Raw genomic sequence first — 56,516 nt, forward strand, 5'->3', positions numbered from 1 at the left:
TGCCGAGCGCAGCAACCTCACCGAAGGGGAAGGGGACACCAGCGGTGGTTAATCAGACCGGCTACAGCACCCACGACGAGGCACGGTTCCGTCCGGAGGAGCACGACTCCAGCCGCAGCGATTTCGCCCGGGACCGGGCCAGGCTGTTGCACTCCAGCGCCCTGCGCAGGCTGGCGGCGAAGACCCAGGTGCTCAGCCCCGCGGCCGGGCTGGATTTCGCCCGGAACCGACTCACCCACTCGCTCGAGGTGGCTCAGATCGGGCGGGAGCTTGCCCTGCGACTGAGCCTGGACCCCGACATCGTCGACACCGCGTGCCTGGCACACGACATCGGTCATCCACCGTTCGGCCACAACGGCGAGAAGGCACTCAACACCTGGGCCGATGACATCGGCGGCTTCGAGGGCAACGCGCAGACCCTGCGCCTGCTCAGCCGGCTCGAACCCAAGGTCTTCGGTGACAACGGCGAGAGCTTCGGGCTCAACCTCACCCGCGCGAGCCTCGACGCCAGCTGCAAGTACCCGTGGGCGGCCGACTCGTCGGTGGCCGACCCGAGCGGCCGCGCCAAGTTCGGCTTCTATGAAGACGACAGGGCGGCATTCGAGTGGCTGCGCGACGGAGCGCCGGAACGCCAACTCTGTGTCGAAGCGCAGGTGATGGACCTCTCCGATGACATCGCGTATTCGGTGCACGACTTCGAGGACGCCGTCGTCAGCGGCTACCTCGACGTGGAACTTCTCAGCAGCCGGAGCGAACACGCCGCCCTGGTCGACTCGATGTACGAGTGGACCGGCGGCCAATTCAGCCACGACGAACTGATCGCCGCCTTCGACAGGCTCGACGCCCTCGACGTGTGGCTGCACGGCTGGACCGCCGGCCGCCGGGACCAGGGCCGTCTGAAGAACCTGACCAGCCAGCTGATCGGCCGGTTCAGCGGCGCCGCGGTCTCCGCCACCCGGGCGGCCTACCCCGACCGGCACCTGATCCGGTTCGCCGCCCACGTCGTGGTGCCGCGTGAGGTGCAGGCCGAGATCGGCGTGCTGAAGGGCATCGTCGCCGCGTTCGTGATGTCCACCCATGTGCGGCAACCGATCTACGTGGAGCAACGCGAAACCCTCACCTACCTCGCCGACACCCTGCTGGGCACCGGTGACGAACACCTCGACCCTGGTTTCCGTGAAGACTGGCTGGCCGCCGCGAACGATGGCGCGCGCAAACGCGTGATCGTCGACCAGGTTGCGAGCCTCACCGACCAGAGCGCGATCGCGCTGCAGCGCCGCCTGCACCTCACCAGGGAGTCCGCCGGGAGCGTGTTCGCTCCCGCCGCGGCCAGGTCGGCGGCAGAGTGAGTGCCCGCAGCCTGACGATTGTTGGATGGACGAGGGTTGACGCATGGCGGGCTTGATTCGGCAGGGCGATATCGAAGAGGTCAAGGCCCGCACGAATATCGCCGACATCGTCGGCGACTACGTCTCCCTCAAATCGGCCGGGGTGGGATCGATGAAAGGGCTGTGTCCCTTCCACGATGAGCGCAGCCCCAGCTTCCATGTGCGCCCGCAAGTCGGCTTCTATCACTGCTTCGGGTGTGGGGAGAGTGGCGACGTGTACTCCTTCCTGCAGAAGATGGACCACGTCAGCTTCAGCGAGGCCGTCGAACGATTGGCCGGCCGCGCCGGAATCGAGTTGCACTATGAGGGCGGGGGAGCAGAGGCACCCGACCACACCAACCGGGCCAGGCTGTACGCGGCCAACCAGGCGGCGGCGGAGTTCTTCATCGACAAGCTCGGCAGCCCCGGAGCCCAGGTCGGCCGCACCTTCCTCGGCGACCGTGGTTTCGACGCCCAGGCCGCCGACATGTTCGGCGTCGGCTTCGCGCCGAAGAGCTGGGACGAACTGACCAAGCACCTCCGCGGCCGCGGGTTCAGCACCGAAGAGCTCACCCTGTCCGGCCTCGTGTCGGCGGGCGACCGTGGTATCTACGACAGGTTCCGCGGCCGGCTGGTCTGGCCGATCCGTGACATCACCGGCCAGACCATCGGCTTCGGGGCGCGCAAGCTGCTCGACGACGACAAAGGTCCGAAATACCTGAACACCCCCGAGACGCCGGTGTATCACAAGGCCCAGGTTCTCTACGGCCTCGACCTGGCCAAGCGTGACATCTCCCGCAACCACGAGGTTGTGGTCGTCGAGGGCTACACCGACGTGATGGCCTGCCATTTGGCCGGCGTGACGACCGCCGTCGCCACCTGCGGAACCTCGTTCGGGGTGGACCACATCAAGGTGCTGCGCCGGGTTCTCGGCGACGACAGCGGTGTCGGTGCCGTCGTCTTCACCTTCGACCCCGATGCTGCCGGGCAGAAAGCCGCCGTGCGAGCCTTCGCGGAGGAACAACGCTTCAGCGCCCAGACTTTTGTGGCCGTGGCCCCCGAGGGGCTCGACCCCTGCGACCTGCGCCTGCACCGCGGCGACGACGCCGTGCGGCGCCTGATCGACTCCAAGAAGCCGATGTTCGAGTTCATGATCCGGCAGCTGTTGACCCAGTACAACCTCGACACCGTCGAAGGGCGGGTGTCCGCCCTGCGCGCGGCGGCTCCCGTCGTCAGCGACATCCGGGACCCGTCCCTGCGCCCTGGCTACACCCACGAACTGTCCAGGATGCTGGGCATGGACCTCGGTGAGGTGTCCCGCGCCGTCAGCCAGGCACAGGCCAGGTCGCGCACCGCGCCCGCCGAGGAATCCCGCCGGCCCGGGGAGCCTGCCCAGGCGCCCCGGGAACGCCTGTTCGCGCTGGCGGACCTGCCGGTCGACCCGGTCACCCGGATCGAACGCGACGCCCTGATGGCCATGCTGCAGCACCCGACCCTGGTGGGTGTCGACCTGGTACGCCGGGCCGTGTCCACCGGCATGACCAACAGCACCCTCGCCGTGGTGCGAGACGCCGTCGCCGCCGCCCTGCCGCACGCCGCCGCGGCGGACTGGTTGGAACAGGTCGTCTCAGAAACGCCCGCGCCGCTGGCGAACCTGGTCACCGAACTCGCGATGGCCCCGCTGCCGGAACGCACCGAACGGGAGGTGACCCGCTACGTGCGGGACATCACCATCGTGCTCATCGAGAAGGATCTGTTGCGGCAGAAGGCCGAGCTTCTCGGCCGGCTGCAACGAGCGGACGCGACCAATCGCGAGGTATATGTGGCCATCCAGCGCGAACTCGTGCGGGTCGAAGCCGAACGGCGCAACCTCAGGGTCGAGTGACCTGCCCGTATATTGCGGGTCTATTAAGATGCATCGCAGAATAGCCGCCTGCCGCGCATAGTGTGCTAATTCTTGGTTTACAGCAACGCATATTTGCGCCTGACTGCAGATATGCGGATTCACCAAGTCACCCACACCTTGAGGAAGAGGCACTCGACAATGGCTTTTGAACCCACCAGGCGCGGCCGCGCCATCGGCGTCACCGCCGGTCTCGCCGCCGCGGCACTCGTGCTCGCCGGCTGCACAGGCACCCCGGCCGAGGACACCGGCGGCGCCCCGCTCACCATCGGCACCACCGACAAGGTCACCACGCTCGACCCCGCCGGCTCGTACGACAACGGGTCGTTTGCGGTGCAGAACCAGGTCTTCCCGTTCCTGATGAACACCCCGTACGGCAGCCCTGACGTGGAACCTGACATCGCGGTTTCTGCGGAGTTCACCGCGCCTACGCAGTACACAGTCACCCTCAAGCCCGACCTGGTCTGGGCCAACGGCAACGAGTTGACCTCCTCCGACGTCAAGTTCTCCTTCGACCGCCAGGTGGAAATCGCCGCGGACAATGGTCCTTCCTCGCTGCTCTACAACCTGGAGAGCGTCGAGGCTCCCGACGACACCACCGTTGTCTTCAACCTGATCGCGCCCGATGACCAGATCTTCCCGCAGATCCTGTCCAGCCCGGCCGGCCCGATCGTCGACGAAGAATCCTTCTCGGCCACCGAGCTCACCGCGGACGACGACATCGTCGACGCCAACGCCTTCGCCGGCCAGTACACGATCACCAGCTACGACTTCAACAACCTGATCGGCTACAAGGCCAACCCGGACTACGCGGGCCTCCTGGGCGCCGCGAAGACCGATGTCGTCAACGTGAAGTACTTTGCCGACTCGTCCAACCTCAAGCTCGAGGTGCAGGAGGGCGGCATCGACGTCGCGTTCCGCAGCCTGTCCGCGACGGATATCGAGGACCTCAGAGGCAACGACAAGGTCGAGGTCGTCGACGGGCCCGGCGGCGAGATCCGCTACATCACGTTCAACTTCGACACCCAGCCGTTCGGTGCGACCACAGCGGATGCCGACCCGGCCAAGTCCCTGGCCGTACGCCAGGCCGTGGCCGACCTCGTCGACCGCGAAGAGATCGCCGACCAGGTCTACAAGGGCACATACACCCCGCTGTACTCCTACGTGCCCGCCGGCCTGACCGGTGCCACCGAGTCCCTGAAGGGTCTCTACGGCGACGGCAACGGTGGTCCGGATGCCGAGAAGGCCGCCGCGACGCTCACCGCAGCCGGTATCACCGAACCCGTCGAGCTGAACCTGCAGTACAGCAACGACCACTACGGTCCCTCCTCAGGTGACGAGTACGCGCTCGTCAAGGACCAGCTGGAGTCCAGCGGCCTGTTCACGGTGAACCTGCAGACAACCGAGTGGGTGCAGTACTCCAAGGACCGGTCCAGCGACGTCTACCCCGCCTACCAGCTCGGCTGGTTCCCGGACTACTCCGACGCCGATAACTACCTGACGCCGTTCTTCCTCACGGATAACTTCCTGAAGAACCACTACGTCGACCAGGAGGTCAACGACCTGATCCTTCAGCAGGCCGTCACCGTCGACCCCGACGCCCGCACCGCGCTGCTCGGAGAAATCCAGGACAAGGTCGCGGCCCAGCTGTCGACCGTGCCGCTCCTCCAGGGCGCACAGGTCGCCGTGGTCGGGACCACCGTCACGGGAGCAAGCGACACGCTCGACGCGTCGTTCAAGTTCCGTTACGCAGCCCTCGCCAAGGGCTAAGAGCACGGTTTCACGTAGCTAGACGACGGGGCGTTCAGGCGACAACTCGCTGGACGCCCCGTCATTCGTTTGCACGAGTGAGGTAGGAATGACGACTGTAGTGACACCATCCGCGGCCCCGGCTGCCGGACGGCAACCCAGTACGACGGCACCGAAGAAGAAGGGCGCCGGCGGCGGTATCGGCCGCTACATCGTCATCCGCTTCCTGCTGATCTTCCCGACCATCTTCATCCTGGTCTCCATGGTGTTCTGGCTGATGCGCACCACGGGGGACCCGATCACCGCGGCCCTCGGTGGCCGGCTGAGCGCCGACCAGCTCGCCGAGCGGGTTGCCGCCGCCGGTTACGACCGGCCCATCTTGGTGCAGTACGTGGAGTACCTCGGTCAGATCTTCACGGGCAACTTCGGCACCACGATCAGCACCAACCGGCCGGTCTCCGAGGTGCTCATCACCTACGGGGCCGCAACCGCGGAGCTGGCCTTCTACGCCCTCCTGGTGGCGTTCATCGTCGGAATCCCGCTTGGCATGGTCGCCGCGTACTGGCGCGACAAGTCACCGGACGCCTCCCTGCGAATCTTCGCGATCCTCTGCTACGCCACCCCGGTGTTCTTCTCCGGGCTCCTGTTCAAGCTCATCTTCGCTGTCTGGCTCAAGGTGCTGCCGGTCGCCGGCCGGGCGTCGACGAGTTCGGAGCTGCAAATGCAGCTCCTGCCGACCAAGACCGGGTTCTACACGATCGACGCCATCCAGACCGGAAATCCGGCCGTCCTGACCGATGTACTGGCCCACGCCGTGCTGCCCGCCGTCGCGTTGGGACTGCTGACCGCCGGGGTGTTCCTGCGCCTGGTGCGCACCAACGTGATCGGCACCCTGGGAACCGACTACGTGGACGCGGCCCGCTCGCGAGGCGTCAGCGAGTTCAGGCTCGTGCGCAAGCACGCGTACAGGCCGGCGCTGATTCCCATCATCACCGTGATCGGACTGCAGATCGCCCTGCTCCTCGGCGGCGCTGTGCTGACCGAGACCACCTTCGAATGGAAGGGCCTGGGATTCATGCTCTCTGAATTCCTCAAGGCCCGCGACTTCGTCGCCGTGCAGGGCATCGTCGCCCTGCTCGCCGTCATCGTCGCCCTGTCCAACTTCATCGTGGATATCATCGCCGCGCTGATCGACCCGAGAGTGCGGTACTAGCCATGACACGCATGGATTCCGTCGAGCCTGACGTCTCCGCCGAGGCTCCGGCCCACAAGCCCAGCCGTCTCGCCCGCCTGCCCATCGTCCATCAGCTTCGCCAGAGCGTCGGCCTGCAGCGGGGGATGCTCGTGGCCGGACTGGTCATCACGGCGCTCTTCGTGCTCACCGCCATCTTCGCGCCGCTGGTCGCCCCGTACGGCTACAGCCAGTTGCGAGACGCCGACGGCGTGTTCGGAGCCCAGCTGCCACCGGGCGGATCGCACCTGCTCGGAACCACTGTCGGCGGCTACGACGTGCTCTCCAGGGTGCTCTGGGGCGCCCAGACGGCCCTGTTCGTGATCGTTGTCGCTGTGCTGCTGTCGATCTTCGCCGGCGTGTTCCTGGGCCTGGTCTCCGGCTACTTCGGCGGCTGGCTCGACAGGGTGCTCGTGGTCGTCTGCGACGCCGTCTACGCGTTCCCGTCGCTGCTGCTGGCGATCGTGATGTCCATCGTCATCTCCGGCGGCAAGTCCAACCTCGTCGGCGGCGTGATGGCTGCGGCCATCTCCATCACCGTCGTGTTCATTCCGCAGTACTTCAGGGTGATCAGAGCAGAGACCGTGCGGATCAAGTCGGAGGCCTACGTCGAGTCCGCTCGCGTGCTGGGTTCCGGCAACACCCGGATCATGGTCAGGCACGTCCTGCGCAACGCCACCCGCACCCTTCCGCTGATCTTCACCCTCAACTCCTCTGAGGCCATCCTCACCCTCGCCGGTCTGGGTTTCCTCGGCTTCGGCATCGAACCGACCGCCGCCTCCGAATGGGGCTACGACCTCAACAAGGCGATCTCCGACGTGACCAGCGGGATCTGGTGGACCTCGCTGTTCCCGGGCCTCGCGATCGTGCTGGTGGTGATGGGCATCACCCTGGTCGGGGAGAGCCTCAACGACCTGGCCGACCCGCGGCTGCGCGGCCGCCGCGCTGTCGGCGCCGCCTCGGGTCTGGTCGCCGAGACCTCCGTCGTTCCCGGCGGCACCCTGATCGCCGGCCCCGGCGGTCTCGACGGGCTCGAGAGCGGCCCCATCCACCCGAATGACGGCGAGGCCTCCTCATGAGCATCATCCGCACCGACACATCCGCACCGACCGTGCTCCGGATCGACGACCTCGGCGTGTCCTTCTCCACCGACGCCGGCGCCGTGCGCGCCGTGGACGGGGTGAGCCTGTCCGTCCGGCGGGGCGAGGTCCTCGCGATCGTCGGCGAGAGCGGCAGCGGCAAGACCGTCACGGCCAAGACCATCCTCGGGCTGCTGCCCGAAACCGCCGTGTCCGAGGGCGCCGTGATCCTGACCAGCCGGGACGGCGCGAGTGAGAACAATGTCATCGCGCTCAGTCGGCAGCGGCTGCGGCAGGTGCGCGGCACCGATGTGTCGATGGTCTTCCAGGAGCCGTCCACGGCTCTGAACCCCGTCTACACGGTCGGGTGGCAGATCATGGAAGGCATCAGGGCACACGGCAAGGTCAGCCGCGCCGATGCCAAGAAGAAGGCGATCGAGATCCTCGGCAGGGTCGGCATCCCCGATCCCGAGGTGCGGGTCAACTACTACCCGCACCAGTTCTCCGGCGGGCAGAAACAACGCGTGGTGATCGCCATGGCCCTGGTCCTCGAACCCGGACTGATCGTCGCCGACGAGCCCACAACGGCACTCGACGTCACCGTTCAGGCAGAGATCCTCGACCTCCTGCGCCGCTGCCGCGACGAGTTCGGCACCGCGATCGTGCTGATCACACACAACATGGGTGTCGTGGCCGACCTCGCAGACCGGGTCGCCGTGATGTACCAGGGCAAGGTCGTCGAAGAGGCGGATGCCGTGACGCTCTTCAGCTCGCCGCAGGACCCGTACACCCAGAGACTGCTCGCCGCGGTGCCGTACGTCGGCCAGGGCGTCGTGCGGGCGGCAGCCAGGGCGGATGCGCGCACGCCGGAATGGGCTGCCCAGGCACCCGTCGTCGTGGCGGACAACCTGCGAATCCAGTACCCAGGCAGGCTCGGCCGACCGGGTTTCGTGGCCGTGGACGGCGTGAGTTTCTCGATCCGCCCCGGCGAAGTACTCGGTCTGGTGGGGGAGAGCGGCTCGGGCAAGACCACCATCGGCCGGGCCATCGCCGGCCTCACCCGGGTCACCGACGGCTCGCTGAGCGTGCTCGGGCACGAGATGAACGGATTCAAGGAACGCCGGTTCAAGCACCTGCGCAGCGACATCGGCTTCGTGTTCCAGGACCCGGCTTCCAGCTTCAATCCGTTGCTCACCATCGCGGACTGTGTCGCGGAACCTCTCGTGGTGCACGGTCGGGCGGCCAACCCCCGGGCGGCTCGGGCGCGAGTCGACGAACTCCTCGAGGCGGTGCAGCTGCCGAAGGCCTTCGGCGACCGCTTCCCCCACGAACTCAGCGGTGGCCAGCGTCAGCGGGCCAGCCTGGCGAGGGCGCTGGCGCTGGAACCGGCGCTGCTGATCGCGGACGAGCCGACCTCCGCCCTGGACGTGTCGGTGCAGGCCAGGGTGCTGGAACTCTTCGCCGAGCTGCAGCGGGAATTCGGCTTCGCGGCCCTCTTCATCAGCCACGACCTCGCCGTCGTCGACATTCTCGCCGACCGGATCGCGGTGCTGTACCACGGCCGGTTGGTCGAAGACGGTACCGGAGCCGAGGTGCTGGGATCCCCTCGGGACCCGTACACCCAACGCCTGCTCGCGTCCCTGCCCGTGCCCGATCCGACGGCGCAAGCACTCCGACGGGAGGAACTCCGGAGGCTGCGTGCGGCAGGATAGAACGTATGAAACGCGTCGAAGCAGATCCGTATCCGATCCTGGCCAGTGACCTGACCGTCGAGTACGCGGCGCACGGTGCCAGCTCCGCCTTCGTGGCTGTGCGCGGATTGACGCTGACTCTCGGCCGGGGAGAGGTGCTCGGACTGCTGGGCGAGAGCGGTTCGGGCAAGAGCACGATCGCACGCGTCTTGTCCGGCGCGGACTCGGGGTCGGGCCACGGTGAGGTGCGCGCCCAGATCACGGGTGGGCAGGCCACAGTGCTCGGCTACCCCCTTCGGCGCATCGGCCGGCGCAAGCTCGCCAAACTCACCTTCAGGGTCGGCATGCTCGCCCAGGATGCCGCGAGCACGTTGCCTGCCAGCCTCACGGTCGCTGACATCGTGGCCGAACCCGTCCTCGAACGTGACCGGCGCTACGACAAGGCGGCGTTGGAGACTCTCGTCGCGACGATGATCGACGCCGTCCGCCTGCCGCTCTCGGTGTTGGGCAAGTACCCCTACGAGCTCAGCAGTGGGCAACGTCAGCGCGTCGCGCTGGCGAAGGCACTGGTCTTCGGACCGTCCCTGCTCATCGCCGACGAGCCCACGGCCGGAGTGGACGCCCTGGTACGAGACGATGTCATCGACCTGATCGGCGAACTGCAGCGGGAACGCGCCTTCTCCGCCGTGCTGATCAGCAACGACCTCGGCGTTCTGCGGCGGGTCGCGAACCGGATCGGGGTGATGCATCAGGGAGTGCTGGTCGGTCTCGGCACCATCGACGAGGTCTTCGACAACCCGTGGCACCCCTACGTCGCCGAGCTTGCCACGGCCCTGACCCTCGGCTCCGGTGCGGAGGATGCCGCCGACCAGGAGCCTGCAGCCGGCGCCGGCGCCGACACCGACCGGACCTCGGACTCGTGACCGGGCAGCACCGCGCCGTGCTTTCCGACGAGCAGGAGAGGCCCAGAGACGCCTGGCGCCCCGTGTCGGGGCCCGTGGCCGTGCTGCCCGCGGGGGGCGACCAGTTCGTCGATGCCATCGTGGCGGCCGGGGGAGTCGTCGCCCCGCTGTCACCGGCTACCAGGGGTCTCATCTGGTTGTCGTACGCCAGGGCGGCGGAACTCGGCGAGGTCCTGGCCCTGAACCCGCAGATCGGCTGGGTGCAGCTGCCCTGGGCGGGCGTCGACGCCTTCGCCGACGTGCTCTCCCGCCACCGGAGGGACGACCTGCTCGTGACCAGCGCCAAGGGCGCCTACGCCCAGCCCGTGGCCGAACACGCCCTGGCGTTGACCCTGGCGTCGCTCCGAGTGCTTCCCGAGCGGGCGCGGGCGCGATCCTGGAACGCGGTGCCCTCAGGGACGTCCCTCTACGGCCGGTCCGTGTTGATCATCGGAGCCGGCGGTATCGCCAGGGAACTGATCCGATTGTTGGCACCGTTCGGTCCGAACATCGTGGTCGTGCGCCGGAGCACCCAGCCCGTGCCCGGCGCGGCCCGCACGGTGCCGGTGGGCCGGCTGCACGCCGAACTGCCGCACGCCGACGTTGTAGTGGTCGCCGCCGCGCTGACCGGCGACACCCGGCATCTGCTCGGGGATGCCGAATTCGCCCTGATGAAGCCGACGGCGCATCTGGTCAACATCGCGCGCGGCCCGCTCGTCGACACCGGCGCGCTGCTGGCCGCTCTGGCCGGCGGGGCACTCGCTGGGGCGGCTCTCGACGTCACCGACCCGGAGCCGCTTCCCGACGGGCATCCGCTGTGGGGCGAGCCCCGGTGCCTCATCACACCGCATATGGCCGACACGCCCGAGATGACCGCGCCGCTTCTCGCCGAGAGAATTCGGCTCAATGTGGCGGCTTTGCTGGGAAATGGGCCCTTTGTCGGGGTTGTGGACCCCGACTCCGGGTACTGAGCGACCCATCGGATTTGGCGCACGGCGAACTTTTGGTAAAGTAGCAACGCTGTTCAAGCGAAAGAAACTTCGCCGAGCAAGCATTCCTCGATAGCTCAATTGGCAGAGCAGCGCACTGTTAATGCGCAGGTTCTTGGTTCGAGTCCAAGTCGGGGAGCGAAAAGGCCACTAGGGGCTCCACCCCCGGTGGCCTTTTTTGTGCCCGACGCCGGTGTTCCCGGCTCCGGGCCGCTAGTCTGATCCGAAAACGGTGCGAAAGGTGGCGACGTGTTCTCCTGGCAGACTCTCAGCGCCGTATTGGCTGTTCTTTCCGCGGCCCTCCTTATCCTGTGGCTCCTGGCCAGGGCACGGGAACGCCGTAGTCGTTTCGACAGGTCGGCGGCCGAACGCGTGCGTATCGACCTCGAACTCTCGCTCGCCGAGCAGCACGGTCGTCTGGCGATCATCCGGGAGTTGCAGGACATCGCCGTGTTGTCCCTGGCACGCCTGATCACCCGGGCCGAAGGGGCACGCTACTCCGCCGAAAGCGACCCGTCCACGGCGGTGCGCGCGGCGACGGGCCTGGTCGAGGACGGCCGGGTGACCCTCGCCGACCTCCGCCGCGTGCTGACCATCGCCAGGGAGGGCGAGTCGATCGCCACCCTGGCCCCTGGGCTCCAATCGGCCCGCAACCTGTTCGGGGTCATGCGAGACGCCGGCCTGGCCGTCGATTTCGCCGAGTCCGGGGAGAGGTTCCCGCTCAAGCCCGGCGCAGAGCTGGCCATCTACCGCATCCTGCAGAGTGCGCTCGCGAATGCGCTCAAACACGGCGGTGCCGGCACCGAAGCGCGAGTGTCGTTCACCTGGACGCAAGACGGATTACAGCTGCTCGTCGACGACGACGGGATCAGGGCCGCAGCCCGGCGGGAGAGCGCCTCAGCCACCGATTTCGCCGCTAAGACCGCCTACACGATCGACGACGACCTGCGTGCACTGAGCGAGAGCATCTCGGGCGCCGGGATCACCCAGATGCGCGAACGCGCACAGCTGTTCGGCGGGATCTTCAACGCCGGAACCGTGCCTGGCGTGGGTTTCTCGGTCTCCGCCGTGTTCCCGTCGCTGCGCTTCCACAACGGCGTGCACGGCGTCGACCTGTCCCGCTGAGCGGTTCAGCTCTCCAGGTCGTCGACGCCGGGTAGCCAGCTCACGCCGGGCACGCCCCAGCCGCGCTTGCGGCTCACCTTGGCTGCGATCTTCGCGTAGAAGTGCTCGAGCCTGTCCACGTACAGGGTGCCGTCCAGATGATCGAACTCGTGCTGGAAGATCCGGGCCAACCAACCGTCGGCGTGGATCTCAAACGGGTTCTGATCGAGGTCGACGGCCCGCAGCACAGCCGAGCCGGCGCGAAGGAGCGGGAATCGCTCGCCGGGGAACGACAGGCACCCCTCGACGTCCTCGTCTTCATCGGCCTCGCCGGCGGGAACCGGTGTGATCCAGAGCTCGGGATTGATCGCGACACCCCTGGTCTCGATCTCGTCATCGTCGAGGTAACTGAACGTGAAGAGCCGCAGCCCCACACCTACCTGGGGTCCGGCAAGACCCACACCGGGTGCGGCGTCCATCGTCTCGAACATGTCCTGCACCAGTGTGCGCAGCTCGTCGTCGAAATCGACGACGGGTGCGGCGGGGGAGTGCAGGACTGGATCGCCTGAAATTACTATCGGTCGTACGGCCATTCAGCAAGGATATCGGCATGGATCTCGATAGTCTCGTTGAGTGACTCCAGACCTGACAGACCTGGCTGGTGAGATCGCCATCGATCCACGTCAGGCCATCGGAATCCCGCTCGCGCTGATCGGCGCGGTGTTCCTCTCGTTGGGCGCGCAATTCCAGCACCGCGGTGTGACAAAGGTCGAAGCGCACACCCGGGAGATCACCGGGGGTCTCAACACCCGACAGCTGGTTCTGCTGCTCTCACGGCCATCCTGGGTGTTCGGCACCGTGATGCTCGGCCTGGCCATCGCCTTCCAGCTCACCAGCCTCGCCTTCGCTCCGCTCATCGTGGTGCAGCCCCTGGGTGCCGTCGCTCTCGTGATCACGGCGATTCTGAACGCCAGGGTGAGTCACGTGAAGCTCAACCGGGCATCCGTCATCGCCATTGCCATGTGTGTCGGCGGGGTCGGGCTCTTCGTCACCGTCGCCGCGTTCACCGCTGTCGACAAGCCGGTGACGGATGCGAACCTGATCACCATCCTGGTCGTGCTCGCTGTGGTGCTGGCCGCGTTCGCCGTCGCGTTCGTGATGCTCCGCACCCGGTTCAAGGCGATCTTCTACATCATCGGCGCCGGCGTGCTCTACGGTTTCGTGGCCACCCTCGCCAAGGTCATCATCAACCGCATCCAGAACGGCAACGTCGAGTGGCTCACCCTCGTCTGCGTCGCCGGTCTGCTCCTGGCCGCGGCCTCAGGCGCCTATTTTGTGCAGAACGCCTACTCGTCGGGTCCGCCGGACCTGGTCATCGCGGGCCTGACCGTGATCGATCCGATGATCGCCGTCGGGATCGGCGTCGTCGTGCTGGGCGAGGCATCCCAGGCGCCGACCTGGGCCGCCGCCCTCTTCGCCGTCGCGGGCGCCGTGGCGATCTGGGGAGTGTTCAGGCTCGCAAAGTACCACCCGCAATCTCAGAGCTGACCTGTGGTTTTCGCTTACGCGCCGCGTCTTGGGGGCTGCCGTGGCGCAGGCGGTTTAGAATAGGGTGCTTAGACACCCTCGACGGCGAGTTCCGTCGAATCTCAGACTTCAAGCCGGACGACCATCCCCGGCTCACCTACGTAGGGACTACGCCACTTGTGCGCTTCATCTGATTTACCGGGCAGCTCGCCCGACCGAGTCACGTCGGCGGCCACCCGGCCCATCCGTGTTCTCATTGCGGCCGACACCTTCGCGCCCGATGTGAACGGCGCGGCCCGGTTCGCCGAACGGCTCGCCGCCGGGCTGGTCGCCCGTGGCCACGTGGTGCAGGTGATGGCCCCGGCCGCCAGCCGCAAGCACGGCACCTGGACGGAGGTGCACGAGGGCCAGTCCATGACCGTGCACCGGCTGCACAGCTGGCGGTGGCGTCCGCACGATTGGCTGCGTTTCGCGTTGCCGTGGATCGTGCGCGCGCAGAGCCGGGCCATTCTCGACTCCTTCCAGCCCGACGTCGTGCACTTCCAGTCCCACATCGTGGTGGGGCGCGGGGTGTCGATCGAGGCTCAGAAGCGCGGAATCCGCATCATCGGCACCAATCACTTCATGCCAGAGAACATGCTGCAGTTCTCCCTCGTTCCCAAGGGCTTCCAGGACCAGCTGGTCCGCGCCCTCTGGAAGGATGCTGAGCACACCTTCGAGCGTGCCGAAGCGGTCACCACACCCACCCGCAGGGCCGCCGAGTTCCTGGAGAAGTACACCGGCCTCTCGGGAGTGCAGGCGATCTCCTGCGGTATCGACGCAGACAACTATTCGCCCAGTTTCGCCCCGCGCACCGAGAACCGGATCCTCTTCGTGGGCCGCGTCACCGGTGAGAAGCAGATCGATGTCCTGGTGCAGGCGGTGGCCCTGCTCGATCCGGCGCTGGCCGCCCAGGTGGAGATCGTCGGCGGTGGCGACCAGCGCCGCAACCTGGAGAACCTCGTCGAATCCTTGGGTCTGACCCGCCAGTTCACCTTCACCGGCTACGTCACCGACGAAGAACTGCGCGAGGCGTATTCGCGTGCCACTGTCTTCGCCATGCCGTCCATCGCCGAACTTCAGAGCATCGCGACCATGGAGGCCATGGCGTCCGGACTTCCGATCGTGGCCGCGAACGCGATGGCGCTGCCGCACCTCGTGCACGACTCCGAGAACGGTTACCTGTTCGAGCCGGGCAGCGCCCAGGATCTGGCGGACAAGCTGACCCGGGTGTTCACAAGGTCGGCCGAGGAACTGGACGCTCTCAAGCGGGAGTCCCTGAAGCTGATCGAGGCGCACGACATCACCCGCACCCTGACGACGTTCGAACGGTTGTACCGCGGTGAGGTCGGCGCCGACCCGCAGACCGTCGCCCTGCCGGAACCTGTGCAGGCGGATCCGTCGGTCCTGGACAGCACAGCCTCCAGGGACTGAAACCGGCCTGCGGCGAAAGCCGCACGGCCGGTCATCTCCCGGCCGATACTATGGTGTGGCACGGGGTGGTAGCTCAGCTGGTTAGAGCACGCGGCTCATAACCGCACGGTCACGGGTTCAAGTCCCGTCCACCCTACGAAAGAGCACAGACTGTGTACATTCTGGTGACCGGGTCGCGGTCGGAACGCATCCGGGTCAGGGAGCTCGACGCCGATGGCGCCCCGTCCGGCCTGGACGAGGTGCTGACCGCGGCGGAGTTCCAGGCGTTCGTGCTGGCGCGAGAGCAGGGCGTCGTGCGCTGGGTGTGGGAGGACACCGCGCGCACCTACCCTGCCGTGCTCCGGGGCAGCATCAGGGTGCAGCGTTGCCACGATCTGCGCCTGTGCCATGCGATCCTGCGCAACTCGGCGCTGACCGGGGCGAGCACCCTGGCGAACGCGCCGGCGGGACGCTGGGACGACCCGGCCGCGCCTGTGCCCTCCGACGCCCCGGGAGCCACCCTGTTCGAGATGGATCTGGGCGCCGCAGAGACCGCCGACAGCACGGAGCCGCACGCGGACGATCCGCTGGCCGAGTTCAGGTCCCAGCTCGACGCCGTGCGGTCCTGTGCCGATCCCGGCCGGTTGCGACTGCTCCTGGCCGCTGAATCCGTCGGCGCGCTCATCGCCGCCGAGATGCAGCACGCCGGGCTGCCCTGGCGAAGTGCAATCCACGACAGGCTGCTCACCGCAGAACTGGGGCCACGAGCCGCCGCCGGGGTGCGACCGGCGCGCCTCGAGGAGCTGGTGGGGCGCATCCGCGCCGAACTCGGCGACCAGGCGCTGAACCCGGACTCGCCCCCTGAGCTGCTCCGCGCCCTCAACCGGGCGGGCCTCGCGGTGGCGACCACGCGGGCGTGGGAACTGGAAAAGCTGGAGCATCCCGTCATCGAGCCGCTCCTGCGATACAAGAAGCTGTCGCGGCTCCTGGCCGCAAACGGGTGGTACTGGATGGAGAGCTGGATCGTCAACGACCGCTTCCATCCCGAATACCTCCCGGGCGGCGTGGTGACCGGCCGGTGGGCCACCCGGGGTGGCGGGGCGCTGCAGTTACCACGGCAGATCCGCGGGGCCGTCGTGGCCGACCCGGGCTGGAGCTTTGTGGTGGCCGATGCGGCCCAGTTGGAGCCCCGGATCCTGGCCGCGCTGTCGACGGACACCGCGATGGCGACCGCAGGACGCGGAACCGACCTCTATGCCGGGATCGTCGCCAGCGGCGTGGTGGAGACCAGAGCACACGCGAAGGTCGCCATGCTCGGTGCCATGTACGGCGCCACATCCGGGGAAAGCGGACGGCTGCTGCCCAGACTGGCCCGCGCGTACCCGCGGGCGCTGGCGCTCACCGAAGCCGCGGCCAGGGCGGGGGAGCGCGGCGACGTCGTGAGCACCAGGCTGGGCCGGTCCTCTCCCCGTCCCGGCGGCAGCTGGGAGGACGACCAGGCGCGCGCATCCGAGGCGGGGGCATCGCCGGCCGACGAACGCCGCGCCAGGACCCAGGCGAGGGATTGGGGCCGGTTCACCCGCAACTTCATCGTGCAGGGCAGCGCCGCGGAGTGGGCGCTCTGCTGGATGGCCGAGATTCGGAAGGGGCTGTCGGCCCTGCCGCCCCTGACGGCTGCGCGGCCGCAGGGCCGGACCCCGCCAAGCCCGTTCCACAGCTCTCCCCATCTGGTGTTCTTCCTGCACGACGAGGTGATCGTGCACACGCCGAAGGAGCTGGCCGGCGAGGTGGCGCGAATCGTCGCCGAGGCGGCATCGACGGCAGGCCGACTGCTGTTCGGTGACTTCCCGGTGGACTTCCCGTTGACCTGCGTTGAGGTGGACAGCTACGCGGACGCCAAATAGTCAGGACGCCGGGGTCGGCCGACGGCCACGTTTGGGTCGAAGCGGGTTCAGGTCGCGGTGCAGCGGTGTTCCACCGTCCAGGGGACCGGGATCCGCCGCGACGGTGGCGACGGTGTCGAGCCAGGCGAGAGCAGCGTGAGCCTGGGCGGTCTCAGCCGCGGCGCCGAGCCGGTCCTGGCCGGATTCCCCTGCGGGCCGGTCCAGGCTCGCTCCGCGGTCGAGCCGCAGCAGCCAGGCGGTGCGGTATCCGGCCAGCAGCGTGGGGAGATCGATGTTCGGCAGTGAGGAGGCGATGAGCACCCGGTCCAGCATGTCGTTCCACGCGGCTGGGGGGTCGCTCTCGGTGTCCTGCAGCCAGGCCAGAGCCTCGGCGCGTCCGGCAGCGGTGAGCCTGTACAACGGCAAGCCGTCCTCGGTGCTGCCGGCGGGCTCAACCGATCCGTTGCGCACCAGACGTTCCAAGGTGCTGTAGATCTGACCCACGTTGATCACACGGCGGCCGGCGGTGCGGGTCTGCAGCTCACCGTGCAACTGGAAGCCGTAAGCAGGGCCCATGGTGAGGATCGCGAGGATGGAGCTGCGTACCGACACCGTGCCTCCGACCTCTGGCCGCGACGGTCACCCGACCTCTAAAGCCATACCGAATATACATTAGCTGACCTGGTCTGTTGTGAACTGCCGGCGGGGTGGGGCATAATTCACCTAGCCGCCGAATTGTGTTCCGCGGGTCCTGGGTTTGGCTCGTTCGAGATCGTTGGGGAAGACGCACCTCGAACATCAACCAGGGAACGGAGAACACTATGACGGCACCCCGCACTCGTCAGTCACCGGCTGCACGGGGAGTTTTGTATGTGCACTCGGCGCCGCGTGCCCTGTGCCCCCACGTGGAGTGGGCCGCCAGCCGCGCCCTCGACGTCGCGGTCAACTTCGAGTGGAGCGAGCAGCCTGCCCTGTCGGGCGCCCAGCGTGCCGAGTTCTTCTGGGAAGGTGCTCCGGGCTCGGGAGCCCGGATGGCGTCCGCGCTGCTGGGCTGGGAGCAGCTCCGCTTCGAGGTGACCGAGGATCCCGGGCCCGGCCGGGACGGCGGCCGCTGGTTGCACACGCCGGACCTGGGCATCCACTTCGCCCAGACCGACACGGCGGGCAACATCGTGCTGCCCGAGACCCGGCTGCGTGCGGCCATCCAGGCGGCAGGCACCGATACGGTGCACCTGCACCGCGAGCTGCGGCGGGCGCTCGGGCAGGCCTGGGACGACGAACTGGAGCCGTACAGGCACGCCAGCGACTTCTCCAGTGTGGTCTGGCTGCACAACGTCGGCTGAAAGGCGCTAGCCGACCGGGCTGTGGCGTGGTGCGGGCGGTTCCATTGGATCCCGCCCGCACCGGCCAGACGAAGCGGCTCAGTCGAAGCGGCTCAGACCGAGCGGAAGGCGACGACGGCGTTGTGGCCGCCGAATCCGAACGAGTTGCTGATGGCCAAGAGGTCTCCGGCGCCCAAGGCTCGAGGAGATGTGACGACGTCCAGCGGGATGGCGGGGTCCTGCTCGGTCAGGTTGATGGTCGGCGGCAGGATCCGCTCGGCCAGGGCCTTCACGGTGAACAGGGCCTCGATCGCGCCGGCACCACCGAGCAGGTGGCCCGTGGATGCCTTGGTCGCGGAGACCGGGATGCCCTCGAGCAGGTCACCGAAGACGCGGCGGAGTGCGTTGTACTCGGCGATGTCGCCCACGGGGGTGCTCGTGGCGTGCGCATTGATGTGCATCACGTCTGACAGGTCGGCACCGGCGTTGCGAATCGTCTCGATCATGGCGCGCGCGGCAGCGGAACCCTCGGGGTCCGGAGCGGTGATGTGGTACGCGTCGCTCGTGATCGAGCCGCCGAGCAGCTCGGCGTAGATGTGGGCACCGCGGGCGAGGGCGTGCTCCTCGGTTTCAACGACCAACGCGGCCGCTCCCTCGCCGAGAACGAAGCCGTCACGGGTGATGTCGTAGGGGCGGGACGCCGTGGCGGGGGAGTCGTTGCGCTTGGAGAGCGCCTGCATGGCGGCGAAGGACGCAATCGGCAGCGGGTGGATGGCAGCCTCTGAGCCGCCGGCGATGACCACGTCGGCCAGACCGGCCTGCAGCCGGTTGTAGGCGTTGACGAGGGATTCGGTGCTGGAAGCGCACGCTGACACCACTGTCGTGATGCCGGCGCGGGCGTGCAGGTCCATCCCGATCGCCGCTCCGGGTCCGTTGGGCATCAGCATGGGCACCGTCATGGGCAGCACCCGTCGGGGTCCACGCTCGCGCAGGGTGTCCCAGGCGTCCAGCAGGGTCCAGACCCCGCCGATGCCGGTGGCCCAGTCCACGGCCAGTCGTTCGGGCTCGACCTCGGGCATACCCGCGTCGGCCCAGGCTTCCCGGCCGGCGATCAGTGCGAACTGGCTCGACGGGTCGAGACGTTTGGTTTCGTGACGGGCGAGGACCTCGATGGGACGAACTCTGGCCTGGGCCGCGAAGGTGATGGGGAGCGAGGTACGCTCAACCCATTCGTAGTCGAGGGTGGATGCGCCGGACTGGCCGGCGAGGAGGGCGTTCCAGGTGTCTGTGGCGGTCCCACCGATCGGCGAGGTGGCACCAAGGCCGGTGACAACGATTTTTTTGGTCATAACAACGACTCTCCGTGAGAACGTGCGCGAAGCGAGGTGGATACCCCGGATGGAGCGTCCCTGGAGAACGGGCCGGCCGGCAGTCGCAGGCCGGCCCGTTCGGGCGTGGACCTAGTCCTGGGCCTTGACGATGAACTCGACGGCGTCGCCGACGGTCTTGAGGTTCTTGACCTCTTCGTCGGGGATCTTGACGTCGAACTTTTCCTCGGCGTTGACGACGATGGTCATCATCGAGATGGAATCGATGTCCAGGTCGTCGGTGAACGACTTGTCCAGCTCAACCGTGTCGGTTGCGATGCCCGTCTCGTCGTTGATGAGCTCGGCCAGGCCGGCAAGAACTTCTTCGGTGGACAATGCCATGTTTTTTCTCCTTGGGGGTGTCTCGTTTGACCGAGACTCAGTTTAGATGAACAGCGGTGAACTACGGCAGCACAACCACCTGCGCGCCGTAAACCAGCCCGGCTCCGAAGCCGATCTGGAGGGCAAGACCGCCGCTGAGCTCGGGGTGTTCCTCGAGCAGGCGGTGGGTGGCAAGGGGGATCGACGCAGCCGAGGTGTTCCCGGTTGTGGCGATGTCGCGGGCGATGACGACGGTGTCCGGCAGCTTGAGCTGCTTGGCGAACTCGTCGACGATGCGCATGTTGGCCTGGTGGGGGATGAAGGCGGCGAGCTGGTCGGCGGTGATTCCGGCGGCCTTGAGGGTCTGCTTGGCGATCTTGGCCATGTCCCACACGGCCCAACGGAACACGGTCTGGCCCTCCTGGCGGAGCGTGGGCCATTCCTTCTCGCCGCGGCGGTATTCCTGCAGGGTGCCGTTCATGCCGACAGCGTCAGCGCGACCGTCGGAGCCCCACACCGACGCGGAGATGCCCGGATAGTCGCTCGGGCCGATGACCACGGCGCCGGCGCCGTCGCCGAGGAGGAAGGAGATGCTCCGGTCGGTGGGGTCCACCATGTCGGAGAGCTTCTCGGCGCCGATGACCAGGGCGTAGTGCGCGGCACCCGAGCGGATGAGGGCATCCGCCTGGGCCACGCCGTAGGCGTAGCCGGCGCAGGCCGCGTTCAGGTCGAACGCGGCCGCAGGGACCGCTCCGATGCGTTCGGCGACCACGGCGGCCATCGACGGGGTCTGGCGGCCGTTGCTGATCGTGGCGATGATGATCGCATCGATCAGCTCGGGTGCGATGCCGGAGCGTTCGATCGCCTCGAGGGCGGCGGCCGTGGCGAGGTCGACCGCCTGGACGTCCTGGCTGGCCCTCGTTCGCGTGATGATTCCGGTGCGCTGCTGGATCCACTCGTCTGACGAGTCGATCGGACCGACGAGGTCGTCGTTGGGTACGACGAGGTCACCGCGGGCAGCGCCGACGGCGAGGATGCGGGTGTACTGGGCTCCCTGCGACTGCAGGAGTTGTGGCTGGGTCATTCGTCTCTTCCGGTGGCGGCTCTGGCTGATTCAGGCCTGTTGGTCGATCAGTTCGTACGCAGCGGGCAGGTCGTCAGGGGTCTTGATGGCCACGCTCGGGATTCCCCGCAGGGCGCGCTTGGCCAGTCCGACGAGTGCGCCGGCAGGTGCGACCTCGATGATTCCGGTCACGCCGGCGTCGGCAAACGACTGCATGCACAGGTCCCACCGTACCGGCGACGAGACCTGGCCGACGAGCAGGTCCACAAAACGCGACCCGTCCGGCACGAGGCTGCCGTCGTGATTCGTCCACAGCGGAAGGGTCGGATCCTGCGGTGCCAGGCTGTCGGCAACGTCGGCGAGGTGCGCGACGGCCGGGAGCATGTGGCGGGTGTGAAAAGCGCCGGCGACCTGCAGGGGGATGACGCGCGCCTTGGCGGGCGGGTCGGCGGCAAGCGCGGCGAGGGCGTCGAGCGAGCCGGCCACGACGACCTGTCCGCCGCCGTTGAAGTTGGCTGGTTCCAGGCCCAGTTCGGCCAGCCGGGCCAGCAGGTCCGTCTCGTCGCCGCCGAGAACGGCGCTCATCCCGGTGGGGGTGAGCGCGGCTGCGGCCTTCATGGCCCGTCCGCGTTCCCCGACGAAGGTGAGGGCGTCGGCGGTGCCGAGTACCCCGGCTCCCGCGGCTGCGGTGATCTCACCGACCGAATGGCCGGCGATGCCGCCGATGGCGGCACGACGGCCGTCGGCGAAGAGGGCGGTCAGGGCGAGAAGACCGGCGGCCACGATCAGCGGCTGGGCGATCGCGGTATCCCGGATGGTGTCAGCGTCTGCGATGGTTCCGGCCGAGAGAAGGTCGGTCGATGACTGCTCCGACATGGTCTGCAGCTGCGTGGCGTAGGCCGGGTTCTGCAGCCACGGTTCGAGGAATCCGGGCGTTTGTGAGCCCTGACCGGGACAGACGACAACAATCATTTCCTTAGTCTCCCAACTGGGGGCGAACACGGGGTGTGGGCAACCTACCGAGTATCCGCGGAACGTTTGTCAAGAAACGCAAAGCAACGCGGCGCGAGCTCAGCGACGCCGAGGCGATCCGTCGTGATCGCTGATCGAACCGATGATCAGGGCGGACTGCAGGATGAGCGCCTCTCTGGCGCCGGTCGCGTCGTAGCCGATGACGTCGGACACCCGCTTCAGCCGGTAACGCACCGTGTTGGGGTGCACGAACAGTTCACGCGCGGTCGCCTCGAGGGACCGGCCGTTGTCCAGGTAGCACCACAGTGTGGTGAGCAGCTCGGTGGAGTGCGCCTGGAGTGGGCGATAGATCCGGTGGATCAGAGTGGCGCGGGCCAGCGGGTCACCGGCCAGCGCACGTTCGGGGAGGAGATCGTCGGCCTGCACCGGCCGCGGGGCGTTTCGCCACGAGCGGGCCACGGCGAATCCGGCCAGCGCGGCCTTGGCGCTCTTGGACGCGTCGACCAGGTTCGGAACCTCGTGGCCGAGCACCAGGTGACCGGCGCCGAAGCTGGGCTCGAGTTGCATGGCGATCTCCATGAAGCTCAGCGACGCCGGCGACCCGGCGGCCTCATCGACCTCAGGATTCGCGGGGTGTGCGCGACCGATCACGAGCACCAGCCGGTTGCCCTGCACCCCGATGAGGACGTCAGCGGTCATGTGTCTCGCCGCACGGCGCAGTTGGTCGACGTCGAGCATCTTCGGTGTGGTGCCAACGAGCACACAGACCTCGCCGTGTCCGTGCCAGCCGAGAGCGGCGATCCGGCTGGGTAATTCGTCGTCGTACTCGCCGCTGAGGATGGAGTCGACGACGAGGGCTTCGAGCCTGGCATCCCACAGGCCCCTGGCCTCGGCGGCGCGCGCGTAGACATCCGCGGCGCCGAACGCGATTTCGCGGGAGTACAGCAGGATCGCCTCGCGGAGGGTTTCCGAGCCGTCCTTGACGCGCTCCTCAACAACCTCGACGGTGACCCTGATGAGCTGCAGGGTCTGCTGCAGGCTCACCGAGCGCAGGAGCTCCCTGGGCGCGGCGCCGAAGACGTCAGCGGCGATCCACGGTGTCGACCGCGGGTCGTCGTACCAGGAGATGAAGGAGGTGATGCCGGCCTGGGCCACCAGGCCGACAGCGGACCGCCGCCCTGGTGGCATATCGCCATACCAGGGCAGCGTGTCCTCGAGTCGTTTCAGCGTCGCCGTAGACAACTCACCTGAAATCGTGCGCAACCAGGTGAGGGTCTGTTCCTTTGTCTTCGGCGCCGGTGCCACGCTCAGTTAGCTCTCGCCACCGGCCGAGCCGGTGTTGCCGGCCGAGACGTCGTGCAGCCGGTACTTGTCGATGGCCTGCTGCACGAGACTGCGGTCCAGTTCGCCGCTGTTGGCCAGCTGCTGCAGCGTGCGCACCACCATGGACGGGCCGTCGATCTTGAAGAACCGGCGAGCCGCGGGGCGGGTGTCGGAGAATCCGAAGTCATCCGCACCCAGGGTGGCGAAGTCGCCGGGGATGAACTGGCGGATCTGGTCGGGCACGGCGTGCATGAAGTCGGACACCGCCACGAACGGACCAGCCGTGTTGGCGAGCTTGTCCGTCACGTAGGCCGTCCGCGGTTCCTCGTTGGGGTAGAGGAAGTTGTGCTCCTCCGCCGCGAGACCGTCCCGGCGCAGCTCGGCCCAGGAGGTCACCGACCAGACGTCGGCGGACACCCCCCAGTCCTCGGCGAGCAGGGCCTGCGCTTCGAGTGCCCACGGCACGGCGACGCCGGAGGCCAGCAGCTGCGCCTTCGGGCCGGTCACGTCGGACACCGACACGCGGTGGATGCCGCGAATGATGCCGTCGACGTCGACATCGGCCGGTTCGACGGGCTGGACCTGCGGCTCGTTGTAGACCGTGATGTAGTACATGACGTTCGGGTCGGTGTGGGTTCCGCCGTACATCCGCTCGAGGCCGGAGCGTACGATGTGGCCGATCTCGTAACCGAAGGCCGGGTCGTACGAGACGACGGCCGGGTTGGTGGATGCGAGCAGCGGCGAGTGGCCGTCGGCGTGCTGCAGGCCTTCACCGGTCAGGGTGGTACGTCCGGCGGTGGCGCCGATCATGAACCCACGGGTCATCTGGTCGCCGGCGGCCCACATGGCGTCGCCGGTGCGCTGGAAGCCGAACATCGAGTAGAACACGTACACCGGGATGAGCGGTTCGCCCTGGGTGGCATACGAGGTGCCGACGTTCGTGAAGGCGGCGAGGGCGCCGGCCTCGTTGATGCCGACGTGGATGATCTGACCCTGCGGGCTCTCCTTGTAGGCGAGTAGCTGGGCGTGGTCCACCGAGGTGTAGTGCTGGCCGTTGGGGTTGTAGATCTTCGCGTTCGGGAAGAACGCGTCGATGCCGAAGGTGCGGGCCTCGTCGGGGATGATCGGCACGATGCGGTGGCCGAAGTCCTTCGAGCGCAGCAGTTCCTTGAGCAGCCGGACGAACGCCATGGTCGTGGCGATCTCCTGGGTGCCTGAACCCTTCTTGGTGACCGCGTAGGTCGAGTCGTCGGGCAGCTTGATCTGGGTGTACTTGCTGCGACGCTCCGGCAGGTAGCCGCCGAGCGCGCGACGGCGCTCGTGCATGTACTGGATCGCCTCGTCGTTCTCACCGGGGGTGTAGTACGGCGGCTGGTACGGGTTGGCCTCGAGCTGGGCATCCGTGATCGGCACGTGCATGCTGTCGCGGAACGTCTTGAGGTTGTCCAGCGTCATCTTCTTCATCTGGTGGGTCGCATTGCGGCCCTCGAAGCTCGGGCCGAGGCCGTAGCCCTTGACCGTCTTCGCCAGGATGACCGTCGGCTGGCCCTTGTGCTCCGACGCGGCCTTGAACGCCGCGTAGACCTTCCGGTAGTCGTGGCCGCCGCGCTTGAGGTTCCAGACCTGGTCGTCGGTGTACCCCTCGACGAGCTTGAGCGCACGGGGGTCGCGACCGAAGAAGTTCTCGCGCACGTATGCGCCGCTCTCGGCCTTGTAGGTCTGGTAGTCGCCGTCGGTGGTGACGTTCATCAGGTTCAGCAGGGCGCCATCGGTGTCGCGGGAGAGCAGGTCGTCCCACTCGCGGCCCCAGACCACCTTGATGACGTTCCAGCCGGCGCCGCGGAAGAAGCTCTCCAGCTCCTGGATGATCTTGCCGTTGCCGCGCACAGGGCCGTCGAGGCGCTGCAGGTTGCAGTTCACGATGAAGTTGAGGTTGTCGAGGCCCTCGTTCGCGGCGACCTGCAGCTGGCCGCGGCTCTCGACCTCGTCCATCTCGCCGTCGCCGAGGAACGCCCAGACCTGCTGGTCACTGGCGTCCTTGATGCCGCGGTTGGTCAGGTAGCGGTTCAGCTGGGCCTGGTAGATCGCGTTGATCGGGCCCAGACCCATCGAGACCGTGGGGAACTGCCAGAACTCGGGCATGAGCCGCGGGTGCGGGTAGGACGAGATGCCGTCGGGCGCGTGGGACTTCTCCTGGCGGAATCCGTCGAGCTGGTTGGCGCTGAGCCGGCCCTCGAGGAAGGCGCGGGCGTAGGTGCCGGGGGAGGCGTGGCCCTGGATGAAGATCTGGTCGCCGCCGCCCGCGTGGTCCTGGCCGCGGAAGAAGTGGTTGAAGCCGGTCTCATAGAGAGCGGCAGACGAGGCGTACGTCGAGATGTGGCCGCCGACGGCGATGCCGGGACGCTGGGCGCGGTGTACGAGCACGGCGGCGTTCCAGCGGATCCACGCGCGATAGCGGCGCTCGATGTCTTCATCGCCCGGGAAGTCAGGCTCGTTGGTCGAGGCGATGGTGTTGATGTAGTCCGTGGTTGGCACCATCGGAACATTGAGGTGCAATTCCTTGGACCGCTTGAGCAGGCTGAGCATGATCTCGCGGGCACGGCCGGGGCCGTTGGCCGCGACCAGCGCGTCGAGGGATTGCGACCATTCAGACGTCTCATCCGGATCGGCGTCTGAGTTGTCCATTGAATACGGGTCTTGGTCGTTGACAGTCACACTCGACCTCTTTCTGTAGGGCAGATCGTGTGGGGGAAGGATCATGCCTGGTTAGGCGTGCCGGACACAGCTAGGTCGGGTCACGACCGAAAGGCACCACGTCAGCCTAGTGATTCTTGCTGGGAACCGCGCACGGCTACGCCGGTGTCGCCTGGGTGCGGCCTCGCCTTATCTTCCGGCAGGGTGGGAGCAGCATGTGGGGCCGTGTTGGTGAAGGCCTGCGGGACGGCTAGGCTTGCCCCCCGTATTCAGCCATCGTCCCCCGATGGCCGGGAAGGACACCGCCATGGCGCTGGAGAATGACACCCAGGCACCCGATTTCGAGCTCGTCAGTCAGTACGGCGAGAGAATCCAGCTCAGCCGGTACCGGGGTGAAAAGTCCGTGGCGCTGGTGTTTTTCCCGTTGGCGTTCTCGGGCATTTGCAGCGGCGAATTGTGCGAGCTGCGCGACAACCTCGCCCTCTTCGCCGACAACAGCGTGGAGTTGATCGGCATTTCCGTTGATTCCAGGCACGCGCTGCGCGCTTGGGGCGAGCAGCAGGGGTACGGCTTCACCCTGCTGGCGGACTTCTGGCCGCACGGAGCCGTCGCGAAGGAATACGGCGTCTTCCTCGACGACAAGGGTTTCGCCAACCGGGCGACGTTCCTGATCGACCCCAGTGGCATCATCCGCGCGAGTTTCATCACGGCGCCTGGCGAGGCCCGCTCGTTGGAGGCGTATCGCGCGGCACTCGACGAGCTTCAGCCGGCCCAGTTTTCCGGCCGGTCGTAAAAGTCGGTAAGCTCTTCCCATCCTGTTCGGTTGCAACCGATCGGGGCCTTTAGCTCAGTTGGTAGAGCGCCACGTTTACACCGTGGATGTCATCGGTTCGAGCCCGGTAGGGCCCACCAGATTAATACGCCCGCGGGCACGCCGCGGCGGCGCCGGTGGCCGCGAGTAGGCTGCTGCTGTACAGGTCGCCCGCCGCGAGCCCGGCACTCGCCCCGGCGGCCTCCGAAGCCAGTCAGTTACGAGGTCACCATGGCAGCAGCGCGCACGGGTCGCGCTAGTCAGGCGAGCGCCCATGTCTGAGAATCCGGCATTCGGCGCCGCCGTCGAAGACCTCTCCCAGGCGTTCGAGCGCCGCACGAGCCTCTGCCGGCCGTTCCTCCGGGTGCTTCCGGTGCACGGTGCCGCGGTGTCGACGCTGGGGGCGCCGTTCGGGTCGGAGACCATCTGCGCGAGCGACGACACAGCAGCCCGTCTGGACGAGCTCCAGTTCGATCTCGGTGAGGGCCCGTGCTGGGACGCCATGACCAGCCGCCGGCCCGTGTTCACGGCTGACGCCAGCGCCGCCGACCCGCGGTGGCCCCTGTTCGCCCAAGCGATGGGGGAGAGCGAGGCTCTCTCGCTCTTTGCCTTCCCGCTGGCGCTGGGTTCGCTCAACATCGGCGCCGTCGACCTCTACACGCTGGGTGCAGGCACCCTCACCACGGTCCAGGTGGACGACGCGATAGCCCTGTCGAGCATCTGTGCCCGACAGGTCCTGCGCCGCTCGATCGCCGATCAGTCCAGTACCCCCGGCGAGCAGGATCAGCACTCCGACGGTTTCTCCCGCCGGGAGGTGCACCAGGCCACCGGCATGGTGCTCGCCCAGCTCGGGGTGAGTGCAGCCGATGCGCTGCTGATCATCAACGGTTACGCCTTCGCGCGGGGTCGCACGGTGCGGGAGGTCGCGGCCGACATCGTGGCCCGTCGCATCGATTTCGCCGAGGAATGGTCCGATCCGTCCGAGACATTATGATGGCGTGATGGCAACACAGACACGCGAAGGCCAACTCGTCGAGGCTTTCGTGACTCTCGCCGACACCCTCGTGGTCGGCTACGATCTCGTCGATCTGTTGCACACCCTCGTCTCGCACTGCGTGCCGCTCTTCGACGCGTCGGCTGCGGGCATCATCCTCACCGACGATGAAGAATTCGAAGTCGTCGCGTCGACCAACGAACGCAGTCGTCTCGTCGAGATCCTGCAGTTGCGCAGCGGCAGCGGACCGTGTGTGGAGAGCGTGATCACCGGGCAGGCCGTTGCCGTGCCCGACATCGCCGCGTCGGGTCCGAAATGGCCGCGATTTCGCGTCGGAGCCCTCGAGCAGGGCTTCGGCTCCATGTTCTCGGTGCCGATGCGGTTGCGCACCACCACCATTGGTTCGCTGAACCTGTTCTGGGACCGCACCGGCGGGCTGCCCGCCGATGATGCGCCGACGGTGCAGGCCCTGGCTGATGTCGCCACGATCGGGATCCTCCAGGAGCGGGCGTTGCGCGAGAGCGATATCGCCCGGCAGCAGCTGCAGTTCGCGCTGAGCAGCCGGGTCGTCATCGAGCAGGCCAAGGGCGTCGTGGCTTACACCCGGGGAGCGAACATGGATGAGGCGTTCGGGCTGATGCGCCAGCACGCACGGGCGAACGGACTGCCGCTGGCCGACGTCGCTGCACAAATCGTCAGTGGAGACCTCGCACTTTAGCGGCCACGGTCGTAATATGTCTTCATAGCCCCAGACCCCGGCTGAACCACGAGGCACTATCCGTGAGCGGCAGGGGCACATCATGAAACGTATTTATCATCCAGGCGGCTCGATAGTCACCGGCTCCGACCTAGCCGATGCGGTCATGCTGTACGCCGAAGCGCTGAGTAACCGCCGGGAAACCGATGTCGTCGACATTCCCGTGATCGCCGCTGACGGCGTACACGGGCGGGCACAGTTCCTGATCGGGTCCTCCAGTCAATTGGTCAGTGTGACCAGCGCCGACGGGGAGAGTGAACTCACCGAGACCGCCACCACCCAGGCCCTGCACGACAAGGTACGGGCGGGGTCGGTTTCGGCGCCGGTGGCGTGGACAGGTGCCGCGCTCGGGTCACCGCAGTTCGACGAGTTCGACTACTGACACCGTCCGGCGAGGCCGGTCCGGTTCACCTCACACGCTGGCCGTCGACGCGTACGACGGCGCATCGCTGGACGCCGCGACCCCGCGGGCGATCAGCACCGGGACGTTGATGTTCATCAGGACGTCGTGGGTGACCGAACCGATCAGAGTGGTCTCGCCGTGGCGGGCGGACACCCCCAGAATCAACAGGGCAGCGTCGAAACTGGCATCGAGCAGAGCTTCGGCGGGGTCTCGGTGCGCGACCCGACGCCGCACCGTGATGCGGGACGCCGTGGACGCGGCGACGGCGGCGGCATTCTGCATCAGGCGCGCGGTCTGGGGGCTGCGCTCCTCACCGGATTCGGTGCGTGACGACTCGGACCGCGGCAGGCCAGGGGGAGCGTAGACCAGGAGCAGGTCCTGGTCGAGGCGATCGGCTTCCTGGGCGCCCATCCGCACCGCGGACAGGCAGCCGTCGGAGCCATCGACGCCGACGACCACGTCGTGGCGCGAGTCAAGAGTGGTGTCGGGAACTATCGCCACCGAGCAGCGTGCTGCCGATGCGATCTGCACACTTCGGGAGCCCAGCACCCGGCCGCGGAGGAACCCGGTCTTGTGGGTGCCCACGATCAGAAGGTCTTCGGGGCTGGGTAGCTTGGCGAGAGCCCAGGCCGTGCCGCCGTGCACGATCCGGGTGGTCAAGGGCACCCCGGTCTGCAGGTCGGCAACCCGGGCGGACTCCTCAAGCAGCAAGTCCCGGGCCTGGCGCTCCGCATCCGCGGCCGCGTCCCGTCCGACCAGACCCCATTCGTCGTCGACGGTGTTGACAAGCACCACGGCGGCCTTGCGCTCGGCCGCCCGGCGGACGCCCCAGCGCAGCGCGGCCCGGCTCGGGCCCGAACCGTCGACGCCGATGTAATAGGTGGCACTCATTCGGATGCCCCGGACCTGGTGGGGTCGGCGGGGCGCCGGCTGCGCGGCACGACGATGACGGGGCAGGGCATGTTCAGGAGCACATCGTGACTCACCGAGCCGAGGATGAGCCCCGCAACCGCTCCGCGCCCGTGCGTTCCGACGACGAGCACCGCTGCGTCTTTTGCAGCTTCGACGAGGGCAGGGGCGGCCGCGCCCTGCACGAGGGTGGTGGATGCGGCGAGTGCCGGCGTCTTGGCGGCGACGCGTTCGCGGGCGCGGGCAACGATGTCCTCGTGGGCCTCGATCAGGGCGTCGAACGGCACGGCAGCACCGAAGTCCACCCCGAGGGTGGCGGGGATCGACCACGCGTGCACCAGCTCGAGTGGAACGCCTCGCGCAACGGCCTCGGCCATCGCGAGGTCGAGGGGAGCGTCCATCGTGCCATCGTCTTCGATTCCGACGACGACGCCGTCACCGCCGGCCACCCAGCCGGACGGAATGACCGCCACGGCGCACCGTGCGTGAGCGGCGAGTCGGAGCGGAAGCGTTCCGTGCACGGCGCCGGCCAGCGCGCTGGTCTTGTTCGTGCCGATGACGATCAGGTCGGCGTCGGCCGACGCGCGGACCAGCTCGTCGACGGGAACTCCGCGGCGGACGACGCTGGTCGTCTTGACCGCGGGGAAGTTCTGGGAGACGAATCGGCTGGCTTCGGCCAGGGCGCGCTCGTAGACGGGCTGGAAGTCTTCTTCGGGTCCGCCGACCGGTGACCAGCCCAGTTCGACGACGGTGGTCAACTCCAGTTGGAGTGGCACATTCTCGGCCCTGACCAGGGCCCAATTGAGGGCAGCCCGGCTTGCGGGACCCCCGTCAACGGCTACGATCACTCTCTCAACCATGAGTTGATCTCCAGTTCTTCCCGGGGTGCTTCGGGAGATGCCACGCCTCCAGAATGCGCCGGTCCCCTAAACTGCGAAAGGGCCGAAGGTCCCAGTCAGGTACACTTTGCTCTAGCTCCGACCGAAAGGGGACGCATTCTGTGACCGTTCCTGAGACCAGGCTTTCCTTTCCCGACGGCCCGCGGTCCGCGCTCGATCAGGCGCTGTCCGAACTCGTCCTGAATGCCCAGAAGGTGCTCGCCACCCAGGGCCGCCTGCGCAGTCTGTTGCAGGCCAGCCAGGCCGTCGTCGAGGAACTCGACCTCGCAGCCGTGCTCCGCCGCATCGTGGACGTGGCCGTCGACCTCGTCGGAGCACGTTACGGGGCCCTGGGGGTCATCGCCCCCAACGGCAATCTGGAGCAGTTCATCCACGTCGGCATCCCCGACGAACTGGCCGCCGAGATCGGTCACCTTCCTGCCGGGCACGGGCTGCTCGGCGCGCTGATCGACGATCCGCACGCCATCCGCCTGACCCACCTGGGCGAGGATGCCAGATCCTCCGGTTTCCCGGCGCACCATCCGCCGATGGACAGCTTCTTGGGTGTGCCCGTGCGGGTGCGCGGCGAGGTGTACGGAAACCTCTACCTCTCTAACCAGATTTCCGGCGCGTTCAGCGAGGAAGACGAGGAATTGTTGACGGCGCTGGCCGCAACGGCCGGCATCGCCATCGACAATGCCCGGCTGTTCGACGAGACCCGCCGCAGGCAACGCTGGTCGGCCGCCTCGGCGGAGATCAGCGCCGCCCTGCTCTCTGACCGGGCGGATGCGTCCCTGGAACTCCTCGCCGACAGATTCGCGTCGCTCGCAGACGCCGATCTCGTTTGTGTGGTCCTCGCCGCCGGCGAGGGAACCCTCATCGTGGACACGGCCAGGGGAAAACTCGCCAAGCAGGTGAAGGGGCTCGTCATCCCGGCGGCCGGAACCACGGTCGGGCGCGCCTTCGATAGCGGTCAGCCCATCCTCACCGCAGACGGCGGCGCCAGCCTGGATCAGCCGGACGCCCAGCTGGTGCTGGGACCCACCATGGTGATTCCGTTGCTGGCCTCCGGGCGCACCCACGGTGTCATGACCGTCTCCCGTTCCACCGGCCGGCCGCGCTTCACGACCTCGGACCTGGAGATGGCGGCGGACTTCGCCGGTCAGGCCAGCGTTGCCCTGGAGCTCGCCCGCGGGCGGTCCGCCGGACAGAAGCTCGCCCTGCTGGAAGATCGCAGCCGGATCGCCCGTGACCTGCACGACAACGTCATCCAACGGGTCTTCGCGGCGGGGATCGGTTTGCAGGCCATCAGCGGCTCGGTGGACGACCCCGAAGTCCGCGAACGCATCATCGAGGAGGTTGTCGCCCTCGATGTCGCGATCGTCGAGATTCGCACAGCCATCTTCGCCCTCACCGCTCAGACCAGCCGGGACCGCGGCTCGATCCGTCACCGGATCATCGACATGCTCAGCGAGCTGGCGTCACTGTTCGAGCAGACACCGCGCCTCGTGTTCACCGGCCCGATCGACCTGTTGACCCCGCCGGAGATGTCCGACGACATCGCCGCGGTGATTCGGGAGGGGCTGATGAACGTGGTCCGCCACGCGGAGGCGACCGAAACCGTGGTGAACCTCAGTGTGGCGGATGACCTCGTCGTGATCGAGGTCGTCGACAACGGCATCGGAGTCGTGGAGTCCGACCGGCGCAGCGGCCTGGCCAACCTGGCGGCCAGGGCCGAGCAGTGGGGCGGCGACGTCGTGCTGGAGAACCGTGCCAGAGGCGGCAGCCGATTGCGTTGGACCGCCCTCATCGAACCTGAACCTGTACGAAAGGAATCGTGATGATCCGAGTCTTCCTCGTGGATGACCACGAAGTCGTGCGCCGCGGAATCGCGGACATGATCAACGCCGAACCCGACCTCGAGGTCGTCGGTGAAGCATCCACTGCCCGGCAGGCCGTCGCCAGGGTCGCGGCGACGGTGCCCGACGTGGCCGTGCTCGACGTGCGGCTGCCAGACGGCAGTGGCATCGACGTGTGCCGTACCATCCGTTCGGCCAACCCGGTGGTCCAGTGCCTCATGCTCACCGCCTACGACGATGACGAAGCCAGCTATTCCGCTGTGCTCGCCGGCGCATCCGGTTACGTCCTCAAGGACATCCGCGGGCAGCACCTGGTGGAGTCCATCCGGCGCGTCGCGCGGGGGGAGTCCCTGGTGCAGAAGGCGGTCACGCGCAAGGTCGTCACCGAACTCACCGGTACCGCCGCCGACTCGCCCGCGTCCAACCTCACCACCAGGGAACGTCAGGTGCTCGAGCTGATCGCGGAGGGGCTCACGAACCGGCAGATCGGCGACCAGCTGGATCTGGCCGAGAAGACCGTGAAGAACTATGTGTCGGGTCTGCTCGCCAAGCTCGGCATGGCCAGACGCACCCAGGCCGCCGTCTACGGTGCCGGATTGCGGCCCCGGTAGGCGTCCGATGGTGCTCTCGCGGCTGCACAGGGTGATGCCGGCCCCCGGTCAGGAGTCGGTGTGGGACTACCCGCGTCCGCCGCGGGTGGAACCGAGCCTGGAGCACGTCGTGCTGCGGTTCAACGGCGTCGTGATCGCCGACACCAGGGACAGCGTCCGCGTGCTGGAAACCAGCCACCCACCCACGTACTACCTGCCCAGGGCCGCGTTCGCCGCTGGTGTGCTCGCGCCGGTCAACGGACACAGCGTCTGCGAATACAAGGGTCTGGCGTCCTACCTCAGCATCGTCGTCGGCGACCGCCGGGCGGACGCGGTGGCGTGGTGCTACCCCCGCCCTGAGGACGGTTTCGAGTCCCTGGCCGGCCGGGTCGCCGTCTACCCCGGCAGGTTGGACCAGTGCACCGTCGACGGTGAGCTCGTGCGCGCTCAACCCGGCGACTTCTACGGGGGCTGGATCACCGACCGGATCGTTGGCCCGTTCAAGGGCGCGGCCGGCACCCTCGGGTGGTGAGGTGGCCCGCCGGCCCTCGGTGCGCCATGCGGCTAGTAGGCTGATGGGGTGTCATTCTCGCTCGCTGAAGTCGCCCGGGTCTCCCATGACCTTTGGCCGCTCGCGGGGGCCGAGGAATGGGATGCGCCGGGTCTGATCAGCGGTGACCCCGCCAGGCCGGTGGAGTCCATTCTGTTGGCCGTCGATGTTGTCACCGAGACTGTCTCTGAGTCGATCGACTCAGGCGCCGACCTGCTCTTGGCGCACCATCCACTCCTCCTGCGCGGTGTCACCAGCGTGGCCGAGGATCGTTACAAGGGCGCCTTGCTGGCGCGTCTGATCCGTGCGAACTGCGCCCTGCTCTGCGCCCACACCAACGCCGACGTCGTCGAAGACGGCGTGTCCGATGTGTTCGCCCAACGTCTGGGCCTCCACGACGCGCGTCCGATCACCGTCGGCAACGCACCGGGCACAGGCATCGGCCGGGTCGGCCGGCTCCCCGAGCCGACGACTCTCGGTCAGCTCGCCAGGCGCCTTGCGGCGCTGATTCCGCCGACGGCGTCAGGTGTGCGGGTCGCCGGAGGTTTCACCGACCTCATCGAGACCGTCGCCCTGTGCGGAGGAGCCGGTGACTCGCTCCTGCGAGAACCCGCAGTTCTCTCCGCAGATGTCTTCATCACCTCCGACCTGCGCCACCACCCGGTGTCGGAGTCACGGGAACAGTCGACGCTGGCCGGGGTTGGTCCTGCCCTCATCGACGTGTCACACTGGGCCAGCGAATGGCTCTGGCTGGACGTCGCGGCCACAGCGCTTCGGCACAGACTGCCCGGCATTCGCGTCGAGGTCAGCGATCTGCGGACCGACCCGTGGGATTTCACCGTCACCCAGTGAGCTCGTGCCCACCCCCGTACATTTCAGCTCCATAATCATGAAGGTCAGGACATTGTGAAGGCATCTCCCACTGAGCAGAAGGAGCTCCTGCGGCTCCAGGCCCTCGACATCAAACTGCAGCAGGTCGAGCACCAGGCGAAGGCGTTGCCGCAGCACGCCGAACTCGTCGCCCTGGCGCGTGGCCTCGACGCGTCGAAGACCGTCCTGACCGGCCGCACCGGCGAGGTCGAGGACGCCCAGATCGAGTTGCGCCGCATCGAGTCCGACGTCGAGGTGGTCGAAAAGCGCATCGCGCGCGACACCGACCGCGCGCAGCACACCTCGTCCATCAAGGACGTGCATGCCCTCGAGACCGAACTGACCGCGCTGGGGTCCCGGTTGGCGGCGCTCGAGGAGATCGAACTGGCGGTGATGGAACGGCTCGAGGAGAAGGAAGCCGCCGTCGCCGAGACCGAGGCCGAACGCGCCGCGGTTTCCAGCCGGGTGGCCGGCATCGAAGCGGACCGTGACGTGCTGCTCGTGGACCTGAATCGCCAGCTCGGCGAGCTGGCCAGGGACCGGGTGGCGATCGTCTCGGCCATCGGCGCCGACCTGGCGGACCTCTACGAGAAACGACGGGTTGCCGGTCGCGGCAATGCGGCAGCGTTGTTGCGCGCCCGCACCTGCAGCGGATGCACCATGACCCTCACCGGCAACGACCTCGAAGACGTCAGGGCCGCCCCCGCGGACGACGTCGTCTTCTGCCCCGACTGCGGTGCCATCCTGGTGCGCACGGAGGAGTCCGGAATCTGATGCGGCGGCGCTGCTGGTAGCCCGTGGCGGCCGGGGCGCTGTAGGCTCGACGACGGAATGGGTCGGCAAGACGGTCGCGTCATCCGGGCTCCTCGGAGTCCGCGATGCCGAGGAACGTCCGGGCTCCACAGAGCAGGACGGTGGGTAACACCCACCCGGGGCAACCCGCGAGACAGTGCCACAGAAAGTAGACCGCCGTCGGCGCAAGCCGGGGGTAAGGGTGAAACGGTGGTGTAAGAGACCACCAGCGGCCAGGGTGACCTGGCCGGCTAGGTAAACCTCGTCCGGAGCAAGGTCGAACAGGAAACGCCAAGGCGGCTCGCCGAGTTTCCGGGTAGACCGCTAGAGGGCTGCGGCAACGTAGTCCCGAGATAGATGGCCGTCCATGGTGTGAACCAGGACAAAACCCGGCGTAATAGCCGGCCCATTCCCTCAACCTGTGAGTTCTCGCCGGGTGCCTCGCCGGGTGGCGCATTCCCAGCCGGAGAACCTACGCTGGGCCCATGAGCACATCCGAGGCCCGGTCAACGGTCGTGAACGAGCCGGCGGCGGTCGCCGCCGGTCGCTTCCTGCCGCGGACCCGCCGCATCCTCAGCCGCGCGCATGCCTGGATCCACCGCCATCCCCGCCTGCGTGCGCCGTACCGGGTGCTGGTCGCCGTGGCCGGCCTGACGGTGATGGTCATCGGGCTCATCCTGGTACCGCTGCCTGGGCCCGGCTGGCTCATAGTCTTCGTTGGGGTCGCCGTTCTCGGAACCGAGTTTCCCGCAGCACATCGCCTCACCGAGACGGTCCGTCGGCTCGCCCGTCGGGTGCGCCTCTGGTGGCGCGACAGGCAGCAGCGCCAGGCCGGATCCTCCCGCGCAGCCGCGTAACCGAGCCCAGGACCGACCACGAACGAAGCCCCGAAAACGCGTTGTTTTCGGGGCTGCTCGAGGAGCGGGTGGGTCAGGCGGCGACCGGAGCGTGCTTGACGGCCAGCGCGGCGGCACCGAGGATGCCGGCGTTGTTGCGGTGCACGGCCGGGATGATCCGGGTGTTCAGATGCAACAGCGGGAGGAAGTTCTCGTGGTGCTTCGACACGCCGCCGCCGACGATGAACAGGTCGGGCGTGAACAAGGCCTCGAGCTTGGAGTAGTACTTCTGCAGGCGCGATGCCCACTTCTCCCAGCTGAGGTTGTCGCGTTCCTTGGCTGAGAATGCCGCGCGGGTCTCATAGTCGACGCCGTCGATCTCCAGGTGACCGAACTCGGTGTTCGGCACGAGTGCGCCGTCGTTGATCAGCGCGGTGCCGATGCCGGTGCCCAGGGTGGTGAGCAGCACGACGCCGTCGACACCCTTCGCCGCGCCGAACATCGACTCAGCGTAGCCGGCAGCGTCAGCGTCGTTCACGAAATGGATGGGAACGCCGAGGCCCTTTTCGAAGAGCTTCTCTGCGGCGAGACCGATCCACTTGTCGGAGACGTTCGCTGCCGACATCGTGTGACCGTGCTTGACGACAGCGGGGAAACACACGCCGATCGGTAGATCGCCGGTCCCCGCCGAGACCGTCGCCAGGAGTTGGCGGGTCGTCTCGATGATGTCCTGGGGGCGGCCGCCCTTGGGGGTGGGCAGCTTGATGCGGTCGGAGAGCAGGGCGCCGGTGGATAGGTCGACCACGGCTCCCTTGATGCCGGTTCCGCCGATATCGATGCCGATGGCAGTGGTTGAACTCATGGTGTCAATCTACCGGCTACGGTACGGTCAGGATTTCGGCGCCGCGTTCGGTGACCACCAGGGTGTGCTCGAATTGCGCGGTGATGCTGCGGTCACGGGTGAGCACCGTCCAGTCGTCTGCCCACATGTCCCAGTCGCTGGTGCCCAGGGTCAGCATCGGCTCGATGGTGAAGACCATGCCCACTTCCATGACGGTGTCGTACTGCGGTGCCGAGTCGTAGTGAGGGATGATCAGGCCCGAGTGGAACGCGTCGCCCACACCGTGGCCTGTGAAGTCGCGGACGACTCCGTAGCCGAACCGTTTGGCGTAGGACTCGATGGTGCGGCCGATCACGTTGACCTGCCGGCCGGGTGCGACGGCCTTGATGCCGCGGGCCAGAGCCTCCCTGGTGCGGTCGACGAGCAGGGTGACCTCCTCGGTGGCCTCACCGACGATGAAGGTGACGTTGGAATCGCCGTGCACGCCGTTCTTGTATGCGGTGATGTCGATGTTGACGATGTCACCGTTCTCGAGCACCGTGTCGTCGGGAATCCCGTGGCAGATGACCTCGTTGACCGAGGAACACAGCGACTTCGGGTAGCCGCGGTAGCCGAGCGTGGAGGGGTAGGCATCGTTCCTGATCAGGAACTCGTGGCCGACCCTGTCGAGCTCTTCGGTGGTCACGCCCGGTTGCACGGCCCGCCCGACCGCCTGGATCGCTTCAGCGGCGATGCGGCCGGACTCCCGGATCAACGCGATGCGTTCGGGGGAGTAGACGTCCGACCCGGTGAACCGGGCCGGCGCGGTGTGACCGACGTACTCGGGCCTGGTGATGTGGGCGGGAACGGAGCGGTGGCTGGACACGGCTCCCGGAATGAGGTGACCGATGGAATCCTTAGGCATAGGATCAACCTTATGGCCGAAGATGCTGATCTCCAGTTCTGGTACAACATGCGCACCGGCGCGGTCGAGAAGGGCCTCTTGTCGCCCTCCGTCGACCGGGTAGGGCCGTTCTCAACGTTCGAGGAGGCGACCCACGCGCTCGACAAGCTGCGCGCCAACAGCGCCAAGTGGGCCGAGGACGACGCCGCTGAGGACCGCTAGGCGGCCAGGCGCCGGCTACTCGTAGCTGTGCTCCGGACCGGGGTAGGCGCCGGAGTCGACGTCCTGCCTGAAGGCGTGTACGGCCTCGGTGAGGGCCGAGCGCATGTTCGCGTACTGCCGAACGAAGCGAGGCACCCTGCCCTCGGTCATTCCGGCGAAGTCGGTCCAGACCATGAGCTGGCCATCCACGTCGGGTCCGGCGCCGACACCGATCGTGGGGATTTCCAGGCGCTCGGTGACCTGAGCGGCGACGGCTGACGGCACCATTTCCAGGACCACAGCGAACGCGCCCGCATCCTGAACGGCGAGGGCATCCTTGATCAGCTGCTCGGCGCCGGCGCCGCGTCCCTGAATGATGTGCCCGCCCAGGCCGTGCTCGCTCTGCGGGGTGAATCCGATGTGGGCCATTACCGGGATGCCCGCGGAGACGATTCTGGAGATCTGCTTGCGGCTGCGCACTCCGCCCTCGAGCTTCACGGCGTGCGCCTGCGCTTCCTTCATGAACCGCACCGCTGTGTGCAGGGCCTCGGACGCGCCGGTTTCATAGCTGCCGAACGGCATGTCGGCCACGACAAGGGCCCTGGTCACGGCGCGTGCGACGGCCCGCGTCAGCGGGATGAGCTCGTCGACGGTGACGGGCAGGGTGGTCTCGTAGCCGAAGACGTTGTTGCCGGCGGAGTCCCCGACGAGGAGGAAGTCGATTCCGGCCTGGTCGAAGATCTGAGCGGTCATCATGTCGTAGCTGGTCAGCCCCGTAATCGGGATCCCCTGCTGCTTCGCGTTCTGGAAATGCCTGGTGCGCACGCGCTTGGGACCGGCGGTGACGCTGACATAGGGATTCTGTACCTCGACGGCATTGGCCGCATCGGGCGTGGACTCTGGCATGTGCTCAGTGTACTCAGCGCTCCGTCCCGGGCCATTGGCCCCTCGATCAGCCGGTTTTCGCCCGCGCACCGTCGCCAGCCGGTAGCCTAGGAGCAACAAGAAAGGGCGTGGATGGACAAGCAGCGCGACTTCGTTCTTCGGACCATCGAGGAACGGGGCATCAAGTTCATTCGACTATGGTTCACCGATGTGGTCGGCACCCTCAAGTCGGTCGCCATCGCGCCGGCCGAGGTGGAGGGTGCCTTCGCCGAGGGGCTGGGCTTTGACGGATCCGCGATCGAGGGCCTGACCCGTTCGTTCGAGGCCGATGTGCTGGCCCACCCGGACCCCACCACGTTCCAGATCCTGCCGTGGCGGGGCGAGGTCGACCCGACCGCCCGCATGTTCTGCGACATCACCACCCCGGACGGCCAGCCCGCTGTCGCCGATCCCCGCAACGTGCTCAAGCGCACCCTGGCGAAGGCCGCCGAACGCGGCTTCACCTTCTACACGCACCCGGAGATCGAGTTCTACCTGCTGAAGTCGTCGAAGTTCGGTAAGAACGGGCCCGTCCCGGTCGATTCCGCCGGCTATTTCGACAACGTCCCCGGCGGCACCGCGCACGACTTCCGACGTCGGTCGGTGCGGATGCTGGAGGATCTGGGCATTTCGGTGGAGTTCAGCCACCACGAGGCCGGTCCCGGCCAGAACGAGATCGACCTGCGCTACGCGGACGCCCTCACCACCGCTGACAACATCATGACGTTCCGCACCGTCATCAAGGAGGTGGCGATCGAGCAGGGCGTCTATGCGACCTTCATGCCCAAGCCGCTGTCCGACCAGCCCGGCTCCGGGATGCACACCCACCTCTCCCTGTTCGAGGGAGACACCAACGCCTTCTACGAGGCCGGGGCGCAGTACCAGCTGTCCACGACGGGGCGCCAGTTCATCGCGGGCCTGCTGCGACACGCACCGGAGATCACGGCCGTCACCAACCAGTTCGTGAACTCGTACAAGCGGCTGTGGGGCGGCGACGAAGCACCGAGCTTCGTGTGCTGGGGTCACAACAACCGGTCGGCGCTGATCCGCGTTCCGCTCTACAAGCCCAACAAGGGTCAGAGCTCGCGCATCGAGTACCGGGCGATCGACTCAGCGGCCAACCCGTACCTCGCGTACTCGTTGATGCTCGCCGCCGGGCTCAAGGGCATCGAGGAGGGCTACGAGCTTCCGCCGGAGGCCGAGGACAACGTGTGGGGGCTCAGCGACACCGAGCGTCGCGCGCTGGGCTACCACCAGCTGCCCGCCAGCCTCGATCACGCCATCCAGTACATGGAGGAGTCCGAACTGGTTGCAGAGACTCTGGGGGAGCACGTCTTCAACTACGTGCTGCTGAACAAGCGCCAGGAATGGCGCGAGTACCGTTCGCAGGTCACCCCGTTCGAACTCAATAAGAACCTCGAGATGCTCTAGGGGATCAACAACCACGACAGGCACAAGACATGGCGAGAGAACAGTTGACCCTGACGGACCTCGCTCGGGTGGGCTTCGCCGATCTCGGCGAGGCCCGCGCCCGTCTCGACGAGGTCGGTGAGCTCGGCGGACCGGATCCGTCCGATCTGTTCCCGCTTCTGTCACGGGCGGCGAATCCCGACGCGGCGCTGTTCGCCGTGTTGTCGCTCGTGCGACAGGCTCCCGCCGACTTCGCCGTGCTCCGGCGGCATCCCGGCGCCCTGCAACGCCTGGTGCTGGTGACCGGCGCATCGACCGGACTGACCGATTTCTTCCTCCGGCACCCGGCCGAGCTCGTCGTGCTCCACGAGAAGACCGGCACCCTGGCCGGTCTGGACGAGCTGACGACCGACCTGCTCGAGGCCGTGCAGGCGACCGACGGTTTCGCCGCCCTGGTCGGAGACGAAGGATGGGTCGCGCTCCGAGTGCGGTATCGCCGCCGCCTCGCCGAACTCGCGGCCTTCGACCTGGAGCAGGGCGACCCGGTTGCCGGGCTCGACCGGATCGCGCGCACTCTGGCGCACCTGGCCGCCGCGGCGCTCGAAGCGTCTCTCGCCGTGGCCAGGGGCATGTGCAGCGGCGCCGTGGCCGCGCACGGTGTCTTTCCCGTGGACGAGGTGCGGGCGACCAAACTCGCCGTGATAGGCATGGGCAAGGCGGGGGCGGGGGAGCTGAACTATGTCAGCGATGTCGATGTCATCTTCGTCGCAGAGGGCTATGGCGATCTGAGCGCAGGCAGGGCCGTGGACATCGCCACCAGGCTCGCGGTCCTGATGATGCGGGGGCTCAACCAGCCAAGTCTGGAACCGGAGCTGTGGGAGGTGGACCCCAACCTCAGGCCTGAGGGCAAGTCGGGTGCTCTCGTGCGCTCCCTCGAATCCCACATCGCGTACTACGACCGCTGGGCCAAGAGCTGGGAGTTCCAGGCGCTCCTGAAGGCGCGGCCGTTGGCGGGCGACCTGGAGTTGGGGTCTCGTTACGTGGACGCCGTCGCGCCCAAGGTGTGGACGAGCGCCAGCCGGGAGAACTTCGTCGAGTCCGTGCAGCGCATGCGGGAACGCGTGACGAGCAACATCCCCGCCGACGAGGTGGCCGTGCAGCTCAAGCTCGGCCCCGGCGGCCTCCGTGACATCGAGTTCACGGTTCAGCTGCTCCAGCTCGTGCACGGTCAGACCGATCCCGATGTGCGCCAGCCCGGAACGTTGCCGGCGCTGGCCGCCCTGGCCGACGCCGGCTACGTCGGTCGTGCCGAAGCCGCCGAGTTCGCCCAGGACTACCGCATGCTGCGGCTGATGGAGCACAGGCTGCAACTGGACAGGTTGCGGCGCACCCATCTGCTTCCCCGCGACGAGGCGGGCCTGCGGGTCCTGGCACGTGCCACGGGACTCGCGACCAGCGCGGCCGCGCTCACGACCCGGTGGGAGGCCACCAAGCACCGGGTGCGCGGCCTGCACGAGCGGTTGTTCTACCGGCCGCTGCTCTCCGCTGTTGCAGCGCTGCCCGCCGAGGGCCTGAATCTCACCAGTGCGCAAGCCGAGGCCCGGCTCGCGGCGATCGGTTTCCGCAACACCAAGGGCGCCCTGGCCCATATCGCCGCCCTCACCGGCGGCGTGTCCAGGCGGGCGACAATCCAGCAACACCTGTTGCCCGTGCTGCTGCAGTGGCTGTCCGACGGCGCCGACCCTGACTACGGGTTGCTGGCCTTCCGCCGGTTGAGCGACAGCCTCGGCTCCACCTACTGGTTCCTGCGGATGCTTCGCGACTCGTCGGGCGCCGCCGAACGGCTCACCCGGGTGTTGTCCGCATCGCGGTACGTCGGCGAGCTCCTCGAGACCATCCCGGAGGCCGTTGCCTGGTTGGAACACGACGACGACCTGCGTCCCCGTCCGTTGCGCGTGTTGCAGGACGAGGCCCGTGCCGTGCTGGCCAGGCACGGCAGTCCGGATGCCGCCGCATCGGTGCTCCGCACCAGCCGGCGCCGGGAGATGCTCCGCCTGGCGTTGTCGGCCATCCTCGGCCGCATCGATATCGATGAGCTCGCCGCCGGCCTCACCGACGTGTCCACTGTCATCATCCAGGGTGTTCTCGGAGCCATCCGCGGAACCGGTCTCACCGGTGACGACGGACCCCTCGCCCCGGACGGCATCGAGTTCGCCGTGATCGCCATGGGCAGGTTCGGGGGAGCGGAGCTCGGGTTCGGCTCCGACGCCGACGTCATGTACGTCTTCAGGCCGGCCGGCCTGGAGGGCGGCGCGGCGCACGACAGGGCGACGTTCATCGTGCGGGAGCTGAACCGGCTCACCGAGGACAACCGGCTGCCGTTCGACCTGGACATCGGCCTGCGCCCGGAAGGCAAGAACGGTGCGGTGGTGCGGTCCATCGACTCGTATCAGGCCTACTACCGTCGGTGGTCGCTGACCTGGGAGGCCCAGGCGCTGCTGCGAGCCCGCGGCGTCGCGGGGGAACCCGCGCTGCGGGAGAGCTTCCACGCCGTGATGGACACCGTGCGCTATCCGGATCAGATCAGCGACCAGGACGTGCGCGAGATCAAACGCATCAAGGCGCGGGTCGAGAACGAGCGTCTGCCGCAGGGAGCGGATCCGAACCGGCACCTCAAGCTGGGCCGCGGGTCGCTGAGCGATGTGGAGTGGTTCGTGCAGCTTGTGCAGCTGCAGCACGCGGCGGCGCTGCCGTCGCTGCGCACGACCTCCACTCTGGTCGCGCTCGATGAGGCCACCAGGCACGGATTCGTCACCGCTGCCGAGGCCGCAACGCTGCGTGCCGCCTGGCTGTTCGCGTCCAGGTGCCGTTCCGCAATCACGCTCTGGACCAATAAGACCGCCGACGTTCTGCCCAGCGATCGCGTGCTGCTGGACGGGGTGGCCCGCATGATGGAGTACCCGCCGGGCTCCGCCAACCAGCTCGAGGAGGACTATCTGGCTGTCACCAGACGCGCCAGGGCGGTCTTCGAGCGTCGCTTCTACGGACCGGTGGAGCGGCCAGGCCCCTTCTCCGGTTGAGCTGGTTGACCGGCCGACCGGCGACCTGAACGACAGCGGGGCCGCAACCAGATGGTTGCGGCCCCGCTGTCGTTCAGCTGGTCAGATCAGACGCCGTAGTACAGCTCGAATTCGAACGGGTGCGGGCGCTGCGCGAGGGGCTTGATCTCCTTCTCGCGCTTGTAGTCGATCCAGGTCTCGATGAGCTCCGGCGTGAAGACGTTGCCGGCGAGCAGGAAGTCGTGGTCGGCTTCCAGCGCCTGCAGGGCCTCCTCGAGCGAGGCGGGAACCTGGGGGATGTTCTTGGCCTCCTCGGGCGGCAGTTCGTAGAGGTCCTTGTCGACGGGCTCGTGCGGCTCGATGCGGTTCTTGATTCCGTCGAGGCCGGCCATCAGCTGGGCGGCGAAGGCCAGGTACGGGTTGCCGGAGGCGTCGGGCGCACGGAACTCGAGGCGCTTGGCCTTGGGGTTGGTGCCCGTGATCGGGATGCGGATGGACGCGGAGCGGTTACCGGCCGAGTACACCAGGTTGACCGGTGCTTCGAAGCCAGGCACCAGGCGGTGATAGGAGTTGACCGTCGGGTTGGTGAACGCGAGAACCGCCGGAGCGTGCTTGAGCAGGCCACCGATGTACCAGCGCGCCACGTCGGACAGTCCGCCGTAACCGGCCTCGTCGTAGAACAGCGGCTTGCCGTCTGCCCAGAGGGACTGGTGGGTGTGCATGCCGGAACCGTTGTCGCCGAAGAGCGGCTTGGGCATGAACGTTGCCGTCTTGCCCCACTCGTGTGCGGTGTTCTTGACGATGTACTTGAACTTGAGCAGGTCGTCTGCTGCGTGCACCATGGTGTCGAACTTGTAGTTGATCTCGCCCTGGCCGCCCGTGCCCACCTCGTGGTGGCTGCGTTCGAGGATGAGGCCGGCGTCGATGAGCTTGAGGCAGATGTCGTCGCGCATGTCGGCGTGCTGGTCGACCGGGCTGACCGGGAAGTAGCCGCCCTTGAACGGGGTCTTGTTGGCGAGGTTGCCGCCCTCTTCCTTGCGGCCGGAGTTCCAGGCGCCCTCACCGGAGTCGACCGAGTAGAAGCTGGTGTGCTGGTTGACCTCGTAGCGCACGTCGTCGAAGATGTAGAACTCGGCTTCGGAGCCGAAGAACGCGGTGTCGCCGATGCCGGTGGAGGCGAGGTACTTCTCGGCCTTCTTGGCAACCTGACGCGGGTCCTTGGCGTAGATCTCACCGTTGCGGGGGTTGTAAATGTCGAAGAGCATGATCAGGGTGCGCTCGGTGCGGAACGCGTCGATGTATGCGCTGGTCACGTCGGGGATGAGCTGCATGTCGGATTCGTGGATCGACGCGAAACCGCGGATCGACGAGCCGTCGAACATCTGGCCGACGGTGAAGAAGTCCTCGTCAACGGTCGACGCGGGGATGTTGAAGTGCTGCTGCACACCCGGCAGGTCGGTAAAACGGAGGTCAAGGAATTTGACATCGGTGTCCTTGATGAACGAGAGCACTTCGGACGAATCGCGGAACATGCGGGTTTACTCCAAACGACGTAGGCGTGGGTGACTAGAAATGTCGCACACTGCGGCTTCCCCGAGGCTATTACGGACGGGTTACTTAAGAATGACGCTTATGTTTCCTCCATGTTACAGAGGGGGGTGCTCGGTACACTGATCGGGTGCACTCGACGCCTCCTGGACCCACCACTTTTGGGCAGCTTCCGCCCAGCAACTGGCCGGGGGAGCGCCTCGGCCTCCCGCGGACCGGTCCGCACTCGGTGGGCCGGGTGGGCAGACGAATCGGTGCGCTGATCATCGACTGGGCCATCGCGCTCGGGTTGGCCTGCCTGATCTGGGGATACACCCTGCTCGACTACGACGGTTTCGTCGTGCTGGGCGTGTTCGTGGTGCTCCAGACGCTGCTCCTAGCGATTTTCGGCGGCAGTGTCGGTCACCGATTGTTCGGCTTGCGCCTGATCGACCTCAGAGGTGGCAAGGCGGCCCTGTGGCGTCCCGTGGTGCGCTCTGTACTCCTCGGGCTGGCCATACCGGCCCTGGTCTGGGATTCGGACCAGCGGGGCTTCCACGACAAGATCGCCGGAACTGTGCTCATCCGGCGCTGACGCCCGGGCAAACGGAAAGGGCACGAGGTCGCCCCCGTGCCCTTGTGAGTGTCCTGCCCGTTGCGGCAGACTAGTTCCCGCGCTGAGGCCGGGCCTTCGTCGGGTCGACGCCCTTGGGGATCGGCAGCTTCTTGGTCATCGAGTTGAGACGGTTGTTCACCGCGAGCACTTCGGCTTTGGTCAGGGTGGGCTTGATCTTGGTCAGACGGCGGGCCAGCTTGTGCAGCGGAACGGCATCCGAATCCGGACCGACGGCGATGACGGTGACCGCGACGTTGCCGCCGACCTTGGCCACCGAACGTTTTTCCTCGTCCAGCATGCGGGCGGTGCGGGTGCGGGGGCCCTCACTGATGAGAACCACACCGCCGCGCCCCACGGCACGATAGACGGCATCCTGTGTCTTGCCGTTGACGGCGACGGGCATTTCGCTGCCCACCCAGCCACGCTTGAGGGAGCTGCGCAGAACCGCGCCAACGGCTCCGGGCTGGCCCTCGATCTGCGAATACGCGGCCTTTTCGGCGCGTCGGCCCAGAATGATGAGCATCGCCAGAACACCACCGAGCACCCCGGCCACGATCCACAGAGCGATCGTGAACCCGTTGTCAGGGGTCAACAGGAGCGCGAGGGCCAGCCCGATCACGACGGGGATCAGGAAGCCCAGGATCATGAACAGAACGATGTTCGAGTCGTAGCGCCGGGTCATCTGGAAGACCTGCCACATTTGCTTCAAGCGGCCAGGTTCTTTGGGGGTGCGGGGACTCTTGTCCTTGCTTCGTGCCATGGGTCTAAGACTACCCAGTCGGTCGATATCCGCGTGACGGATTTAGGGTCAAACGGCCTGGGTGAACCCCGAGGTCGCGTCGGCGAGGTGTTGCAGGTGCGCGGGAACCGCGCGCCCCGTGGCCGTCATCGACTGCGCCCAGAGCCGGCCCGCCCGGTAGGACGAGCGCACCAGGGGCCCGGCGAGCACGCCGATGAAGCCGATCTGCTCTGCTTCGGCCTTGAGCTCGACGAACTCTTCAGGCCGCACCCACCTGGCCACGGGAAGGTGGCGAGGGCTCGGGCGCAGGTACTGGGTGATGGTGATGATGTCGGTACCGGCGTCGTGCAAATCCTGAAGCGCCTGGGTCACCTCGGTGCGCTCCTCGCCCATGCCGAGGATCAGATTCGACTTGGTGATCAGACCGGCCGCTCGTCCCTGGCTGAGCACGTCCAGTGACCTGTCATAGCGGAAGGCGGGGCGGATGCGCTTGAAGATCCGCGGAACCGTCTCGACGTTGTGGGCGAAAACCTCCGGGCGGGCCGAGAATACCTCGGCCAGGTGATCCGGATTGCCGGTGAAATCCGGGACCAGGATCTCGACACCGGTGCCGGGGCTCTGCGTGTGGATCTGCCGGATCGTCTCGGCGTAGAGCCAGGACCCTTCGTCGGGCAGGTCGTCCCTGGCCACGCCGGTCACTGTGGCGTAGCGAAGGTTCATGGCCACCACGGATTCGGCCACCCGTCGTGGTTCGTCGGTGTCGTAGGCGGCGGGTTTGCCCGTATCGATCTGACAGAAGTCGCAGCGGCGGGTGCACTGGGACCCGCCGATCAGGAAGGTGGCCTCGCGGTCCTCCCAGCACTCGTAGATGTTCGGGCACGCGGCCTCCTGGCAGACAGTGTGCAGATTTTCGCTCTTCACCAGGTCGTGCAGGTGGCGGTACTCCGGCCCCATTTTCGCGCGGGTCTTGATCCAGGCCGGTTTGCGTTCGATGGGCGTCTCGGCGTTGCGGATCTCCAGCCGCAACATCCTCCGGCCATCCGGTGCGGCGTTCACGCGGGCACCGCCAGCCGGGCGCGGAAGTGGGTGGTGATGGAGTCGACGACGTTCGCGGTGGAGACGTTTCGGCCGAGCACCAGCGACATGGTGGTCACACCGGCATCGACGATGCCGCAAGCCACTATCCGGTCGTACGGCTCGAGGGAGTTGTTGCAGTTGAGCGCGAAGCCGTGCATGGTCACACCGTCGGCGACCCGGATGCCGATGGCAGCGATCTTTTCCTCTGCCCCGTCCGGCCCGACCCACACCCCGCTGCGCCCCGGCACCTGCGTGCCGACGATGCCGAAGTCGGCCAGGGCGTCGATGAGGATGCCCTCCAGCTGGCGAACGTAGCCGACCACATCGATCGGTTCGGCCAGGCGAATGATCGGATAGCCGATCAGCTGGCCTGGGCCGTGCCAGGTGATCCGGCCGCCGCGGTCAACGTCGACGACCGGGGTTCCGTCGGTGGGGCGGTCCTCTGGTCTGGTGCGTTTGCCGGCCGTGTAGACGGCGGGATGTTCGAGGAGCAGGACGGTGTTCGGTCGTAAACCGGACACCACCGTGCCATGGACGGCGCGCTGGAGCTCAAGGCCCTCGAAATACGGCACGGAGTTGGCGCTTAGCCCCGCGACGACAAAGTCGAGCATTCGGCAAGTCTAGGGGCACTCCTCCCCAGCGGGAGCCGGGTCCGACTTTCTGCCAGTGCCGCGCCGAGCTGCTCCACGCGGCGGGGCGGCGCGGCACGGTGGGGCGATGGAGAACACGCCCGCGGTGGAGCAGAGCCAGACCCTGGCCGGATTCCGGCTGGTGCGGCGGATCGGAACCGGAAGCCGCTCAACCGTTCACCTCGGCCTGGCCGTCGGTGAGCAAAGCGAGGCGCGGTCGGCGGCGCTGAAAATCTTCCGGGTCGATGCAGACCGGCCGGCGCTGGACCGTCAGGTGCGAGCCATGCTCGGCGTGCCGCCGGCGATGCTGGCCAACCTGCGGGACGTGGCCACCGCACCGGACGGCCGGCTCTGCCTAGTGCTGGATCGGCTGGCCGGCTCGTCGCTGCAGCGGTTGCTCGACGACCGGGGCCGGATCGGCGCCGGCGAGGCGGTCACGATTCTGGCCACCATCACCGCGACGCTGCAGGCGCTCCATGATGCCGGGTTCAGCCATGCCATGGTGGGACCGGCCTGCGTATGGTTCGACGATTGCGGGCGCCCGGTGCTCCTGGGCCTGGGCGCTCTGGGCGATCTGCCAGCTGGGGGAGCTGGGGTGGCGCGGCGGCGGGACGACCTGGTTCGGCTGGCCGGCTTCGCCAGGGCGGTGCTCGACCGCGTGGATCCGCGATCCCCGGAGTCCGGCTCGGCTGGGCCGATACTGACCGCGTTCGAATCGACGGCAACGGCGCGGCCCCTGCCGAGAGACCTGACCAGGCTGGAAGCCGACCTGTTCGAGTGGGCACCCGCGACGGCGGTGCGCGGCGCCATGCCCGGCGTCCGGGATACCGAACCTGACGAACCGGCCGTGTCCCCGGACGGCAGCCAGCCCGGATTCCCGCCCCGCCCGGCGATAGCGAACGGCACCAGGGAGCTCCGTTCACGGCAGACGTGGATGCTGCCGGGCGCGCGGCCCTCCAGCCAAGCAGCCAACAGCACGGCCGCCGGGACCGGCCAGGGAGCGCATCCCGACGGTTCGGCTCTGGCAGGCCGGAGGAGGCCGCTGAGGCCGCTGAGGCCGCTGGTGCCGCTGCTGCGGCGGTGGACGGCCGGCTCCCGGTCCAGGGTTCGCGCGGTGCGCTCCTGGACGCTTGCGACGGGCGGGCGGGGGAGGGCCCAGCGCTCCGGCGGGGTCGCACCCGCTGGCGCCCTGCCCGGTGGTGCGCGGTCTTCGCCCCGGGTCGTGCCGCGGCCGGCCATTGTCGGTGCCTGTCTGGCGGCCGTTCTGGCGTCCGGAGCCTGGGCGGCGCTCACCTGGGCGGAAGCCCCGAGCGGACCGGGCGTCGCCGCCGAAGCGTCGGCCGGCCCGCCGGTATCCCCGTCCGCTTCCCCACCCGTTGGCGCCGGGTCAGCGGATCCGGCCCTCGTTGCCGACGATCCGGCTGCGGCGACGTTGGCGCTGCTGCAACTGCGAGACGAATGCCTCGCGGCCGCGTCGGTGCTGTGTCTGGACGGCGTCGACCAGGCCGGGTCAGTGGCCATGGCCGCAGACACGTACCAGGCGCGGCAGGCCGAAGACGGGGCCGGCGGTTCGGCCGGTGATGAAGCGGAGGCGGTGGCCCGAACGGAGGTCACGGCCACCGTGCAGGAACGGCGGGGCAACGCGGCCCTGATCATCCTGACGCCGGTGACGGCGGCAGGGCAAAACACACAGCCGGCCTCGGCCCTGGTGATCAAGGGCGAGGCCGGCTGGCGGTTGCGTGAGCTGTTCGACTACTGACCGTCGAGCGGGTCGGCAGCCTGCAGCTGTTGCGGTCTTTCGGTGTTGTTAGATTCCGAGGTTTGCCTCGAACGCTCCGGCTTCCAGACGCGCCTTCATCGTGGTGAGGAAGCGCGAGGCGTCCGCACCGTCGATGATGCGGTGGTCGTAGGACAGCGCCAGGAACACCGTCGAACGAATCGCGATGGAGTCCAGGCCCTTGTCGGATACGACGATGGGCTTCTTGTAGACCACACCGGTGCCGAGGATCGCGCTCTGCGGCAGGAAGACCACCGGGGTGTCGAACAGTGCGCCGCGCGAACCCGTGTTGGTGAGCGTGAACGTGCCACCGGACAGTTCGTCGGGCTTGAGCTTGTTGTCGCGGGTGCGTGCTGCCAGGTCGGCGATCTGGGCGGCGAAGCCGGCCAGATCGAGGTCTCCGGCGTCACGGATGACCGGGGTCAACAGGCCCCGCTCGGTGTCCACGGCGATGCTCATGTTTTCCTGGCCCGGGTACACGATCGAGGTGCCGTCAACGGTGGCGTTGATGATCGGGTTGGCCTTCAGCGCCTCGGCCGCGGCCAGGGCGAAGAACGGGAGGAAGGACAGCTTGTTGCCGGTCTTCTCGTGGAAGGAGACCTTCACCTTGTCGCGGAGCATGGCGACGCGGGTGACGTCGACCTCCACGACAGTGGTCAGCTGGGCCGTCTGCTGCATGGACGCGACCGCGCGTTCCGCGACGACCTTGCGCAGACGGGACATCGGCTGTGTGGTTCCGCGCAGCGGCGACACCTCGACCTCGGCGGCGGCCGGGGTGGCGGGCGCAGCGGTGGCGGAGATGATGTCCTGCTTGCGGATCCGTCCACCGACACCGGTGCCGGTGATCGTGGACAGGTCGACGCCGGCCTCGTTCGCGAGCTTGCGAACGATGGGCGTCACGTAGCCGCTGGTGCCGGCGTGCGCGCCACGAGTGGGCTCGGCCGGAGAAGCGGACGCTGCGGGTGCTGCCGGGGCTGCGGGTGCGGCGGGCATGGCCGACGGCGCGGCCGGGGCAGGTGCGGCGGGGGCCGGCGGTGCCTCGACAACTGCTGGGGCCGGCGGCGCCGCGGCGGCGGCGGGGGCCTCTGCAGGGGCGGGAGCGTCCGTGGACGGGACCTCGGCCGGTGCCGCAGCCACGGGAGCAGGTGCTGCCGCCGCGGGTGCTGCAGGAGCGGGAGCAGCTTCGGCTTCCGGTGCCGGGGCCGCGTAGCCGGCAGGCTCCTGCGCGGCGGGTGCAGCGGCGGCGGGTGCAGCGGCGGCGGGTGCAGCGGCCTCGGGCGCCTCGGCCGGAGCCGCGCCGTCGCCGATGGTCACCAGCGGGGTGCCGACCTCGACGGTCTCGTCCTCCTGGACGAGGATGGCTTCGATGACTCCGGCGATCGGGGATGGGATCTCCGTGTCGACCTTGTCGGTCGATACTTCGAGCAGCGGTTCGTCGACTTCAACGCGGTCTCCCACGTTCTTGAGCCAGCGGGTAACCGTACCTTCTGTGACACTCTCACCGAGTGCCGGGAGGTTGACGGATTCGCTCATGCGTTTGTCTCCTTTGAAACCATTAATGTCTGACCAATGTTAGTGAGAATCTGTGTGCCGTAACGGGCTACATCGCGTGCAAAGGCTTGCCGGCGAGGGCCAGGAAGGCTTCGCCGAGCGCTTCGTTCTGCGTGGGGTGTGCGTGCAGGAGGGGTGCGAGGTCTTCAGGGTATGCCTCCCAGTTCACGATGAGCTGGCCCTCGCCGATCAGTTCGCCGACGCGGGCGCCGATCATGTGGATGCCGATGATGGGGCCATCGGCCTCACGAACGACCTTGATCGACCCGGTAGTGCCCAGGATGGAGCTCTTGCCGTTGCCGCCGAGGCTGTACTCGTAGCTGGTGACCTTGTCGGCGCCGAACTTGGCGACGGCCTTCGCCTCGGTGTATCCGACCGACGCGATCTCGGGGTCGCAGTAGGTGACCTTCGGGATGTTCAGGTCGTCGACGACGATCGGGGACAGGCCCGCGATCTCCTCGGCCACGAAAATGCCCTGCTGGAACCCGCGGTGCGCGAGCTGCAGGCCGGGGACGATGTCGCCGACGGCGTACACGCCGGGGATGTTGGTGGCGAGGCGCTCATCGGTGATGACGAACCCGCGGTCCATGGTGATACCGGCTTCTTCGAAGCCGAGGCCGGCGGTGGACGGACCGCGTCCGACCGCGACGAGGAGCAGTTCGGCCTCGATCGTGGTGCCGTTTTCCAGGGTGACGACGACGCCGGAGTCGTCCTGGGTGACCGACTGGAACCGCACGCCGAGGGAGAAGTCGATGCCGCGCTTGCGGAAGGCCCGCTCCAGCTGCTTCGAGACGGATTCCTCTTCGTTGGGAGCGAGGTGCGGGAGGGCTTCGATGATGGTGACGTCGGCGCCGAACGACTTCCAGACGCTGGCGAATTCGACGCCGATGACGCCGCCGCCGAGCACGGCGACCTTCTTGGGCACGTAGTTCAGTTCGAGTGCCTGCTCGCTGGTGATGACGCGGCCCTCGATGGCCAGGCCGGGCAGTGACCTGGAGTACGAACCGGTGGCCAGGATGACGTTCTTGCCAACGATGGTGTCCTCGCCGACCTGCACGGTCGTGGGCGAGACCAGGCGGCCTTCACCGGCGATGACCGTGATGCCGCGGGCCTTGATCAGGCCCTGGAGTCCACGGAACTTGCTGGCGACGATGCCCTCGCGGAACTTCGTCACCGCGTCCATGTCGATGCCCTCGAACGAGGTGTTCACACCGTACTTGGCCGACTCGCGGCTCACGTCGGCGACCTCGGCCGAGTGCAGCAGAGCCTTGGTCGGGATGCAGCCGACGTGCAGGCACGTGCCGCCGAGCTTGTCTTTCTCGATGAGTCCGACGGTCAGGCCGAGCTGGACGGCGCGCAAGGCGGCCGCGTAGCCGCCACTTCCTCCGCCGAGAACTACAAGGTCAAAATTCTGTTCAGACACCCAGATACTCCCTCGTGCATCACATACACTTTCACGGCCCGCCAGCGCAATGATCGTGCGCGGACAGGCGTTGAACGGCAAGGATTTTCCTGCCTATACGACTGTACTACGGGCGCGAAAAGTCCTCGGCCAGTCGCAGCAGGGTCCGCACGGTGACGCCGGTCGGCCCGGGGGCGGTGAAGCCGAGTCCGCCACCGACGAGTTGGGCACTGCCGGCGATGTCCAGGTGCGCCCACGGAATCGGGGTGGCGTCAGCACCCTCACCGACGGTGCCGATGAACTCCTTCAGGAAAACCGCCGCCAGGAGCATCCCGCCACCGGTGTTGCCGATCTTTGCGTTGGCGATGTCGGCGACGTCGGAGTTGAGCAGCGCGCGCAACTCCTCGGGCATCGGCATCGGCCAGGCCAGTTCGCCCTCTGCCTTGCTCGCGCCGAGCACGTGGGCGACGAGGTCGTCGTCGCCGAGTACGGCGGAGTATCGGGTGCCGAGGGCGACGACGGCGGCGCCGGTCAGGGTGGCGACGTCGATGATGGCGTCGGGGTTCTCCTCGCCGGCGGCGACGAGCCCGTCCGCCAGAACCAGGCGGCCTTCGGCGTCGGTGTTGAGGACCTCGACGGTACGGCCGCCACGGATGCTCAGCACGTCATTGGGGCGGATGGCCGACCCAGACGGCATGTTCTCTGCGATGCAGAGCCAGGCCGTGAGTCGCACCGGCAGCCTCAGCCGCGCGGCGGCGAGAGTGACGGCCAGCACCGTCGCGGCACCGGTCATGTCGTACTTCATGCCCACCATCGATGCCGGCGGCTTCAACGACAATCCACCGGTGTCGAAGGTGATGCCCTTGCCCACCAGGGCGAGGTGCTTGATCGCCTCGATCGGATCGTAGCTGACCTTGACCAGGCGTGGCGGCCGGGTCGAGCCCTGGCCGACGCCGGCAATGCCGCCGAACCCATCCGCGACGAGCTGGTCTTCGTCCCAGACCGTGAGCTTCACCGGGAGCCCGTCGGCGGCGGCCGCGGCCAGCTCAGCCAGAGACTCCGGGTAGAGGTCGAGGGGCGGCGTGTTGACGAGGTCCTTCACCAGTGCCACCGCGTCTGCGACGATTCCGGCCCGCTCTGCGCCATCCTCGTCGGCCTGGTCGGTGTGCACGGTGATGTCGGTGGCGGACACCTTGGTGGCCGCCAGTGAGGCCTTGCGGTATGTCGTGAACGAGTACGCGCCGAGGGCGGCCCCCTCCAGGACCGCCGCCGCCTGCTCGGCGTCGGCGAGCGGGAAGGCGAACGCCAGGGTGTCGGTTCCGGTGAGCTGGCGCACGGCGGAGCCGGCGGCGTAGCGCAGCGACTCCGTGGTGACGACAGGACCGAGGCCGACCACGGCGATGCTCCGGGCAGCACCGACGACGGGCGCCAGACGAACGACCTGGTCCTTGGCGCCGGACACGGCCACGGCGGCGAACTGCGCGGCGATCTGCTCGAAACCCGGGCCGGCGAACAGGGTCGGACCGTCCTTCCCCTGCACGGCACCGACGACGAGAACGTCGGCGGTGGATTCGATCGGGAGCTCTGCGGACACGGAAACGCGGGAAACGGTCATGCCTCGATGCTACGGGGCGCGGTGTTCGCTCTGGGCACCACAGCGGGACGGACGAATCCCAGGCAGCGCGCGAAACCTCCGCTTAGAGTTAACCAATGCTCGATCCTGATGAAATCTATACGCTCACTGCGGACGCCGCCGGCGTTCCAGAAGGGCTGCATCTTGTCGCGGGCCTGACCGGATTCGCTGACGCCGGCGGGGCCGTGTCCCAGTTCACCGAATATCTGCTGGCCACCCTCGAGCACGAGGTCATCGCCGAGTTCGACGCGGACCTGCTGCTCGATTACCGCGCGCGCCGACCCATCATCTATTTCGATCAGGATCACCTGACCGACTACCAGCCTCCGCGGCTGCGCCTCTATCTCGCCCGCGACGAGATCGGTCAGCCGTTCCTGCTCCTGGCGGGCTTCGAACCCGACTTCAGGTGGGAACAGTTCACCGCCGCGGTCCTCAGCCTGGTGGCCCGCTTCACGGTCTCCTCCACAACGTGGGTGCACGCCATCCCGATGCCGGTCCCGCACACCAGGCCCATCGGCGTGACCGTCAGCGGCAACCGCACCGACCTCATCGAGAGCATGTCGGTGTGGCGGCCGCACACGCAGGTGCCCGCCAACGCTCTGCACCTGGTCGAGTTCAGACTGCAGGAGATCGGCGCGTGGACGGTTGGCTACGTCCTCCTGATTCCGCACTACCTCGCCGACACCGAGTACCCGTCCGCGGCGCTGTCCGCGTTGGAGAGCACCAGCGCGTCGACGGGCCTGATCTTCCCCACCGATCGCCTGCGGGAGAAGAACCGGGAGTTCATCGGCCGGATCGACGAGCAGGTGGGCGAGAACCCCGAGCTCGCCAAACTCGTCGGCACCCTCGAAGAGCGCTACGACGCCTATATGGAGGGGAATACCCTGCGGTCGCCCTTGACCGACGAAGACGGGGCGCTGCCGTCGGCGGACGAGATCGCCGCCGAGCTGGAGAAGTTCCTGGCGACCAGACGCGGTCGGGACGACTCTCCGCAGGGCTAGGCCACCCGGCGCCCGGCCGGCCACGGGCTTGCGCCGTGCGGTGGTCGGCCGGTCGGCGGCACCCGGCTAGGTTGGGGGGAGTGAACTCTCGTCGATCCTGGTTGATCTTTTCCTTCGGGTCGTTCGTGTACCTCTCCGCCGTCATGCAGCGCACGTCGCTCGGCATCGCGGGGGTCTCGGCAACCGAACGCTTCGGCGGTTCCGCCGCCGTGCTGTCCAGCCTTGCTGTGGTGCAGCTGATCGTGTACGCGGCTGCCCAGATCCCGGTCGGCGTGCTGATCGACAGGTTCGGACCGCGTGTGCTCATGCTCGCCGGCACCGTGTTGATGGTGGCCGGCCAGCTGACCCTGGCGTTCGCTCCGAGCATCACCATCGCTGTGGCGGGCCGGATGCTTGTCGGTGCAGGCGACGCCACCATCTTCATTTCGATGATCCGGCTGATTACGTCCTGGTTCTCCGGGCGCACCGTGCCCCAGCTGTCGCAGTGGTTCGGCAACATCGGTCAGCTCGGGCAGGTGCTCTCCGCCGTGCCCCTGGCGTGGGTGTTGCACGAGTTCGGCTGGACACCCGCATTCCTGGTCGCCACCCTGGTGGCGTTCGCAGCCTTTGTGGTGGTGGTGGTGACCATCCGAGACCGGCCGCCCGGGTCTCAGGACCAGCCGAGGCCGAGCAGCTGGGGGAGCGCCCTGACCCAGCTGCGGCACAGCTTCAGTCGGCCGGGCACCCAGCTGGGGTTCTGGTCCCATTTCGTGACCCAGTCCTCGGGCACTGTCTTCACCCTGCTGTGGGGCTTTCCGTTCATGGTCTACGGGCTCGGCTACGAGTCCAGCATGGCCGCGGGCATGCTCACGATCCCGGTCGCCGCCGCAATCGTCAGTGGTCCGGTTCTGGGCGTGTTGACCGCGCGCCATCCGCTGCGTCGCAGCAATATCGTGCTGGGCATCGTGACGGCGATGGGTGCGGCGTGGGCCCTGCTGCTGCTGTGGCCGGTAGCGCCGCCGTTCTGGCTCGTGGTGCTG

General features: G+C 67.6%; 51 protein-coding genes, 3 tRNA genes and 1 other RNA gene (2 of these 55 cut by a window edge). 35 read left to right on the forward strand and 20 right to left on the reverse strand.

Annotated elements, in window-relative coordinates:
• From dusB to ACEN2M_RS00305, 11 genes are all read left to right on the forward strand, one after another.
• A protein-coding gene (gene dusB, locus ACEN2M_RS00255) for a tRNA dihydrouridine synthase DusB (RefSeq protein ID WP_441646144.1) crosses the window boundary here: on the forward strand, positions 1 to 52 show its 3' end. The gene continues 1,112 nt to the left of window position 1, outside the view; the window shows 52 of its 1,164 coding nt (coding positions 1,113-1,164); its start codon lies off the left edge, out of view; its stop codon occupies positions 50 to 52.
• Positions 45 to 1,349 carry a deoxyguanosinetriphosphate triphosphohydrolase gene (locus ACEN2M_RS00260; protein ID WP_441646145.1) on the forward strand — a complete coding sequence of 435 codons (1,305 nt, stop codon included), beginning with the start codon at positions 45 to 47 and terminating at the stop codon, positions 1,347 to 1,349. The genes dusB and ACEN2M_RS00260 overlap by 8 nt, the downstream gene beginning before the upstream one ends.
• Positions 1,350 to 1,392: 43 nt before the next feature.
• Positions 1,393 to 3,252 carry a DNA primase gene (dnaG, locus tag ACEN2M_RS00265; protein ID WP_441646146.1) on the forward strand — a complete coding sequence of 620 codons (1,860 nt, stop codon included), beginning with the start codon at positions 1,393 to 1,395 and terminating at the stop codon, positions 3,250 to 3,252.
• Between the two features lie 159 nt (positions 3,253 to 3,411).
• Complete coding sequence (locus ACEN2M_RS00270) at positions 3,412 to 5,040, forward strand: ABC transporter substrate-binding protein (RefSeq protein WP_441646147.1); 1,629 nt, start codon at positions 3,412 to 3,414, stop codon at positions 5,038 to 5,040.
• Positions 5,041 to 5,128: 88 nt separating this feature from the next.
• Positions 5,129 to 6,232, forward strand: coding sequence for an ABC transporter permease (locus ACEN2M_RS00275; RefSeq protein WP_441646148.1), 1,104 nt, complete (start codon positions 5,129 to 5,131; stop codon positions 6,230 to 6,232).
• Between the two features lie 11 nt (positions 6,233 to 6,243).
• Positions 6,244 to 7,329 carry an ABC transporter permease gene (locus tag ACEN2M_RS00280; RefSeq protein ID WP_441646149.1) on the forward strand — a complete coding sequence of 362 codons (1,086 nt, stop codon included), beginning with the start codon at positions 6,244 to 6,246 and terminating at the stop codon, positions 7,327 to 7,329.
• Entirely contained in the window at positions 7,326 to 9,041 is a 1,716-nt protein-coding gene (locus tag ACEN2M_RS00285) for a dipeptide ABC transporter ATP-binding protein (protein WP_441646150.1), read from the forward strand. Before ACEN2M_RS00280 ends, ACEN2M_RS00285 begins: the two co-directional genes overlap by 4 nt.
• A 5-nt stretch (positions 9,042 to 9,046) precedes the next feature.
• Positions 9,047 to 9,943, forward strand: coding sequence for an ATP-binding cassette domain-containing protein (locus tag ACEN2M_RS00290; protein WP_441646151.1), 897 nt, complete (start codon positions 9,047 to 9,049; stop codon positions 9,941 to 9,943).
• On the forward strand, positions 9,940 to 10,932 hold the full coding sequence (locus tag ACEN2M_RS00295) for an NAD(P)-dependent oxidoreductase (protein WP_441646152.1): 993 nt from the start codon (positions 9,940 to 9,942) through the stop codon (positions 10,930 to 10,932). The genes ACEN2M_RS00290 and ACEN2M_RS00295 overlap by 4 nt, the downstream gene beginning before the upstream one ends.
• 84 nt (positions 10,933 to 11,016) lie before the next feature.
• A tRNA-Asn gene (locus ACEN2M_RS00300) sits at positions 11,017 to 11,089 on the forward strand.
• 110 nt (positions 11,090 to 11,199) lie between these two features.
• Positions 11,200 to 12,075, forward strand: a complete 876-nt coding sequence (locus ACEN2M_RS00305; protein WP_441646153.1) for a sensor histidine kinase — start codon at positions 11,200 to 11,202, stop codon at positions 12,073 to 12,075.
• 5 nt (positions 12,076 to 12,080) lie between these two features.
• Here the strand turns inward: ACEN2M_RS00305 and def are convergent, their stop codons facing one another.
• The gene (def, locus tag ACEN2M_RS00310; protein ID WP_441646154.1) at positions 12,081 to 12,647 is read right to left on the reverse strand and encodes a peptide deformylase; all 567 of its coding nucleotides are present in this window, start codon (positions 12,645 to 12,647) and stop codon (positions 12,081 to 12,083) included.
• A 40-nt stretch (positions 12,648 to 12,687) separates the two neighbouring features.
• On the opposite strand from def, the gene ACEN2M_RS00315 reads away from it, so the two are divergent.
• The 4 genes from ACEN2M_RS00315 (at position 12,688) to ACEN2M_RS00330 (ending at position 16,937) form a co-directional block, all read left to right on the forward strand.
• Positions 12,688 to 13,602, forward strand: coding sequence for a DMT family transporter (locus tag ACEN2M_RS00315; RefSeq protein WP_441646155.1), 915 nt, complete (start codon positions 12,688 to 12,690; stop codon positions 13,600 to 13,602).
• Between the two features lie 156 nt (positions 13,603 to 13,758).
• Positions 13,759 to 15,054 carry a glycosyltransferase gene (locus ACEN2M_RS00320; RefSeq protein ID WP_441646156.1) on the forward strand — a complete coding sequence of 432 codons (1,296 nt, stop codon included), beginning with the start codon at positions 13,759 to 13,761 and terminating at the stop codon, positions 15,052 to 15,054.
• A gap of 62 nt (positions 15,055 to 15,116) precedes the next feature.
• A tRNA-Ile gene (locus ACEN2M_RS00325) sits at positions 15,117 to 15,190 on the forward strand.
• A gap of 16 nt (positions 15,191 to 15,206) precedes the next feature.
• Positions 15,207 to 16,937, forward strand: coding sequence for a bifunctional 3'-5' exonuclease/DNA polymerase (locus tag ACEN2M_RS00330; protein WP_441646157.1), 1,731 nt, complete (start codon positions 15,207 to 15,209; stop codon positions 16,935 to 16,937).
• Here ACEN2M_RS00330 and ACEN2M_RS00335 read toward each other — a convergent pair whose 3' ends face one another.
• A complete protein-coding gene (locus ACEN2M_RS00335; protein ID WP_441646158.1) occupies positions 16,938 to 17,528 on the reverse strand; it encodes a PadR family transcriptional regulator in 591 nt (196 codons plus the stop codon).
• A 209-nt stretch (positions 17,529 to 17,737) separates the two neighbouring features.
• On the opposite strand from ACEN2M_RS00335, the gene ACEN2M_RS00340 reads away from it, so the two are divergent.
• Complete coding sequence (locus ACEN2M_RS00340) at positions 17,738 to 18,259, forward strand: DUF3145 domain-containing protein (RefSeq protein WP_441646159.1); 522 nt, start codon at positions 17,738 to 17,740, stop codon at positions 18,257 to 18,259.
• Positions 18,260 to 18,351: 92 nt separating this feature from the next.
• Here ACEN2M_RS00340 and ACEN2M_RS00345 read toward each other — a convergent pair whose 3' ends face one another.
• The 6 genes from ACEN2M_RS00345 to aceE all read right to left on the reverse strand — a co-directional run bounded on the left by ACEN2M_RS00345 (position 18,352) and on the right by aceE (position 25,999).
• Positions 18,352 to 19,587, reverse strand: a complete 1,236-nt coding sequence (locus ACEN2M_RS00345) for a beta-ketoacyl-[acyl-carrier-protein] synthase family protein (RefSeq protein ID WP_441646160.1) — start codon at positions 19,585 to 19,587, stop codon at positions 18,352 to 18,354.
• 111 nt (positions 19,588 to 19,698) lie between these two features.
• Positions 19,699 to 19,947 carry an acyl carrier protein gene (locus ACEN2M_RS00350; protein ID WP_022883990.1) on the reverse strand — a complete coding sequence of 83 codons (249 nt, stop codon included), beginning with the start codon at positions 19,945 to 19,947 and terminating at the stop codon, positions 19,699 to 19,701.
• A gap of 61 nt (positions 19,948 to 20,008) precedes the next feature.
• Complete coding sequence (locus ACEN2M_RS00355; protein WP_441646161.1) at positions 20,009 to 21,010, reverse strand: beta-ketoacyl-ACP synthase III; 1,002 nt, start codon at positions 21,008 to 21,010, stop codon at positions 20,009 to 20,011.
• A 30-nt stretch (positions 21,011 to 21,040) separates the two neighbouring features.
• Positions 21,041 to 21,961, reverse strand: coding sequence for an ACP S-malonyltransferase (locus ACEN2M_RS00360; RefSeq protein ID WP_441646162.1), 921 nt, complete (start codon positions 21,959 to 21,961; stop codon positions 21,041 to 21,043).
• 99 nt (positions 21,962 to 22,060) lie between these two features.
• Entirely contained in the window at positions 22,061 to 23,266 is a 1,206-nt protein-coding gene (locus ACEN2M_RS00365) for a PucR family transcriptional regulator (RefSeq protein WP_441646163.1), read from the reverse strand.
• Between the two features lie 6 nt (positions 23,267 to 23,272).
• On the reverse strand, positions 23,273 to 25,999 hold the full coding sequence (aceE, locus tag ACEN2M_RS00370; protein ID WP_441646164.1) for a pyruvate dehydrogenase (acetyl-transferring), homodimeric type: 2,727 nt from the start codon (positions 25,997 to 25,999) through the stop codon (positions 23,273 to 23,275).
• 286 nt (positions 26,000 to 26,285) lie between these two features.
• Between aceE and ACEN2M_RS00375 the strand changes: the two genes are divergently transcribed.
• From ACEN2M_RS00375 to ACEN2M_RS00395, 5 genes are all read left to right on the forward strand, one after another.
• The gene (locus ACEN2M_RS00375; protein WP_441646165.1) at positions 26,286 to 26,771 is read left to right on the forward strand and encodes a peroxiredoxin; all 486 of its coding nucleotides are present in this window, start codon (positions 26,286 to 26,288) and stop codon (positions 26,769 to 26,771) included.
• 43 nt (positions 26,772 to 26,814) lie between these two features.
• Positions 26,815 to 26,890: transfer RNA gene (locus ACEN2M_RS00380), tRNA-Val, on the forward strand.
• A gap of 173 nt (positions 26,891 to 27,063) precedes the next feature.
• Positions 27,064 to 27,783, forward strand: coding sequence for a GAF and ANTAR domain-containing protein (locus ACEN2M_RS00385; RefSeq protein WP_441646166.1), 720 nt, complete (start codon positions 27,064 to 27,066; stop codon positions 27,781 to 27,783).
• A gap of 7 nt (positions 27,784 to 27,790) precedes the next feature.
• Positions 27,791 to 28,501, forward strand: coding sequence for a GAF and ANTAR domain-containing protein (locus ACEN2M_RS00390; protein WP_441646167.1), 711 nt, complete (start codon positions 27,791 to 27,793; stop codon positions 28,499 to 28,501).
• 82 nt (positions 28,502 to 28,583) lie between these two features.
• Positions 28,584 to 28,922, forward strand: coding sequence for a hypothetical protein (locus ACEN2M_RS00395; protein ID WP_441646168.1), 339 nt, complete (start codon positions 28,584 to 28,586; stop codon positions 28,920 to 28,922).
• A gap of 30 nt (positions 28,923 to 28,952) precedes the next feature.
• Here ACEN2M_RS00395 and ACEN2M_RS00400 read toward each other — a convergent pair whose 3' ends face one another.
• Both ACEN2M_RS00400 and ACEN2M_RS00405 read right to left on the reverse strand, forming a co-directional pair.
• On the reverse strand, positions 28,953 to 29,834 hold the full coding sequence (locus ACEN2M_RS00400) for a universal stress protein (RefSeq protein ID WP_441646169.1): 882 nt from the start codon (positions 29,832 to 29,834) through the stop codon (positions 28,953 to 28,955).
• Positions 29,831 to 30,712: a universal stress protein gene (locus ACEN2M_RS00405; protein WP_441646170.1), complete on the reverse strand. Its 882-nt coding sequence runs from the start codon at positions 30,710 to 30,712 to the stop codon at positions 29,831 to 29,833. Before ACEN2M_RS00405 ends, ACEN2M_RS00400 begins: the two co-directional genes overlap by 4 nt.
• Before the next feature lie 140 nt (positions 30,713 to 30,852).
• Here ACEN2M_RS00405 and ACEN2M_RS00410 point away from each other — a divergent pair, with 140 nt between their 5' ends.
• From ACEN2M_RS00410 to ACEN2M_RS00440, 7 genes are all read left to right on the forward strand, one after another.
• Positions 30,853 to 32,571 (forward strand): sensor histidine kinase, encoded by a 1,719-nt coding sequence (locus ACEN2M_RS00410; RefSeq protein ID WP_441646171.1) that lies wholly within the window; start codon positions 30,853 to 30,855, stop codon positions 32,569 to 32,571.
• Positions 32,571 to 33,200: a response regulator gene (locus tag ACEN2M_RS00415; protein WP_104162666.1), complete on the forward strand. Its 630-nt coding sequence runs from the start codon at positions 32,571 to 32,573 to the stop codon at positions 33,198 to 33,200. Before ACEN2M_RS00410 ends, ACEN2M_RS00415 begins: the two co-directional genes overlap by 1 nt.
• Positions 33,201 to 33,207: 7 nt before the next feature.
• The gene (locus ACEN2M_RS00420; RefSeq protein ID WP_441646172.1) at positions 33,208 to 33,711 is read left to right on the forward strand and encodes a DUF427 domain-containing protein; all 504 of its coding nucleotides are present in this window, start codon (positions 33,208 to 33,210) and stop codon (positions 33,709 to 33,711) included.
• 48 nt (positions 33,712 to 33,759) lie between these two features.
• Complete coding sequence (locus ACEN2M_RS00425) at positions 33,760 to 34,581, forward strand: Nif3-like dinuclear metal center hexameric protein (protein WP_441646173.1); 822 nt, start codon at positions 33,760 to 33,762, stop codon at positions 34,579 to 34,581.
• 54 nt (positions 34,582 to 34,635) lie between these two features.
• Complete coding sequence (locus tag ACEN2M_RS00430; protein ID WP_441646174.1) at positions 34,636 to 35,373, forward strand: zinc ribbon domain-containing protein; 738 nt, start codon at positions 34,636 to 34,638, stop codon at positions 35,371 to 35,373.
• Positions 35,374 to 35,431: 58 nt separating this feature from the next.
• An RNA gene (gene rnpB / locus ACEN2M_RS00435) (RNase P RNA component class A) lies at positions 35,432 to 35,804 on the forward strand.
• Between the two features lie 72 nt (positions 35,805 to 35,876).
• Positions 35,877 to 36,248, forward strand: a complete 372-nt coding sequence (locus tag ACEN2M_RS00440) for a TIGR02611 family protein (RefSeq protein WP_441646175.1) — start codon at positions 35,877 to 35,879, stop codon at positions 36,246 to 36,248.
• 73 nt (positions 36,249 to 36,321) lie between these two features.
• Here ACEN2M_RS00440 and ppgK read toward each other — a convergent pair whose 3' ends face one another.
• Together ppgK and map are read right to left on the reverse strand one after the other, a co-directional pair.
• A complete protein-coding gene (gene ppgK, locus ACEN2M_RS00445) occupies positions 36,322 to 37,089 on the reverse strand; it encodes a polyphosphate--glucose phosphotransferase (protein WP_441646176.1) in 768 nt (255 codons plus the stop codon).
• A 16-nt stretch (positions 37,090 to 37,105) separates the two neighbouring features.
• On the reverse strand, positions 37,106 to 37,972 hold the full coding sequence (map, locus tag ACEN2M_RS00450; protein WP_441646177.1) for a type I methionyl aminopeptidase: 867 nt from the start codon (positions 37,970 to 37,972) through the stop codon (positions 37,106 to 37,108).
• Positions 37,973 to 37,984: 12 nt separating this feature from the next.
• On the opposite strand from map, the gene ACEN2M_RS00455 reads away from it, so the two are divergent.
• Entirely contained in the window at positions 37,985 to 38,173 is a 189-nt protein-coding gene (locus ACEN2M_RS00455; RefSeq protein ID WP_441646178.1) for an SPOR domain-containing protein, read from the forward strand.
• A 15-nt stretch (positions 38,174 to 38,188) separates the two neighbouring features.
• On the opposite strand, the gene panB is transcribed toward ACEN2M_RS00455, so the two are convergent.
• Entirely contained in the window at positions 38,189 to 39,058 is an 870-nt protein-coding gene (gene panB, locus ACEN2M_RS00460; protein ID WP_441646179.1) for a 3-methyl-2-oxobutanoate hydroxymethyltransferase, read from the reverse strand.
• Between the two features lie 111 nt (positions 39,059 to 39,169).
• Between panB and glnA (ACEN2M_RS00465) the strand changes: the two genes are divergently transcribed.
• The gene (gene glnA / locus ACEN2M_RS00465; protein WP_066595282.1) at positions 39,170 to 40,507 is read left to right on the forward strand and encodes a type I glutamate--ammonia ligase; all 1,338 of its coding nucleotides are present in this window, start codon (positions 39,170 to 39,172) and stop codon (positions 40,505 to 40,507) included.
• A gap of 29 nt (positions 40,508 to 40,536) precedes the next feature.
• Positions 40,537 to 43,566 carry a bifunctional [glutamine synthetase] adenylyltransferase/[glutamine synthetase]-adenylyl-L-tyrosine phosphorylase gene (locus tag ACEN2M_RS00470; protein WP_441646180.1) on the forward strand — a complete coding sequence of 1,010 codons (3,030 nt, stop codon included), beginning with the start codon at positions 40,537 to 40,539 and terminating at the stop codon, positions 43,564 to 43,566.
• A gap of 86 nt (positions 43,567 to 43,652) precedes the next feature.
• Here the strand turns inward: ACEN2M_RS00470 and glnA (ACEN2M_RS00475) are convergent, their stop codons facing one another.
• Positions 43,653 to 45,077, reverse strand: coding sequence for a type I glutamate--ammonia ligase (glnA, locus tag ACEN2M_RS00475; RefSeq protein WP_441646181.1), 1,425 nt, complete (start codon positions 45,075 to 45,077; stop codon positions 43,653 to 43,655).
• A gap of 254 nt (positions 45,078 to 45,331) precedes the next feature.
• On the opposite strand from glnA (ACEN2M_RS00475), the gene ACEN2M_RS00480 reads away from it, so the two are divergent.
• The gene (locus ACEN2M_RS00480; protein WP_441646182.1) at positions 45,332 to 45,667 is read left to right on the forward strand and encodes an RDD family protein; all 336 of its coding nucleotides are present in this window, start codon (positions 45,332 to 45,334) and stop codon (positions 45,665 to 45,667) included.
• Between the two features lie 70 nt (positions 45,668 to 45,737).
• Here the strand turns inward: ACEN2M_RS00480 and ACEN2M_RS00485 are convergent, their stop codons facing one another.
• Genes ACEN2M_RS00485 through lipB form a run of 3 tightly spaced genes read right to left on the reverse strand, consistent with a single transcriptional unit; the run spans position 45,738 to position 48,115 of the window.
• Positions 45,738 to 46,448 carry a DUF4191 domain-containing protein gene (locus ACEN2M_RS00485; protein ID WP_441646183.1) on the reverse strand — a complete coding sequence of 237 codons (711 nt, stop codon included), beginning with the start codon at positions 46,446 to 46,448 and terminating at the stop codon, positions 45,738 to 45,740.
• A 48-nt stretch (positions 46,449 to 46,496) separates the two neighbouring features.
• Positions 46,497 to 47,483 (reverse strand): lipoyl synthase, encoded by a 987-nt coding sequence (gene lipA, locus ACEN2M_RS00490; RefSeq protein ID WP_441646184.1) that lies wholly within the window; start codon positions 47,481 to 47,483, stop codon positions 46,497 to 46,499.
• On the reverse strand, positions 47,480 to 48,115 hold the full coding sequence (gene lipB, locus ACEN2M_RS00495; RefSeq protein ID WP_441646185.1) for a lipoyl(octanoyl) transferase LipB: 636 nt from the start codon (positions 48,113 to 48,115) through the stop codon (positions 47,480 to 47,482). The genes lipA and lipB overlap by 4 nt, the downstream gene beginning before the upstream one ends.
• Before the next feature lie 106 nt (positions 48,116 to 48,221).
• Here lipB and ACEN2M_RS00500 point away from each other — a divergent pair, with 106 nt between their 5' ends.
• Entirely contained in the window at positions 48,222 to 49,892 is a 1,671-nt protein-coding gene (locus tag ACEN2M_RS00500; RefSeq protein WP_441646186.1) for a hypothetical protein, read from the forward strand.
• A gap of 48 nt (positions 49,893 to 49,940) precedes the next feature.
• Here ACEN2M_RS00500 and ACEN2M_RS00505 read toward each other — a convergent pair whose 3' ends face one another.
• The 3 genes from ACEN2M_RS00505 to ACEN2M_RS00515 form a co-directional block, all read right to left on the reverse strand.
• The gene (locus tag ACEN2M_RS00505; protein ID WP_441646187.1) at positions 49,941 to 51,443 is read right to left on the reverse strand and encodes a 2-oxo acid dehydrogenase subunit E2; all 1,503 of its coding nucleotides are present in this window, start codon (positions 51,441 to 51,443) and stop codon (positions 49,941 to 49,943) included.
• 67 nt (positions 51,444 to 51,510) lie between these two features.
• Positions 51,511 to 52,884, reverse strand: a complete 1,374-nt coding sequence (lpdA, locus tag ACEN2M_RS00510; RefSeq protein ID WP_441646188.1) for a dihydrolipoyl dehydrogenase — start codon at positions 52,882 to 52,884, stop codon at positions 51,511 to 51,513.
• A 106-nt stretch (positions 52,885 to 52,990) separates the two neighbouring features.
• Complete coding sequence (locus tag ACEN2M_RS00515) at positions 52,991 to 54,478, reverse strand: leucyl aminopeptidase (RefSeq protein WP_441646189.1); 1,488 nt, start codon at positions 54,476 to 54,478, stop codon at positions 52,991 to 52,993.
• A 95-nt stretch (positions 54,479 to 54,573) separates the two neighbouring features.
• Between ACEN2M_RS00515 and ACEN2M_RS00520 the strand changes: the two genes are divergently transcribed.
• Together ACEN2M_RS00520 and ACEN2M_RS00525 are read left to right on the forward strand one after the other, a co-directional pair.
• Positions 54,574 to 55,497 (forward strand): proteasome assembly chaperone family protein, encoded by a 924-nt coding sequence (locus ACEN2M_RS00520; protein WP_441646190.1) that lies wholly within the window; start codon positions 54,574 to 54,576, stop codon positions 55,495 to 55,497.
• 80 nt (positions 55,498 to 55,577) lie between these two features.
• Positions 55,578 to 56,516 carry the 5' portion of an MFS transporter gene (locus tag ACEN2M_RS00525; RefSeq protein WP_441646191.1) on the forward strand. 396 nt of this gene lie beyond the right edge of the window, so only the first 939 of its 1,335 coding nucleotides appear in the window; it begins with the start codon at positions 55,578 to 55,580; the stop codon falls past the right edge of the window.

The organism is Cryobacterium sp. W22_MBD10_FK3 (assembly GCF_052113745.1).
Taxonomy (GTDB): domain Bacteria; phylum Actinomycetota; class Actinomycetes; order Actinomycetales; family Microbacteriaceae; genus Cryobacterium.

Excerpts from the sequence above, each read along its gene's own strand:
- ACEN2M_RS00270 (WP_441646147.1), top strand. The coding sequence starts at position 3,412 with ATGGCTTTTGAACCCACCAGGCGCGGCCGCGCCATCGGCGTCACCGCC.
- ACEN2M_RS00390 (WP_441646167.1), top strand. The coding sequence starts at position 27,791 with ATGGCAACACAGACACGCGAAGGCCAACTCGTCGAGGCTTTCGTGACT.
- glnA (WP_066595282.1), top strand. The coding sequence starts at position 39,170 with ATGGACAAGCAGCGCGACTTCGTTCTTCGGACCATCGAGGAACGGGGC.
- ACEN2M_RS00440 (WP_441646175.1), top strand. The coding sequence starts at position 35,877 with ATGAGCACATCCGAGGCCCGGTCAACGGTCGTGAACGAGCCGGCGGCG.
- ACEN2M_RS00355 (WP_441646161.1), bottom strand. The coding sequence starts at position 21,010 with ATGACCCAGCCACAACTCCTGCAGTCGCAGGGAGCCCAGTACACCCGC.
- def (WP_441646154.1), bottom strand. The coding sequence starts at position 12,647 with ATGGCCGTACGACCGATAGTAATTTCAGGCGATCCAGTCCTGCACTCC.
- ACEN2M_RS00375 (WP_441646165.1), top strand. The coding sequence starts at position 26,286 with ATGGCGCTGGAGAATGACACCCAGGCACCCGATTTCGAGCTCGTCAGT.
- ACEN2M_RS00485 (WP_441646183.1), bottom strand. The coding sequence starts at position 46,448 with ATGGCACGAAGCAAGGACAAGAGTCCCCGCACCCCCAAAGAACCTGGC.
- map (WP_441646177.1), bottom strand. The coding sequence starts at position 37,972 with ATGCCTAAGGATTCCATCGGTCACCTCATTCCGGGAGCCGTGTCCAGC.
- ACEN2M_RS00455 (WP_441646178.1), top strand. The coding sequence starts at position 37,985 with ATGGCCGAAGATGCTGATCTCCAGTTCTGGTACAACATGCGCACCGGC.
- glnA (WP_441646181.1), bottom strand. The coding sequence starts at position 45,077 with ATGTTCCGCGATTCGTCCGAAGTGCTCTCGTTCATCAAGGACACCGAT.
- ACEN2M_RS00385 (WP_441646166.1), top strand. The coding sequence starts at position 27,064 with ATGTCTGAGAATCCGGCATTCGGCGCCGCCGTCGAAGACCTCTCCCAG.
- ppgK (WP_441646176.1), bottom strand. The coding sequence starts at position 37,089 with ATGAGTTCAACCACTGCCATCGGCATCGATATCGGCGGAACCGGCATC.
- ACEN2M_RS00345 (WP_441646160.1), bottom strand. The coding sequence starts at position 19,587 with ATGACCAAAAAAATCGTTGTCACCGGCCTTGGTGCCACCTCGCCGATC.
- ACEN2M_RS00470 (WP_441646180.1), top strand. The coding sequence starts at position 40,537 with ATGGCGAGAGAACAGTTGACCCTGACGGACCTCGCTCGGGTGGGCTTC.
- ACEN2M_RS00280 (WP_441646149.1), top strand. The coding sequence starts at position 6,244 with ATGGATTCCGTCGAGCCTGACGTCTCCGCCGAGGCTCCGGCCCACAAG.
- ACEN2M_RS00515 (WP_441646189.1), bottom strand. The coding sequence starts at position 54,478 with ATGACCGTTTCCCGCGTTTCCGTGTCCGCAGAGCTCCCGATCGAATCC.
- ACEN2M_RS00350 (WP_022883990.1), bottom strand. The coding sequence starts at position 19,947 with ATGGCATTGTCCACCGAAGAAGTTCTTGCCGGCCTGGCCGAGCTCATC.
- ACEN2M_RS00505 (WP_441646187.1), bottom strand. The coding sequence starts at position 51,443 with ATGAGCGAATCCGTCAACCTCCCGGCACTCGGTGAGAGTGTCACAGAA.
- ACEN2M_RS00275 (WP_441646148.1), top strand. The coding sequence starts at position 5,129 with ATGACGACTGTAGTGACACCATCCGCGGCCCCGGCTGCCGGACGGCAA.
- ACEN2M_RS00285 (WP_441646150.1), top strand. The coding sequence starts at position 7,326 with ATGAGCATCATCCGCACCGACACATCCGCACCGACCGTGCTCCGGATC.
- ACEN2M_RS00420 (WP_441646172.1), top strand. The coding sequence starts at position 33,208 with ATGGTGCTCTCGCGGCTGCACAGGGTGATGCCGGCCCCCGGTCAGGAG.
- panB (WP_441646179.1), bottom strand. The coding sequence starts at position 39,058 with ATGCCAGAGTCCACGCCCGATGCGGCCAATGCCGTCGAGGTACAGAAT.
- ACEN2M_RS00520 (WP_441646190.1), top strand. The coding sequence starts at position 54,574 with ATGCTCGATCCTGATGAAATCTATACGCTCACTGCGGACGCCGCCGGC.
- ACEN2M_RS00400 (WP_441646169.1), bottom strand. The coding sequence starts at position 29,834 with ATGAGTGCCACCTATTACATCGGCGTCGACGGTTCGGGCCCGAGCCGG.
- lipB (WP_441646185.1), bottom strand. The coding sequence starts at position 48,115 with ATGCTCGACTTTGTCGTCGCGGGGCTAAGCGCCAACTCCGTGCCGTAT.
- ACEN2M_RS00500 (WP_441646186.1), top strand. The coding sequence starts at position 48,222 with ATGGAGAACACGCCCGCGGTGGAGCAGAGCCAGACCCTGGCCGGATTC.
- ACEN2M_RS00290 (WP_441646151.1), top strand. The coding sequence starts at position 9,047 with ATGAAACGCGTCGAAGCAGATCCGTATCCGATCCTGGCCAGTGACCTG.
- ACEN2M_RS00360 (WP_441646162.1), bottom strand. The coding sequence starts at position 21,961 with ATGATTGTTGTCGTCTGTCCCGGTCAGGGCTCACAAACGCCCGGATTC.
- dnaG (WP_441646146.1), top strand. The coding sequence starts at position 1,393 with ATGGCGGGCTTGATTCGGCAGGGCGATATCGAAGAGGTCAAGGCCCGC.
- ACEN2M_RS00395 (WP_441646168.1), top strand. The coding sequence starts at position 28,584 with ATGAAACGTATTTATCATCCAGGCGGCTCGATAGTCACCGGCTCCGAC.
- ACEN2M_RS00340 (WP_441646159.1), top strand. The coding sequence starts at position 17,738 with ATGACGGCACCCCGCACTCGTCAGTCACCGGCTGCACGGGGAGTTTTG.
- ACEN2M_RS00415 (WP_104162666.1), top strand. The coding sequence starts at position 32,571 with ATGATCCGAGTCTTCCTCGTGGATGACCACGAAGTCGTGCGCCGCGGA.
- ACEN2M_RS00405 (WP_441646170.1), bottom strand. The coding sequence starts at position 30,712 with ATGGTTGAGAGAGTGATCGTAGCCGTTGACGGGGGTCCCGCAAGCCGG.